Below are 57,671 nucleotides of genomic sequence, written 5' to 3'. Positions count from 1 at the left end.
ACTGCGTGCAATGCCGGAAATGGCCGCCGTGACGGCGCCGCTGGACCTGCCGGCGGTGCGTGCGGTCGGCTACCGCCAAGCCTGGGAATACCTCGACGGCGAGGGCGATGCCGCCCGTTTCCGTGACAAGGCGATCTTCGCCACCCGCCAGCTGGCCAAGCGCCAGCTGACCTGGCTGCGTGGCGAGCTTGATGCGCGCTGGTTCGACCCCCATATGGACAGGGAGCGCCTGGCCGGCGCGGTGTCGACCTTCGTCGCACGCTGAACCCCCGCCAGCCGTGTAACATCATCGGTCGGCGGGCGGCTCGGGGGCCGTGGCAACCGTCGGCAACCCAATAAGAACAATAATCAGGAGTGTGCAATGTCCAAGGGGCAATCGCTGCAGGATCCTTTCTTGAACGCACTGCGGCGCGAACGCGTGCCGGTTTCGGTGTACCTGGTCAACGGCATCAAGCTGCAGGGCACAATCGAGTCGTTCGACCAGTTCGTGGTCCTGCTGCGCAACACGGTCAGTCAGATGGTCTACAAGCACGCCATTTCCACGGTCGTTCCGGCACGCAACGTGAAGGTCGGTCCGGGCGGTGGTTACGTGCAGTCGGGTGAAGGTGGTCAGGCAGGTGATGAAGCAGACGAGTAATACCGGAGCGGTGAATGTTTGACCGCTCGAAAAAGGGCGAACACGCCCTGTTGATCCAGCCCCATTTCGGCAAGCTGGAAGACGATGTGCTGGAAGAATTCGGTGATCTGGCCCGCTCGGCTGGGGCCAGCATTGCCGCGACGATCACCGCGCGCCTGGACCGTCCGAATCCGTCGACCCTGATCGGCAGCGGCAAGCTGGACGAGATCAAGGCGGCGGCCGACGCCAGTGGTGCCGACCTGGTCCTGGTCAACCATGCGTTGAGCCCGGGCCAGGAGCGCAACCTGGAACGGTTCCTAGAGCGCCGGGTGATCGACCGTACCGGCCTGATCCTGGACATCTTTGCCCAGCGTGCGCACAGCCACGAGGGCAAGCTGCAAGTCGAGCTGGCGCAGCTGCGTCACCTGGCCACGCGGCTGGTGCGCGGCTGGACCCACCTGGAGCGCCAGCGCGGCGGTTCGATCGGCCTGCGCGGCCCGGGTGAAACCCAGTTGGAAACCGACCGGCGCCTGCTGCAGAAGCGGGTCGAGCAGCTGCAGAAGCGCCTGGAAAAGGTCGAGGTGCAGCGTACCCAGATGCGCCGTGCGCGTGTGCGCAGCGAGCTGCCGCGCGTGGCCCTGGTGGGCTACACCAACGCTGGCAAGTCGACCCTGTTCAACGCCATGACCGGCGCCGAGGCCTATGCCGCCGACCAGCTGTTCGCCACGCTGGACCCGACCGTGCGCCGCATTGCGGTGCCGGGTGGCAACGTGGTGCTGGCCGACACCGTTGGTTTCGTCCGCGACCTGCCGCATGACCTGGTCGCCGCGTTCCGCTCGACGCTGTCGGAGGCACGCGAGGCCGATTTCCTGCTGCACGTGGTCGACGCCGCCGATCCGCACCGCGAGGAGCGCATCGCCCAGGTGGACGAGGTACTGACCGCAGTCGGTGCCGGTGATCTGCCGCAGTTGCTGGTGCTCAACAAGATCGACCGCATTGAAGGCGCCGACGTCCGTCACGACGGCCAGGACGGTATCCCGGACGAGTCGCGCCGCGAGCGGGTGTGGATTTCCGCGCGTGACGGGCAGGGCCTGGACCTGCTGCAGGCGGTGCTGGGCAAGCGCCTGGGACTGCAGCACGTCACCGGCGAACTGCGCCTGCCGCCGGATGCGGGCCGCCTGCGCGCGCGCCTGCACCAGCTGGAAGTGATCCGCAGTGAGCAGGCCGACGAGGAAGGCTGGCTGCTGCAGGTCGACCTGCCGATCGCCGAAGCCGAAAAGCTGGCCGCCAGTGCCGACGGCGCACCGATCCGGGCGCTGCTGCCGGAGAAGCTGCCGGAGTGGTGAGGCGGCGCCGGGCCATGCTCGGCGACTGCTATCGCGGCGGCGCGCGACATCAGCCTGTCATCTGCGGTACAACGTCCAGGCTCTTCATCCCACCGTCATGCCGATGTCCATCCCCACCGACGCTGAACTCAACGCCCAGTCCGCCGCGCTCGGGCAGCGCCTGCAGCAGGCCTCGCTGCAGCTGGTGACCGCTGAAAGCTGCAGTGGTGGCTGGATCGCCAAGTGCATGACCGACATTGCCGGTTCCTCGGCGTTCTTCGACTGCGGCATGGTGGTCTACAGCTACGAGGCCAAGCAGCGCCTGCTGGGCGTACGCGCGCAGACCCTGGAGCAGTTCGGCGCGGTCAGCCGCGAAACCGTGCTGGAAATGGTGTCCGGTGCCCTGGTCAACTCCGGCGCCGGTATCGCCGTCGCGGTGACCGGGATCGCCGGCCCCGGCGGCGGCAGCCCGGACAAGCCGGTCGGCAGCGTCTGGATCGGCTGGAAGCGCCGTGGCGGCTACGCCCGCGCTGAGCTGTTCCAGTTTGATGGTGACCGCGAAGCCATCCGCCGGCAAACCGTGGCGGCGGCATTGCGCGGTATCGACGCCCAGCTGTGACATGCTGCTCCGGTAATCGTCCGGAGTACGCATGATGTGGGAAACGCTGGGCACGGTCCGTGACCTGGGCCGACTGCAGGAAATCGCCGTTGTCCTGATCCGCTATGGCTTCGGCGACGTGGTGCGGCGCATCGGCCTGGCCACCACGCTGGAGCGGGCAGGGCGCCTGCTGCACTGGAACGAGGACCGCCAGGAGCTGCTGCGGATGACCGCACCGGTGCGCGTGCGCAGCGCGATGCAGGATCTCGGCCCGACCTTCGTCAAGCTCGGCCAGGTGCTGGCGACGCGCGTCGACCTGCTGCCACCGGAATGGATCGCCGAGCTGTCCGAACTACAGAACGCGGTACCTGCGCTGCCGTATGCGGACATCCGCGAGCAGCTCGAAGCCGATCTTGGTGCGTCTCCGCAGGACGTGTTCGCGTTCCTCGACGAAACCCCGATGGCGGCCGCCTCGCTGGCGCAGGCCCATCGTGCGCGCCTGCATGACGGTCGCGAGGTGGTGCTGAAGGTACGGCGCCCCGGCATCCGCGATGTGGTCGAGGCCGACCTGCGGTTGCTGGCCCGCCTGGCCGAGATCGTCGAGGCCCGGCTGCCGGATCTGCGACGTTACCGCCCGGCCGAAGTCGTGCAGCAGTTCACCGTGTCGCTGCGCCGCGAGTTGGATTTCGCCGCCGAATGCCGCAATGCCGAGCGCATCGCGCGCAACTTCAATGGTCGTGATGACATCCTGATTCCCCGCGTGCACTGGCAGTGGACCTGCGAAAGCCTCAACGTGCAGGACTTCGTCGACGGCATTCCAGGGCGTGACCTGGCCGGTGTCGATGCGGCTGGACTGGACCGCCGCGAACTGGCGCGACGCGGTGCCGACATCGTGTTGAAGATGGTGCTGGAGGACGGCAGCTTCCATGCCGACCCGCACCCGGGCAACATCATCTACCTGCGTGACGGCCGCATCGGCGTGATCGATTTCGGCATGGTCGGCGCCTTGTCGGAAGTGCGGCGTTTCCAGGTGGCTCAGCTGCTGCACGGGCTGGTCGAGCAGGACCCGCAGGGCGTGGCCGACGTGCTGCTGGACTGGGCCGGCGGTGTCGAGGTGGACGAGAACCGGCTGCAGCACGACATCAGCCAGTTCGTCGACCAGTATCGTGGCGTGCCGCTGAAGGACCTGCGCATCGGCCTGATGCTGGGCGACATCACCCAGCTGCTGCGCAGCTACAGCCTGACCCTGCCGGCTGACCTGGCGTTGATGATCAAGGCGTTCCTGACCCTGGAAGGGATGGGGCGGCAGCTGGACCCGGATTTCGACATGGCCAGCGCCGCGCGCCCGTTCCTGGAGCGGGTGGTGCTGCAGCGCTATGCCCCCAAGGCGCTGCTCAAGCGTGGCCGACGCAGCCTGCTGGGCCTGGTCGACTTCGCCGGCGAACTACCGCGCGACCTGCGCAAGCTGGTACAGGCAGCGCGCCGTGGGCGCCTGCAGCTGAAGGTGGAAACCACCGCACTGCAGGGCTTTGGCGAACAGGTGAACCGGGCCGCGAACCGGCTGGTGATGGGCATCGTCACTGCTGCGCTGATCATCGGCTCGTCGATCGTGATGCACAGCGTCGGCGGCGTCTCCAGCCGCTGGCTGCTGGCGTTGGGGGTCTGCGGCTTCATCGGCGCCGGCTTCTGCGGTGTGTGGATCCTGTTCTCGATCTGGAGAAGCGGCAAGCACAACTAGTGTGCTTGCCGCAGCGATTCCTTGCGGGAACCGCGGAATCGCGCAGCAATTGCTGTAGAGCAGAGCCATGCTCGGCTGCTCTTGCCCAGCCCAGCCATTCGCCACATTGCCGAGCACGGCTCGGTACTACAGATGTCGCCGTGTCGTCTCCGGCACTTGCAGTCCTGTGAGTTAGTAGTAATACTACTAATCATGGACCTGACCGACACCCAGCAGGCGATCCTGCAGTTGATCGCCGAGCGTATCGAGAGCGAAGGCGCACCGCCGTCGCAGACTGAAATCGCACGTGCGTTCGGCTTCAAGGGCGTGCGCGCGGCCCAGTACCACCTGGAGGCCCTGGAGCAGGCCGGTGCGATCCGTCGCATCCCGGGCCAGGCCCGCGGCATCCGGCTGGTGCAGGCGCCGCCGGTCGAGAAACTGGCCGAGCCAGGCCTGCCCGACAGCGTGCTGCGCCTGCCGGTGCTCGGCCGGGTTGCGGCGGGCCTGCCGATCGGCGCCGATATCGGCTCGGACGATTTCGTGGTGCTGGACCGGGTGTTCTTCTCGCCAGCGCCGGACTACCTGCTGAAGGTGCAGGGCGATTCGATGATCGACGAGGGCATCTTCGACGGTGACCTGATCGGCGTGCACCGCACCCGCGACGCCCATTCCGGGCAGATCGTGGTGGCCCGCATCGATGACGAGATCACCGTCAAGCTGCTGAAGATCGCCAAGGATCGTATCCGCCTGCTGCCGCGCAACCCCGACTACAAGCCGATCGAGGTGCAGCCGGACCAGGACTTCTCGATCGAAGGCCTCTATTGCGGCCTGTTGCGACCCAACCGTTGACCCGTTCCATAGCGCATTACCCCGCGGTCTTTTGTGGCGATTCTCTGGTTCCACTGAGGTTGGTACGGATGTCCGATAATTCTTTTCAGAGCGCCGGGCAGAATCTCAGCCTGTGCGATACGTCCGACTTAAAGTGAGCCCATGGCAAAGAAGACCCCCAAAGACAGCACCTCCAACGACACGACCTCTGCAAGGACCCAACCGATGGACGAGAACAAGAAGCGCGCCCTCGCTGCAGCTCTGGGCCAGATCGAAAAGCAGTTCGGCAAGGGCTCGGTGATGCGCATGGGCGACCGCGTGGTCGAGCCCGTCGAAGCCATCCCGACCGGTTCGCTGATGCTCGACATCGCACTGGGCATCGGCGGTCTGCCGAAGGGCCGTGTCGTCGAGATCTACGGGCCGGAATCCTCGGGCAAGACCACGCTGACCCTGCAGGCCATCGCCGAATGCCAGAAGATGGGCGGCACCGCGGCCTTCATCGACGCCGAGCACGCGCTGGACCCGATCTACGCCGCCAAGCTGGGCGTGAACGTGGACGACCTGCTGCTGTCGCAGCCGGATACCGGTGAGCAGGCGCTGGAAATCGCCGACATGCTGGTCCGCTCGGGTTCGGTCGATATCCTGGTGATCGACTCGGTCGCCGCACTGACCCCGAAGGCCGAAATCGAAGGCGAGATGGGCGATCAGCTGCCGGGCCTGCAGGCCCGCCTGATGAGCCAGGCGTTGCGCAAGCTGACCGGCAACATCAAGCGCTCCAACACTCTGGTGGTCTTCATCAACCAGCTGCGCATGAAGATCGGTGTGATGATGCCGGGCCAGAGCCCGGAAACCACCACCGGCGGCAACGCGCTGAAGTTCTATGCCTCGGTGCGCCTGGACATCCGCCGTATCGGCGCGATCAAGAAGGGCGACGAGATCATCGGCAACCAGACCAAGATCAAGGTCGTCAAGAACAAGCTGGCGCCTCCGTTCAAGCAGGTCATCACCGAGATCCTGTACGGCGAGGGCATCAGCCGCGAGGGCGAGCTGATCGACATGGGTGTGGATGCCAAGCTGGTCGAGAAGGCCGGTGCCTGGTACAGCTACGGCGAAGAACGCATCGGCCAAGGCAAGGACAACGCCCGCGGTTACCTGCGCGACAACCCGACAGTTGCTGCGAAGCTCGAAGCCGAGCTGCGCGAGAAGTTCCAGCCGACCGAAGCCAGCCGTGAGGAAGGCGACGACGAAGGCGACGACGAGTAAAGCTTGCTGTGGGGCAGGGCGGCGCCGTCAGTGACGTCGCCCTGTCCCGCAGGTTCGAATCGCCCAGGGATGGGCGGGGCGCCACGGATGGCGCCACCCTTGGAGTACGCATGTCCGACGCCGACGACATTCCCAACGGTCGCAAACGCCGGCCGCGTGAGCAGACCCCCGTGCAACGGGCGCTGGGCCTGCTGGTTCGCCGCGAGCACTCGCGCAAGGAACTCACCCGCAAGCTGACCGCACGCGGCATCGAAGACGATGCGGCGCAGGCGGCTGTCGCCAAGCTCACCGAGGCCGGCTGGCAGGACGACACCCGTTTTGCCGAAAATCTGGTGCGGATGCGTGCCAACACCGGCTATGGGCCGATCCATGTCCGAGCCGAGCTGGGGACCCACGGCCTGGACAGTGCCGCGATTGCCGCGGCGATGGACAGCTACGAAGGCGACTGGCAGGAAAACGCCCGTGACCTGGTCCGCCGACGCTTTGGCGAGGCCGGCCCGCAGGACCTGACGCAGCGGCGCAAGGCCGCCGATCTGCTGGCCCGACGCGGCTTCGACGGCGACAGCATCCGCCGTGCGACCCGCTACGACCCGGATGACTGAGACTGGCGGCGCCGGGCCTGATACCCTTTAGGTTTTCGGCGGTCCCTCGCGACCCTGGCCAATGCGGCCGGTGGTCCGGGCCCGCCGGCCCGCAGACTGCCAGCCCCCAATGAACGCATCCGCCAAATTCACGACTTCCCAGATCCGCAGCGACTTCCTTGAATTCTTCAAGGGCAAAGGCCACACCATCGTGCCGTCGGCGCCGCTGGTGCCGGGCAATGATCCGACCCTGCTGTTCACCAACTCCGGCATGGTGCAGTTCAAGGACGTGTTCCTTGGTGCGGAGAAGCGCAGCTATGTGCGCGCGGCCGACGTCCAGCGCTGCCTGCGCGCTGGCGGCAAGCACAACGACCTCGACCAGGTCGGCTACACCGCACGCCACCACACCTTCTTCGAAATGCTGGGTAACTGGTCCTTCGGCGACTACTTCAAGAAGGACGCGATTGCCTGGGCCTGGGAACTGCTGACCCAGGTCTGGAAGCTGCCGGCCGAGCGCCTGCTGGTCACCGTCTACCAGACCGATGACGAAGCCTACGAACTGTGGCGCGACATGGTCGGCATTCCGGAAGCGCGCATCGTGCGCATCGGTGACAACAAGGGTGCGCCGTTCGCTTCGGACAACTTCTGGCAGATGGCTGACACCGGCCCCTGTGGCCCGTGCACCGAGATCTTCTACGACCACGGCGACCATATCGCCGGTGGCCCCCCGGGTTCTCCGGATGAAGACGGTGACCGCTTCATCGAGATCTGGAACCTGGTGTTCATGCAGTTCGACCGCCAGCCCGACGGCACCCTGGTGCCGCTGCCGGCTCCGTGCGTGGATACCGGCATGGGCCTGGAGCGCCTGGCGGCGATCCTGCAGCACGTGCACACCAATTACGAGATCGACCTGTTCCAGGCCCTGATCCGCAAGGCCTCCGAGCTGACCGGCACCGCCGACCTGGAAAACAAGTCGCTGCGTGTGATCGCCGATCATATCCGTGCCTGTTCGTTCCTGATCGTCGATGGCGTGCTGCCTTCCAACGAAGGCCGTGGCTATGTGCTGCGCCGTATCATCCGCCGCGCCCTGCGCCATGGCTGGATGCTGGGTGTGCGCCAGCCGTTCTTCAGCAAGCTGGTGCCGACCCTGGTCGAGCAGATGGGCGAGGCCTATCCGGAACTGCCGGCAGCGGTTGACACCGTCACCCGTGCGTTGCAGGCCGAGGAGGAGCGTTTCGCTGAAACCCTCGATGCCGGCATGAAGATCTTCGAAGACGTCGCGGGCAAGGCCAGCAATGGCGTGATCCCGGGCGTTGACGCCTTCCGCCTGTACGACACCTATGGCTTCCCGCTCGACCTGACCCAGGACATCGCCCGCGAGCGCGACCTGACCGTCGACATCGCCGGCTTCGATGCTGCGATGGAACAGCAGCGCGAAACCGCACGTGCGGCCGGCAAGTTCGGTGGCGGCGTGACCCTGCCGGCCGAGCTGGTGGCGACCCTGAGCCCGACCCGGTTCCTCGGCTACGACCGCCTGCAGGCCGACGGCCTGACCGTGCTGGCCGTGCTGAAGGACGGTCGTCCGGTGCAGTCGGCCGATGCCGGTGACGCAGTCATCGTGATCACCGACCAGACCCCGTTCTACGCCGAATCCGGTGGCCAGGTCGGCGACACCGGCGTGCTGACCGGCAACGGAGTGCGCCTGGCGGTGGACGATACCCAGAAGTTCGCCGGCCAGTTCCATGGCCACGTCGGCACCCTGTCCGACGGCGGCCTGAAGGTCGGCGACGTGCTGTCCGGCCAGGTCGATGGCGAGCGCCGCGGCGCCACCATCCTCAACCACTCGGCCACCCATCTGCTGCATGCCGCCCTGCGCGAAGTGCTGGGCACCCACGTGCAGCAGAAGGGCTCGCTGGTCGCTCCGGACCGCCTGCGTTTCGACTTCTCGCACTTCCAGCCGATCAGCGCGGAAGAGCTGGCTGTGATCGAGCGCAAGGTCAACCAGCAGGTGCGCGCGAACAACGCCGCCGAAGTGCACAACATGGGCATGCAGGAAGCGCTGGACTTCGGCGCCATGGCCCTGTTCGGCGAAAAGTACGGTGAGCACGTGCGCGTGCTGAAGATGGGTGACTACTCCACCGAGCTGTGCGGCGGTACCCACGTCAACCGCACCGGCGACATCGGCCTGTTCAAGATCACCTCCGAGGGCGGTGTCTCGGCTGGCGTGCGCCGTATCGAAGCGGTCACCGGCCAGGGCGCCCTGGACTACGTGGACGCCGAAGAGGCCCGCCTGGCCGAGGCCGCCGACCTGCTCGGTGGCAGCGCTGCCGACGTGGTCGAGAAGATCCGTGCCCTTGGCCAGCGCCAGAAGCTGCTGGAGCGCGAGCTGGAGGCCGTGAAGGCCAAGGTCGCCGCCGGTGCCACGGCCGACCTGTCCGGCCAGGCTGTCGAGGTTGCCGGCGTGAAGGTGCTGGCTGCCCGCCTGGAGGGCTTCGATGCCAAGGCCCTGCGTGACGCCATGGACCGCCTGAAGCAGCAGCTGGGCGATGCGGTGATCGTGCTGGCCGGTGCCCAGGACGGCAAGGCTGCCCTGGTTGCGGGTGTGAACGGCAGTGCAATGGGCAAGGTCAAGGCCGGGGAACTGTTGTCCCATATCGCCAGTCAGATCGGGGGCAAGGGCGGCGGACGCCCGGACCTCGCCCAGGGTGGTGGCGAGGACGGGCCCGCCCTTGCCACTGCGCTGGCTGCAGTCGTTGAATGGGTCAGCCCCCGCCTGTGATGAACCTGGCCGTCCCCCTCCTTGTAGGAGCGGGACGGCTGACGGTACCATTGCGAATCTTTTCCCTTTGTCGTGGTAGCGCTTCTTGACGGAGCGTCAAGCCGGTGGGGGATACCCTTCCACACGGTTCCATGGAGACTTACAAAATGTTGATCCTGACTCGCCGCGTCGGCGAAACCCTGATGATCGGTGACTCGGTGAGCGTCACCGTGCTTGGCGTCAAGGGTAACCAGGTGCGTATCGGCATCACCGCGCCGAAGGACGTCGCTGTGCATCGCGAAGAGATCTATCAGCGCATCCAGCGTGGTGATGAAGCCGGTGGCACCGGTAGCGAAAATTCTGCCGAATAACGCTTTACCTTCGCACTCGATTAACGTTATGATTCACGCCCCGCTGAGGTGCAACGCACCAGACGCGGAGAAAACCCCGGAGTGATGCCCGAGTGGCCGAAGGGGCTCCCCTGCTAAGGGAGTATAGGGTCAAAAGCTCTATCGAGGGTTCGAATCCCTCTCACTCCGCCAGATACAAAGAAGCGCCTGCAGATCCTCGATCTGCAGGCGTTTTTCTTTGTTCAACGCGGTAACACACGGCCGCGCCGCACGGGCGTTGTGCAGGCCTAGTGGGTGGTGCCAGCCGCGTCCTGCCCGACTTCGGGCGAGGAATAGAGCCTGGGCTCCGGCACCGCATGACCCGGATGAGCGGGCGGCGCAATGCCGCTTGGCGTTTCGCGCCAGAGAATTGCCAGTGTGCAGTCATTGGCACGTTGCCTGCACATTCTTTCCGCTTTGCGTTGTGCTGCGTCCGCCGTCTTTTCCCCGAGTGCAAAGCCCATGGCGACGGTGCCGGTAGCGATCGCCGAATATCCCACCGCGGTGGTCGTGGCAGTCTGCGCGCAGTTGCGGGACCGAACGGCGCAGTGCTGCAGTGCGCGCTGCATCGCAGCCGACAGCGTGCTGTGGTTCATGGCGTAGCCGTAGCGGCCATCGTCGTCGTAGACGATGGCGGAGGCCGCGTTGGCGCCGGATGACAGGCACAGCAACAGGCCAAGTGACAGGGGGCGCATCCAGTTCATTCCCATCTCCATTTTCTGCTGATGGTGGATCAGACCGGGTTTGAAGCGCAACGTTGCCGCCACTACGCCGAGCCCGCAGTTCATCGAACCGCGGGCGGCGCCACCGGTTGACCGTCAGAGCCTCACCGTCACCCCCACCTGGAAACCACGCCCCGGCAACGGCGCGATGTACTTCAACGGCGAGTTGTGCGGGCGTGCTTCTTCATTGAGCAGATTGCTGCCGTTGACGAACACCTCCATGCCGGCGATGTAGCTGTTGCGTACCGGCAGCTCACGGCTGACCTGCAGGTCGACCAGGTTGAAGGCATCCAGTGGCACTTCCTCGCTGACGTTGCGGCCGAGGTACTTCTGCGTGTCGTAGTAGGTGCTGGACAGCTGCGCCTTCCAACCCCCGCGTTGCCACTGCAGATTGGCGCCGTAGCGGTTGGTCGGCATGTTCGGCAGGTACTCGCCGTCGTTGTGGGCACGCAGCGAATCGGGGTGATCGGCCTTGTTCTTCACCAGGTCGGCGAAGGCGGAGATGTTCAACGTGCCATAGCGGCCAAGGTCCAGGGCCTGCGATGCGTCGATCTCCAAGCCCTTCACCGTGGTGTCGGTCTGCTTCCAGTATTTCAGCGGCAGGCGGTTGGCGGTCTGCACGCCCGAGTAACCCAGGTACAGATAGTTCTCGTACTTCATCCGATACGCGGTGGCCGACAGTTCGAACCCTCCGATATGGAACAGGCCGGTCAGCTCCAGGTTTTTCGCGCGCTCTGGCTCGAGGTTCTGGTTGCCTTCTTCCTGGGTCATCACCGAGTAGTGCGCGTTGCTCGCATACAATTCATTGATCTCCGGTGCGCGCTGCGAGGACGAGTAGCGCACCTTGGCGGCGAACAACGGACCGAGCTCGACATACGAACCCAGGCCGTAGCTGTTGAGCCGGTAGGAACGATCCTGCAGTTTCGTGTTGGCGGCATTGCGCGCGGTCTTGAAGCGGCTTGGTTGCAGGTCATGGTCAATGCGCTCGTGGCGCACGCCAGCGTCGAAACTGGCCCAGCCGAAGTCCAGCGTCTCCTTCAGGAACACCGCGTTGCTGCGGGTATCGACGTCAGGCAGGTAGCGCAGCGAGCCGCTGCCGGTGACATCGCGCGACTGGTGGCTGTAACCGAGCAGGCCGCTGAGTGGACCGACGCGCTGATGGCTCAGCAGCAGTTCGGCCTGGGTGCTCTCGAAATCGTAGTCGTTGGCCTTGGAAGCACCCAGCCGTTCGCCGGAGGCGTTGTCCAGCTTGGAGACACGCAGTTCGGCGCGCTCGAACCACGGCAGCGGGTCGCGCAACAGGGCTTCCAGTGCGTAGCGTTCCTGCTTGATCACCACGCCCACCGGCAATGCGTTGGCGTAGTTGGAACCGAACGACAGGTTCTGCATCGAGAACCCGGGCACGCCGTATTCGCTGTCCTTGGCATCGATGCTGACACCCACGTAACCCCGGTCGAAGAACAGGGTCGACCCGAACGCCACCTGCGAATTGCGCGCGTAACTGTTGCCCAACCGGTGATGATAATCGGGCGTCACATCATTGTTGATCTGCTTCTGTACGTAAGACGGCGTGCCGGCGACATAGGCCGGATTGACCGGATTGATATAGGTACGGCGCTGCCAGACCGAAGTCGGGTTGTTGGTGTAGAACGAGAAATCACCATCGGCCCAGTCCGGGTTCTCGGTCATGAACTGGTCGATGTAAGGTTGCGAGGCCTTGTTGTAGATCTGCTGGACGCGCGCCTCCTTCTGGCAGCTGTCGGCCAGCGCCGAGTTGACGCCGCCGGTCGGCGGAAACAGTCGGGTGTTGCAGACACTGGCCTTGCTGTTGCCGGGGATGTCGTAGTGCGAGATGCGCTGCCGAGAGACCTGCAGGTTGGTCGAGAGGTTGCGCTGGTTGTTGAAGTTCATGCGGAAGCCCTGCGCGTCGGCGGCATTGAAGCCCTTGCGCAGGACCAGTTCCATCGACTGGTCCTTGTCTTCCATGCTGCGCGAGATCAGGCCCGGATCGATCTCCACGCTGCCTCCGATCGCATTGCCGCCGTAGCGCACGGTGTCGGAGGACTTGTTGACGGTCACACTGCGTACGAACAGCGGATCGAACGGAATGTTGATGTCGCCGCTGATCGCGTTCATGCCGAGGATGGACTGGCCGTCCTGCAGGATCTGCACGCGGTTGCCGCTGAGGCTGCGGATGACCGGAGCGCCCGCGTTTGGCCCGAAGGCGCTGCTCTGCACGCCGGAGACGTGTTCGAGCAGGCCGCCGAGGGTGCGGTTCTGCGCCTGTGGGTTGTCGACAGTGACCCGGGTGTCGATGCGCGAGGGCTGGGAGGCCTGGACCTGGAGGGTGGGGAGGGTGGGTTCGTCCGCGGCTTGGGCGGTGTGGACGGCGAACAGAATGGCAGCAGCAAGCAGGTGGCGACGCATGGCATGATCCGTGAAAACAATGTGAAATGTTATAACGTAACTATTTGTATCGACAAGGGCGAAATGGGCCTTGCGGCAGGCGGTGGATATGAGAATGGTTCTCATATGAAAATGCGGGACGATCTCCTCTGGTCCCATCATGCTCAACCTCACCCTTGCCGACCTTGATCGCCTGGGCCGCAGCAGCGGCTTCCGCTATCGCCTGCCGGCGTCGGCCGCCGATCTGTCGGGTGAACAGTGCGTGGTGCAAGGCAGGGTGGAGCAGCGTCGCCTGCGCCCGGGCATGACCCTGGCGCTGTCGGACGTGATCGCCCATCAGCCGTTCGAGGCAACTTCGGAATCGCCGCCGGCCTTCTCGGCGATTGTGATGCTGGAGGGACGCGCAGGGGCGCGGCTGGCGGGGCAGGCAGTGATCGGCATGAACCCGGGTGCCGGCACGATGGTGCTGGCCGAGGCAGCACCTATGACCGCGATTCATCCCGCCGGGCAGCGGATGCGCAGCCTGAATGTCTCGTTGGACGCACCTGCCGGGATTGACGACCCGATGATCAGCGAACTGCTATCCACCGCGCATCGCACCGGTCACCCGCGGTTGCGTGGTTGGCAGGTTCCCGGGCATCTCGAGCACGCCGCTGACCAGCTGCTGTCGGGCAGCTGGCACGGCGCGATGCATGCACTGCTGTGCGAGAGTATCGGCCTGCAGATGCTGGCTCTGGCGCTGGGGTCGCCTGCGAGGGAGGCATCGCCGGACCTGCGTGTTTCAGCACGTGACCGCCGCATGCTGCAGCGGGTGATCGATTGCCTGCAGGCGGCACCGGCCGCCGAACACAGCCTGGAGAATCTGGCGGGCCTGGCCTGCATGAGCCCAAGCAGCCTGCGCCTGAAGTTCCAGCAGGTGTATCAGTGCTCGGTGTTCGGCTGGCTGCGCGAGCATCGCCTGCAACTGGCCTGCGCACAGCTGCGGCAGGGCTGCAGCGTACAGCAGGCCGCGCATTTCGTCGGTTACCGGCATGCCACGAATTTCGCGACCGCGTTCCGTGCGCGCTACGGCATCGCGCCCAGCCAGCTGCGCTGACGCCGGATCAGCGTCGGCAGTGCGCATACATCTGCTGCGTCTACGCATACGTGTGCTCACGCTCAAATGACAATAATTCTCATCCAGCATTTCTCTCCTGCTGGATCTCCCATGCCCGCCTGTATCCGCTCGCGCGCCCTGGCAACCGCCATCGGCACGACCCTGGCGCTGTTCAATACTGCCCACGGCGCCGAGCGCGCCCCCGCCGCGAACACCTCGCAGCTGCCCACCGTGCAGGTCACGGCCGATCTCGATGGCAGCACCGAATCCTCACGTTCCTACACCACCGACTCCATGGGCACGGCGACGGGGTTGTCACTGACCTCGCGGCGGACGCCGCAGTCGGTCAGCGTCATCACCCGCCAGCAGATCGAGGACCGGGGCCTGCTCAGCACCGCCGATGCGCTGGCCACTGCTCCGGGCATCTCGGTCACGCGCAGTGATGCCAACCGCTACTCGTTCTCGGCACGCGGCTTCGACATCGACAACTATCAGTTCGATGGCGTGGTGATGCCGGTGCTGTCGCCGTGGAATTTCGGCGAGAACAACCTGGACATGGTGGTGTACGACCGCATCGAGATCGTGCGCGGCGCCAATGGCCTGATGACCGGTGCCGGCAATCCGTCGGCGGCGGTGAACTACGTACGCAAGCGCCCGCTGCGCGACGTTGCTGCCAGTGGCGGCATCAGCCTCGGCAGCTGGGACGCGCGCCGTGCCTGGGTGGACGTGTCCAGCCCACTCAGCCGGGAAGGGCGCGTGCGTGGCCGCATGGTCGCTGCGCAGGCGGAGGGCGACAGCTACACCGCTGGCCTGGACAGCACCACGAAGACGCTCTACGGCGTGGTCAGCGTGGACCTGGGCGAGGACACCGGATTGATCGCCGGTATCTCCTACCAGGCCAACGACAATCGTGGTTTCGGCAGCGGCTTTGCGCTGTTCAATGCCGACGGCACGCGTACCCGCTTCGACCGCTCGGTATCGGCCACCGCGCCGTGGGCACGGATGAGCACCGATACCCGCAACGGCTTCTTCGATTTCAACCATCGCTTCGGCAACGACTGGCAGGCACGCGTGTCCTACAGCCGCTCGCATACCGATATGGAGATGAAGCATCTCTACCGGGGCGGCTATCCCGATCCGGTGACCGGGGCGATGCCCAATGGCAACAGCTTCACCCGCTACGACGGTCCGGTGCGCCGTGAGGCGGTCAGTGTCAGCCTGACCGGTCCCTTCCAGCTGTTCGGCCGCCAGCACACGGCGTCCGTCGGCTGGTCGCGCTCACGCGACGAGATCGCACTGGGGCAGTACCGCGCACTGGCCCCGTTGCCGCCGTTGGCCAGCTATTTCGACTGGCACGGGCCGGGCACGCCCGAGCCGGTGTGGGCCAGCAACAAGACCCAGGCCGATGATCTGGACAATCATCAGAGCGGTGCCTATGCCGTGGCGCGGCTGTCGCTGGCTGATCCGCTGCATGTGATCGTCGGTGGCCGCCTGAGCAACTGGGAGACCGACCAGGTCTACTTCGGCAGCAAACGGAAGTACCGCTACCGCAACGAGTTCGTGCCCTATGCCGGCGTGGTCTGGGACCTCAACGACTACAGCAGCGCCTACGCCAGCTATACCGGCATCTTCAAGCCGCAGAACAACCGCAACGAATCCGGACAGATCCTCGACCCGGTCAGCGGCCGCAGCTATGAGCTGGGCGTCAAGGGCAGCTGGCTGCAGGAGCGCTTGAATGCGTCGGTGGCGCTGTTCCGCACCCAGCAGGACAACCTGGCCGAGGCCACCGGTGGTCTGGTCGAAGGCAGCACGCAGGCGGCCTACCGCGCAGTGAAGGGCGCAACGGTAGACGGCCTGGAACTGGAACTGGCCGGTGAGCCGCTGCCGGGGTGGAGCCTGGGCACCAGCTTCACCACCTTCATCGCGCAGGACGCGCAGGGCAGGGCGATCAACACCGCCAAGCCGCGCAGCCTGTTCAAGCTGTTCACTACCTGGCGGCTGCCGGGTGCCTGGGACCGGCTGACCATCGGCGGTGGCGTGGACTGGCAGAACCGCATGTACCAGACCGCCACCGCGCCCGGAAATCGCCGGGTGCCGGTGCAGCAGCCCAGCTACGCACTGGTGAACCTGATGGCGCGCTACCAGTTCAGCTCCAATGTGTCGGCGGCGGTCAACATCAATAACCTGTTTGATCGCCATTACTATTCGCAGATCGGCTTCTACAACCAGGGCTGGTACGGGGCACCGCGAAACGTGATGTTCACGGTGAAGGTCGGTTACTGAAGATGCCGTCGCGCGGTTCAGGGATCCAGCGGATCAATCGGATCGATGCGCAGCGATTCGGGAGCCGGCACGAACGGGATCGCGTACGGGGAAACGCGTGAACCGACCTTGCCCGGAACGTAACCCAGTTCATGGCGGTTGCGCTCGCTGAAGGCGCTGCTGGCGACCGAATCGATATGCGATGGACTGCTGACCACCAATGCCGGTTGCCGCGGCGGTGCCTGCAGGGCCGCCAGCAACCGGGCCGCATTGCGCAGATTGGTGGTGGTGTGGCGGGCATACGGCTCGATGATGATTGCATCTGCGGGAATGCCGAAGCGTGCCATCAGCGCTTCGCGCATCTGCACCGCTTCGACGCTGCGGGTGCCGCGTGGATGTACCGCACCACCCGAGACGATGAGGAAGGGTGCATCACCTGCCGCGTAGCGCTGCGCGGCCGCCTTCAGGCGCAGCTTGCTGCCGGCGCTGAGCGGGGTGGTCAATTCGTCCGGTCCCTGGCCCAGCACGATGATCGCGGTGTACGGATGCGCATTCCAATCGAGCTGCCGCGCACGCGCAAACGGCGCGGCGTTCATTCCTGCGCTGATCGGCTCGAAGCGGATCGCATCGAGGCGGTCATTGGCATCGAGCAGGCCTACCGCCACCGCGATGCTGCGATCGAAGGCGGTGTAGGCCGCGCTGGCGTCCACCTCGCTCATTTGCACGGCAATGGCGACGTCGCCGGCCAGTCGCGTGCTGCCCGCCGTGCCGACCGGGCCGTCGATGGCGTCGTAGCGGGGCGGCTGGCCCTGGCCATAGACGGAGAGAATGTTGTTGAGGCCTGCCAGTTCCCGTTCGATGGCTTGGGCGTGCGCGGGAGCCGCGGCGATCAACAGGCCGGCCTGCGTGGGCGTCCAGCGTGCGGACGCGAGCGTGCAGGTGGCGGTCCGGCAGTCGGCCAGCTGCTGCATGCGTTCGGCCAGGAGGGCACGCGCATCACCAGGCAGCGTATCGGGCTTCAACTGCATGAGGGTGGGGAACAGTCGGGCGGCCAGCGCGGCGCTGTCGCGGTCGTCGGCCGCCGCCGCAAGCGGCAGCGCCGCCGCTGCAAGCAGGGCAAGGGACAAGGCAAATCGTCGATGCATCACCAGCTCCTGCTCACCATCAGGCGGATGTTGCGGCCGAACAGCGGCCGTCCATAGATTGCCTCGGCCGAACCCTGTCCGGCCAGGGCATCGGTGCGGGTGTTGCCCTCGGTGAGTCCCTTTTCATTGGTCAGGTTGTCGCCCACCAGCTGTGCGCCCCAGTTGCCGCGTTTCCATGAAACGCCCAGCCCCAGGGTCTGGTAGGCAGGCAGCGCCGTCTGGTTGAACAGATCAACATAGGATTTGCCGACCACGTCATAGCGCAGCCAGGTCTCGAACTGGTCCTGGCCGTGCTGGAAGCTGAAGGTCGGGCGGAGGTTGCCGTAGAGCTTGGGCTCGCGAACGATCTGCTTGCCGTTGACGGCGGCCGGATCGGCGCCGGAATCGTTCTGCAGGCTGTCGTACTGCGGATCGCTGACCGTGATCGAACCGGCAATGCTGAACCAGTCGAGCGGCCGGAACAGCCCATCCAGTTCGATGCCCTTGGAGACGGCGGTACCGATGAACGGCACCGACTGGTCATTGCGGCCGGTCGTCGGGTTGAACGCCACGAACGAGGCGTTGAGCGGGTCGAACTTCGTGTAGAACGCAGTCAGGTACAGGTAGGACCGGCCGAATCCGGCCTTCAGGCCCAGCTCGTACTGGTCCAGCTGCGTCTGCACGATGGTGGGATCGATCGAGCGTGCCACCGACGAGTTGGGAACGATCTCCATGTGCGAGACGCGGGCGTAAGCACCCACCGAAGAGGTGACATCGAAGTTCGCACCGACGGTCCAGTTGGTCGCGGACGGATCCAGGCGATGGTTCTGGACGACGCCGGTGAACCGGCGCGTGGTGTTGTCGGCCAGTGTATTGCGGTCGCCGAGGTCGACCTGGGCGGTCTGCTCTGCATAGCCTTCATAGCGGTAGCGTTCATGGCGGATGCCGGCGTCGAGCTTGAAGCGGTCCGTCAGTGCCCACGTGTCATTGGCATACACCGCGAACATGCGGGCATCCACTTTGCCGCGATTGAGGGTAGTGGTGTAACGCAGCGCGCCCTTGTCGGTGACGTATCCCAAGGGGGCGCCATCGTTGCCGTAGGCCACCAGATCCAGCAGGCGTGGCTTGCCGCGCATCTCCATCAGCATGTCCTGGTACAGACTGAAGGCCGTGGTGCCGAAGAAGGCCGTATATGCGCCGATGTTCAGATCGTGGCTGCCCCAGGCCGTTTCAAACAACCGCGTCGCACTGAAGTCGGCCTGGCCGGAGTAGAAGTCCGAATCTGCGGCCCGGTACTGGGCCGAGATCACCAGGCCGGAGTCGGCATAGGGGTCGTAGGCGCTCGCCCCGTTGCTGCCGGCCAGAGCGTAGCCCATCCGCGCGACGCCGGCGCCGAAGGCGCTACGGGCCGCGCCCAGATAGCCGTTGGCGAAAGTGCGTGCGTCGACCGGGTTGGTGGTCGAGTACAGTGCGTCGAAGGTGTTGCGGCCCTTGGTGTAACCGGTTTTCAGCGAGATCGTCCAATCGCTGGCGGTATTCTCGTACTGGAAGCCGATGTTGCCGAAGCGCATGTGCCGGCCATCGGCCAGGTCGCGGTTCATGCCCTGCAGGACGCCGCCGCCATCGAGGTATTTCAGGTTGACACTGCGCAGCGACGGCGAGTTCAGCGTACCGTCGAAGTAGTCGATGTACGGGTCCAGCGGGACGCTGGGATTGCGCGGATCGGCGACCGGGATCGGCAGGTAGAACGTATTGTGGTCATCGACGAAGGTACCGTTGACCTTGAACCAGCTGGTGTCATCGAAGTAGTGCTTGATGTTGCCCCTGATCTGCCCGCCCTTGTCGTTCGGGAAGCCGTTGTCGCGGTAGCCATCGTGCTGGCGCAGGAATCCACCGACCGCATAGAAGGTGTCCTTGCCGAGGGCGCCGGACTGGTACATCTCGCCACGGTACAGCCCGGTGTCACCGACGGTCAGCTGGGCCTTGCCGTGGGTCTGTTCCGAGCCCTCGGCCAGGATGTTGTTGACGATGGCGCCGCCACTGCTCGCATAGATCGGCGCCGGGCCACCCCGTACGATCTCCACCCGCTGGTTCATCACGTCGAACCGGTTCATGCCGTCGCCGGAATTGAAGAAGTGGCCATCCAGTTCCTGGTAGAGCGGCAGGCCGTCCTGCTGGAAGGCGATGAAGCCACGATCGGTGGGAATGCCGCGCAGCCGGGTGATGTTCTGCACCTCGCCTCCGGTGGCTTCGACATGGATGCCGGGCACGGACCCGAGCAGGTCGGCATAGCTTTTCGGTGCGAGTTTCTGCACGTCTTCGCGGCTGAGCGAATTGACTGCGAAGGACGCATCGAAACGACGCTGGGTGCGCGCCGCACCGGTGACCACCACCGCATCCAGCGTTGCGGCGTCGACGCTGCCCTGGTTCTGGACCGGGGCGTCCTGCGCAGAAGCGTTGCCGTGCAGGGATATCAAGGCCAGGGAGATTCCCAGGACCAGGGGGCTGATGTTCATCGGAGGGCGGCCATGCAGGGAAGGGGGACCGCTGCACGGTAGGTCCGGGCGATGACGGAATTGTTTACTTCGGCGGAAATAAACAATTAAACGATGGCATCGGCGCCCAGCTGGTGGATCGGCAGCAGCGCCGCGCCCACCGATACCGCGGATCCTCCCAGCCGTGACACATGCACCTGCGGCAGGCGCAGGCTGTCCAGCGCGCTGCTCCAGCGTGCCGGCTGCTGCAGGTGTTGCCCCAACGCTTCCAGTACCTGGCGGGGCAGCGAACCGGACAGGATCACGGCGCCCGGATCGAGCCACGCCACGCCGGTATTGGCCGCCGCGCCCAGCTGGTTTCCCGCGCGTTCGGCCCAGGCACTGATGATGCCGGCATGGCTTTCCAGGCAGGCCTCCAGCTCGAACAACGAAGGAATCCCGGCGCCGGCGTCGCGCAACGTGGCCAGCAGGTCGATGCCCGAGGGGCGCGGTGCGTCCATGCGGAACAGGCGGCCGATGTCGCCTGCATTGCCGAACTCACCGCGCATCACATCACGCCAGTGGATCACGCCGCCACCCACGCCGTGGCCGACATACAGCAGCAGCGCCGAAGCGCAGTCGCGGATCAGCCCGCTGTCGTAGTACTCCGCCAACGCCGCCAGGGTTGCATCGTTCTCCACCCACACCGGGAAGCCGAAGTAGTCTTCGAAGAACTGGTCGTTGTCGATGTCGCGCCAGCCATGCAGCCAGTCCACCGCGTGCCGGCGTGCCGGACCGGTTTCGACCACGGGCCCCGGAACGGCCACGCCGAGGCCCAGAAAGCGCGCGCGCATCAGTCCGGTGCTGCTGGTGAGGCTGCGCAGGCGCTGGTCCACGCAATGGACGAAATCGAGGGGATCTGCGCTGTCGAATGCGGTGGCATCGCGGGCGATGACCTGGCCGGCGAAATCCACCAGTGCGATCTCCAGCCAACCGGGATGCACCGTGGCACCGGCGGCATAGCCGCCCCGACCGGACAGCGCCAGTGGCACCGAGGGACGGCCGCGCTGGCCATCGGACAGTTGTCCCTGTTCCTCGATCACTTCCAGCATCAGCAGTTCACGCGCCAGGCGGGTCAACGCGCCGTTGTGCATGCCCAGCTGGTGGGCGATGGTGATGCGGGGAACCGCGCCCATCGTGCGCAACAGCCAGATGATGCGCTTATGGTCGGCCTCGAGCGCGATCAGCGGCTTGCGGCGCAGCCGCGATGTCGGGGCCAGGCTCACGGGCGCAGGCCCTCGCTGCGTGCTGGAGGGATGGGCCAGGCCAATGCGGCCAGCGAAAGCAGGCTGCCGATGGCGACCAGCGAGACCAGGGCGACCGAGGTGTCCAGATCGCCCGCCTGTATACCGGGCAGCACTTCGCCCAGCAGCAACGAAGAGGCCGCGATGGATAGCTTCATGGTTCCGGTGAGCAGTGCAAAGCAGCTGAGGTCATCGTCGCGTCCGCCATGGATGGCGTGGCGACGGGCGATCAGCGCGGTGCGTCGCCACAGTACCAGGCCGACGCTGGCCACCGCCGTCCCGTGGGTCGCGGCACATGCAATCGCTATGGGCGTGGAGGGGAGGGCCAGGTACACGCCGACGGCTCCGACGGCCAGCACCGACATCAACGCGAGCATCCCGGTCTCGCTGTGCAGCGTTGTACGCAGGCGCAGGCAGAGCCAGGGGGCAACCACCATGCCCGCCACCATCGCGAAGGTCAGCGCTGCCCCATGTTCGGCGAAGGGGAACAGACGCCCTGCCAGGCCGACCAGCGTCGTCTCCGCCGCCGCGGCCAGCAGAACCGGCAGCAGCGCTGGCAGGGGCAGGGCAACAGCAGCGGGCCTGGTTGCGCTGGGCCGTGGGGGCGTTGCGACGCAGGCCAAAGGAAGCGCAGCGGCCGCGATCAGCACGCCGATGACCATGCAGATCAGCAACGCGTTGCCACTGCCCTGGGACGCAGGCGTACCGACCACGACGAACAGCGCCGAGGCAATGCACAGCTTGGAGATCGGCACTACCACGGCGCGGGTGGAGACATAGCGCATGGCCTCGACCTCGTCACGGGGCAGCAACGACGTCAACGCGTTCTGGGCCACGTCGTAGACTGCATAGCAGGTACGGAACAGCAACGATGCGACCAGCAATGGCAGGAAGGCGGGCTCGGTTGCGTTGCCCGGGCTGAACAGCAGGCAGGCGCTGGCCGCCGTGCCGAGCCCGCCGATGAGCTGCAGGCGCAGGGCGAGGCGCTGCTGGTTGCGCAGGCGGGTGAACACGGCGGCCAGCAGCAGATCGAGCAGGCTGCTGTAGGCCAGTGAAATGGCCAGCAGCTGGCCGGTGTGGGCCGCCGACAGCCCCAGCCGGGCGTGCAGGTAGTAGCCCAGCACCAGATCCACGAATGACCAGGCCAGGGTGCGGGCAAAGTGGCCGGCGGCATAGAGGTGCCGTGGCGAGGGCTGCGCGTTCAACGCCGTGTACTGGGGGGAGAAGAGCCGGAGATGCTGGATCGTTCTACTACCCCTGTGTGACATGGTCCTGACATGGCGGGTGGCCGGGCATTCAGCGCGTGGCTTGCACCCCCTGCCGCGGGCGTGCAGCATTTGCCCTGCTGCCCCACCACGCGTCACGCAGCGCTTTCTTCACTGGAACGGAGCAACGTATGAAACTGTTGTCCGCTGTGTTGTTGTCTGCGCTTTCGCTCTCCGCCGTTCCGGCGCTGGCAGTGGAAGCTTCGCCCTCACCGCTGTTGGGGCGCTGGTCGCTGGATATCGCCACGTCTGCACTTCCCGAAGCGCAGCGCCCGAAGCATGTGGTGCTCGAGTTCAAGGACGCCGGTGCGGGGCGTTGGAGTTCACATGTGGACATCGTCCTGCACGACGGCAAGACCATGAAGTCCGACGGCACGCTGGCGCTGGACGGCACGCCGGGGCCCTTGTCCGGTACTTACGGCGCGGACAAGGCCAACCTGAAACTGCCGGCGCCGAACACCCTGGTGATGCAGCTGGTGGACCACGGCACGCCGGCCTCCACCCGCATCTATACCGTGGCGGCCGACCGTACGACGATGACCGAGACCAAGGCGTTCTACGGCCACGACGGCACGCCGATCCTGCAGACCAATCTGTTCAAGCGCATGCCCTAGCGATGCTGTGTTCACCACGTCCGCACAACGGGCGTGGTGAACACGGCAGCCTCACACCGCGGCCGGATCGCGTTTGCCGGTGTCGATGCCGTACTTGTCGATGGCCCCCTGCATCCGCAAGCGTTCGATGCGACCTTCGTCAGCCAGTGATTTCAGGGCGGCCAGCACGATGAAGTGGCGATCCACTTCGAAGAAGGTGCGCAGCGATTCACGTGTGTCGGAACGGCCGAAGCCATCGGTGCCGAGTGCGGTGAAGCGGCGGTCGTTGATGAAGGGACGGATCTGGTCGCCTACGATCTTCATGTAGTCGGTGGCCACCACCACCGGGCCTTCATGGCCCTGCAGGCACTGCTGCACGTAGGGTACGCGCGGCTCCTCGGCCGGATGCAGCAGGTTCCAGCGTTCGGCGGCCAGGCCGTCGCGGCGCAGTTCGGTCAGGCTGGTGGCGCTCCACACATCGCTGGCGACGCCGAAGTCCTGCTGCAGCAGTTCTGCCGCGGCTTCCACTTCGCGCAGGATCGAGCCGCTGCCCATCAGCTGCACGCGTGGCTGCGAGGCGGTATCGGCGGCTGCCGGGTGCAGCAGATACAGGCCCTTCAGGATGCCCGCTTCCACGCCCTCCGGCAGTGCCGGCTGCGGGTAGTTTTCGTTGAGCACGGTGATGTAGTAGTAGATGTCTTCCTGGTCGACATACATGCGGCGCAGGCCGTCATGGATGATCACCGCCAGCTCGTAGTTGTAGGTCGGGTCGTAGGACACGCAGCTCGGAATCACCGACGACAGCACGTGGCTGTGGCCGTCATCGTGCTGCAGGCCTTCGCCCATCAGCGTGGTGCGGCCCGACGTGGCACCGAGCAGGAAGCCGCGGGTACGTGCATCGGCAGCGGCCCAGGCCAGGTCACCGACGCGCTGCAGGCCGAACATCGAATAGAAGATGTAGAACGGAATCGTGGCCAGGCCGTGGTTGCTGTAGGCGGTGCCGGCGGCGATCCACGAACAGATCGCACCGGATTCATTGATGCCTTCCTGCAGGATCTGGCCGTCCTTGGCTTCCTTGTAATAGCTCAGCTGGCCGGCATCCTGCGGGGTATACAGCTGGCCCAGGTAGGAGTGGATGCCGATCTGGCGGAACAGGCCTTCCATGCCGAAGGTGCGCGATTCATCGGGCACGATCGGAATCACCAGCTTGCCCAGGTCCGGGTCCTTCAGCAAGCTGGTGAGGATGCGCACGAAGCCCATGGTGGTGGACTGGCCACGATCGCCGCTGCCCTGCAGCTGGGTGTTGAAGATCGACAACGGCGGCAACGGCAGCGGATCGACCTTCGCCAGCCGCGCCGGCAGCTGGCCGCCCTGGATGCGGCGGCGCTCGGCGAAGTAGGCGGCCTCCGCGCTGCCGGGTTCCGGGCGCAGATACGGCATTTGCTCCAGCTGCTCGTCGCTGACCGGCAGGTTGAAGCGGTCGCGGAAGGCGCGCACCGCATCGGCGCTCATCTTTTTCAGCTGGTGGTTGATGTTCTGGCCTTCGCCGGCTTCGCCCATGCCGAAACCCTTGACCGTCTTGGCCAGGATCACCGTCGGCCGGCCGCTGGTGTTCACCGCCTGCTGGTAGGCGGCATACACCTTCTGCGGATCATGGCCACCACGTGCCAGCGCCCAGATGTCGTCGTCGCTCATGTGCGCGACCAGCTCCAGCAGCTCCGGGTAGCGGCCGAAGAAATGCTCGCGCACGTAGGCGCCGCTCTGCGACTTGAAGGTCTGGTAGTCGCCATCCACGCATTCCATCATGCGCTGGCGCAGCAGGCCGCTGTGGTCGCGGGCCAGCAGGTCGTCCCAGCCACTGCCCCAGATCAGCTTGATCACGTTCCAGCCGGCCGCGCGGAAGGTGCCTTCCAGTTCCTGGATGACCTTGGCGTTGCCGCGTACCGGACCGTCCAGGCGCTGCAGGTTGCAGTTGACCACGAACACGATGTTGTCCAGCCGCTCGCGGCCAGCCAGGGAAATTGCCGCCAGCGATTCGGGCTGGTCCATTTCGCCGTCGCCGAGGAAGGCCCAGACCTTGCGGCCCTGGTGTTCTTTCAGGCCGCGGTATTCCAGGTAACGCATGTAGCGCGCCTGGTAGGCGGCGGTCAGCGGGCCCAGCCCCATCGACACGGTGGGGAACTGCCAGAACTCCGGCATCAGGCGCGGGTGAGGATACGAGGACAGGCCTTCGCGGCCGGCTTCGCGGCGGAAGTTGTCCATTCGTGCCGGATCGATGCGGCCTTCTACGTATGCTCGGCCATAGATACCCGGCGCCGAATGGCCCTGGATGTAGATCATGTCGCCGTCGAAGGTGTCGGTGCGGCCACGGAAGAAGTGATCGAAGCCGACGTCGTACAGCACCGCCGCGGACTGGTAGGTGGCGATGTGGCCGCCGACGTTGGAATGCTTGCCGGCACGCAGCACCATCACCATCGCGTTCCAGCGGATCATCGCGTTCAGGCGGCGCTCGATGGCCAGGTCACCCGGGTAGGCTGGCTGGCGCTCGGGCGGGATGGTGTTGACGTAGGCGGTCCAGGCACGGGTATGCAGGTCGCCGTGCTGTTGGGCGTCCAGATCGCTCAGCTGGTCGATCAGGTAGTGCGCGCGCGGCCGGCCGCCGGCCTGCATCACCGCCTCCAGCGATTCACGCCATTCCTGGGTTTCCAGTGGATCGGCATCGAAGGGAATGAGGGCTTGGTTCATGGCTGTCTCCAGAGGGCGCCGGTCGGACTTCTGCCTGGGCGACAACACCGGCAGGGCGCACAGCACTGGAGCGGGGTCGCAACGGCGGGGGCCGTGACGCGAAGGGCGACCGTGGCGGCCACCGAGAAGACAAGCGTAGGCCTGCCCCCCACGCTTCGGTAGGCGGGCGGGGCTTGGGTCTCTGGCAAGCAAGGGTTGGTGCCGCGCGCCGTATCATGGGCCGATGCGCTGGGCGCGGCCGCTGATCAGGCCGGGGACAGCCCAGGCAGGAACACCGGGATGATCGCCACGCCGACGCCCAGCAGGCACCAGGCGATGATGGGCAACCAGCGCGCCAGGCGTTGGGCGGGTTCCGGTGCACGACGACCGCCGATCCACAACAGCAGCGTGAGCACACCTAGCGCATAGGCGAGGACGACGATCACCGGATGCACATGGATGACCCGGCTGGGCGGCCACATCTGCTGCTGGTAGGCTGTGGTGTGGGCGACCAGCAGCAGGAACAGCAGGCTGCTGAGGGTGTTGATGGCGGTGCGTGCGTTGATGGGGGCACTCCTTGTGCGGGCTGCCGGGACCGTGCAGGGGCCGCATTCTAGCGGCTGCCCGCCGGTCGTTGAAACGCCACTGTCATCGATGGCGGTCACCCTGCGGGGCTTTCCAGCCTCGGGGTGGTTGGCCGGCCGTGAACAGCGTGAGGATCTGGGAGAAGAGCTACCAACTGCGGCGCCGGCTGCTGCGTGGCTTCTTCCTGCGTCGCGGTTCGGCCAGCGAGGATGCCGAAGACCTGGCGCAGGAGGTCTACCTGCGCCTGCTGCGCAGCACCGGCGAAGATGCCGATGCGGTCGAGAACCCGGAAGCCTACCTGTTCACTGTGGCGGCCAACCTGGCGCGCGAGCATGCGCGCGCGCGGTCGTCGCTGCCGCCGCTGGAAGATGTCGATCTGTTGGCCGAAGTGCTGAGAAGCGAAGAAGACATCGAGGGTGAATTCGAGCGTGCGCAGCGCTGGAGTGATATCCGCAGCACCATCGCACGACTGCCGGCAACCACGCGGCGGGTGATGGAGCTGCACTACCGCGACGGGTTGGACTGCCCGGGAATCAGCCAGCAGCTGCAGGTGTCGGTGCACATGGTGCGCAAGCACATCGGCAGGGGGCTGGAGGCCTGCAGGAAGGCGCTGGGCGCCAGGGAGCACACATGAGCCGGAACTCATCGACCGTGGCCGACGACACGATCGCCTGCGAGGCCATGGACTGGTTCCTGCGCAATCGCGACGGAACACTGGGTGAGGCCGAGCGGGTTGCGTTCCTGGACTGGATGAAGTGCTCGCCGGAGCATGTGCGCGCCTATATGCACGCCCTCGCGCTGCACCGGCAGGTCGGTGAGGCGCTGCAATCGCCGTTGCCTGAAGAGGCGCCGGTGCCACCGCGGCAGGTCGCCGCCAAGGTGGTGCCGCTGTTCGGTAGCGCGCATGCGCCGCCGCGCGCTGTGCGGCCTCGGGGGCGTGCGCGCTGGTGGGTGATGGCTGCCGCAGCCTGTACGGCCCTGCTCGGCGTGGGCCTGGTTCCGCAGCTGATGCCCACCGCGCAGCTGTACAGCGCCGACCATGGTGAATTGCGTGACCTGGTGCTGCCCGACCAGACCCAGGTGCGGCTCAACGCGGACAGCCGCCTGCGGGTACGCATGGGCTGGTTCAGCCGCAAGGTGGAGCTGTTGCAGGGTGAGGCCACGTTCGACATCGCCCGCGACCGCCGTCCGTTCGAGGTGGAGGTGAACGGCCTCGAGATTCGAGACATCGGTACGGTGTTCGATGTGTCCCGACGGTTGCAGAGCACGCGCATCGGCGTGGTTTCCGGCGAGGTGGAGATCTGGAGCCAGGGTGCGGACGCCCGGCGTCTTGCGCAACTGGGCGAAGGCCGGGTGGTGCAGGTCGATGCGCGCAGCCATGCGGTGGAGTCGCTGGACGTACCGTTGTCGATGCTGCTGGATTGGCAGCAGCGCAAAGTGTCCTTCCTTGATGAACGGCTGGACGAGGTGGCCGCTGCCTTCAACCGGCACAACCAGGTACAGGTCCGCGTGCTGGACGAAGGCGCTGCATCGGCACGGTTGTCGGGCAGTCTCGATGCGCATCGCATCGGTGCGCTGCAGGCCTTCCTCGAACGCGACCCGCGTTTCCTGGTGAGGCGCGAAGGCGACACCGTGCGGGTCGGCAGTCGCTGAGGCCGACGTGGCCGTGGACTGTCAGAAAAAATTCATCGAATCCGCGTTCTCCACTTCGGTGGATGCGGGCTCTTACTTGGGAGAAGCCACTGCCGAGCCACGCAGCGGCGCCTGCTGCCTTCTCTCTTCCAAGGACCCGTGATGCGCAACACGCTCTACCTGTCGATCATCCTCGCCCTGTCTCCCTGCAGCGTGCCGCTGGCGGTCGCGGCCACTGCCGATGGCCTTGAGGCCCGCGTTTCGGCGCCGATCGCGGCGCAGCCGTTGGCACGTGCGCTGGAGCAGTTGTCGCGCAGTTCCGGTGTGCAGTTCCTGTATTCGGGCAGTGGTGAAGTGCACATGGCCGGTGCGGTGCCGCGCGGTGCTACCGTCAAGCAGGCGCTGGACGCACTGCTGGCCGGGACCGGCCTGGGCTACACCGTGGTCGATGGCAACGTCATCGCCATCGATCCGGCGCCCGTAAGCAACGCGCCGAAGCCGGCCGCGCCGAAGCCGCGCGAGGCAGAGGCGGTGGTGGCGCCGACCCTGGACACCGTCAAGGTGATTGCCGCGCACGAGGTGATCGACCAGAAGAAGTCGTCGCCGGTGATCAAGGATTCGGTGGTCTACGACGAGATGGACAGCTACGGCGACGAGACCCTGGCCGAGAGCCTGATGGCCGCTCCAGGCCTGAGTGCGGTGGAGGATGCCGGCGAGCCACGTTACGTGACCGTGCGCGGCGTACAGGCCAACCTCAACTACACCACCATCGATGGCATCGCGATTGCCAGCGTGGGAGGCAGTGGCTCCGGCGAGCGCATGAACAACCTGCAGCTGATTCCCAGCGACATCGGCACCCGTACCGACATCTACAAGAGCTTCAGTGCGGAGCAGGCACCGGATGCGATCGGCGGCGTGATCGACATCATCAGCCGCAGTGCTTTCGACCGGTCCGGCAAGTACGTGTTTGCCGATGTGGCGGGCATCTATTCCACCGCCGAGACCAACGTCGAGCGCAGCGCAGGCGGCAACCACGAGACTCTGGGCCACTTCGGCAAGAGCGCCAAGATGGTGTTCTCCAACCAGTTCGGCGCCGACCAGGAGTTCGGCATCGTTGCGGTGGCACGCTACGAGCAGCGTTCACGCAACAGCGTCAAGCGCTGGGTGGAGTCGAACTACTACTACAACGACGCTGGCAAATACCTCACCGACGGTACCACCGGTCCGGACGAGGCCAAGGGCTGGAACGGGCTGCGTGCGCCTGGCAACTTCAGCACCGGCACCTATACCAACTTCATCACCAACTTCGGTGGCTCCGCCAAGCTTGAGTGGAAGCCCTCGGATGATCCGTTCTACGCATCGCTGCTGCTGTACTCGTACCGGTTCTACGAGAACTCGACGATGAACAAGACCGATCTGTACGGCAATGCCAAGTTCCCGATCCGCAACCAGACCGAGGACAGCGGCACCACCCAGATCAACAGCATCTACATCAAGAACCGTCACGACCGCTGGGACCGCAGCAACCGTGGTGCCATCGCCAGTTTCAACTGGGACATGGGCGACCGTTCGCGGCTGACCCTGCGTGGCGGCCATACCGAAGAGACCTTCCACAACAACCAGGTCTACTGGGGTGTGCGCGCCTACCCAAGCAATCTGTTCGTCGACTACGAGAACGACAGCCATGGGTTCCCCAACGCGGTGGCGGTTTCCGATTCCAGCCTGCTGACCAGCTCCGCGTTCAAGCTCAATCCGGCGCAGGCCTATGTCTCCCCGCGCGATGCCAAGGAGAGCATCGACAACCTGCGCGCCGATTTCAGCTACAACATCGACGCCGATGCGCGTGGCTTCGGCCTGGCCACCGGCGCCGAATACCGCCATCTGAAGATCTGGCAGGACATCGACTTCGACTACTTCAAGAGCAGTGCCACGCTCAACGATTACCTGTATCCGGGTTCGACGCTGCTGGGCAGCGTGCCGGGCTTCCCGCTGATCGACAACCGCAAGTGGAACGAGGAGCTGCTGCCGAAACTGGGCAACAACAATGCGGCGTATCCGAATGCCAACTTCACCAGCGACTACACGTATGTGGAGGACATCACCAATGCCTATGTATCCGCGCACTACGCCTGGGACCGGCTGCTGCTGATCGGCGGCCTGCGCTACGACCACACCCGCTTCGATGCCTACAGCCCGTTCAGCGATGATGGCGGCACTACCTATACCTCCGCCTTCCGCAATACGAGCGGTGGCTACAACAACCTGCTGCCTTCATTGAATGCGACGTTCAAGCTGAGCGAGGACCAGCGCCTGCGCTTCTCCGCCAGCCGCACGCTGGGCCGGCCGACGCCGAGCAACATCGCCCAGGCCACCAGCACCAGTTGTGGCGATGACGAGGAGGGCAGGGGCTTCTGCAGCATCAAGCAGGGCAATGCCGATCTGCAGCCGCGACGTTCCACCAACATCGACCTGGCGTGGGACCTGTATTTCAACGGCAACAACGGCCTGGTCTCGGTGGCGCTGTTCGACAAGGTGATCAAGGACGATATCTACACCCTGACCACCTTCGAGAACGTGGGCGATACCCGCTACCGGGTCACCCAGCCGATGAACACCGATGAGTCCACGCTGCGCGGTGTCGAGTTCGCGGTGGCCAACCGCAACCTGCAGTGGGGACGCCAGCGCTTCGACATGTACTTCAACGCTACACGGCTGGAAGGCCAGACCAACTACCGCATCAGCGATGGCACCGAGCGCCGCCTGGATCGCCTGCTCTACCAGCCGGACTGGTCGCTCAACGGTTCGGTGATCTGGCGCATGCCCTGGAAAAGCGCGCAGCTGCGCCTGTCCGGCACCTACCGCAGCCGGATGCTGGTCGACTTCGGTGACACCGAATGGCTGGATTCGTACTACGACCCGTACATGACGTTCAACATGGCCTTCAGCCACAAGCTCAGCAGGCACGTGACGCTGAAGTACGAAGCCAAGAACCTGTTCAACACCCAGCCGACCTACAGCACCGGCCCGAACGGGCGCTTCCGTACCGAGATCGACGACTACGGCCGCTTCTTCTACTTCCACATCATCTACAACTGAGGGCACAGCCGTGGAGACGATCAATCGCAGGCGATTCCTGGCCCTGGCCGGCCTGTCCGCTGCCGGTGCCTGGATGGGCACGGCACACGCGCTGGCCGCGCAGGCCGATGCCACCGCGCTGAACCCGCGCAACCTGCTGGCCAAGCCGCGCTTTGCCAGCACACCCTTCACCCTGGGCGTGGCCTCGGGTGATCCCTCGGCCGATGGCGTGGTGCTGTGGACGCGCCTGGCGACCGAACCGCTGGTGTTCGGCGGTGGCATGCCGACCCGGCCGATGGCGGTCGAGTGGCAACTGGCAGCAGACGATGGCATGCGCAAGGTGGTGCGCCAGGGTTCGGCAATGGCGCATCCCGAACTCGGCCACGCCGTGCACGTGGAGCTGGACGGGTTGGCGCCCGGACGGACCTACTGGTACCGCTTCACCGTAGGCGGCCACGCCAGTGCGGTCGGTTGTACCCGCACGCTGCCCGCAGCCACGGCCGCAGTGGATCGTGTGCGCTTTGCGGTGGCCGGTTGCCAGCACTACGAAGAAGGCCACTACACCGCGTGGCGGCGCATCGCCGAGGAACCGCTGGATTTCGTCTTCCACTACGGTGACTACATCTACGAAGGCGAAAGCCAGCCGGGCCTGCGGAAGATGAACGGCCAGCCGTTCACCAACCTGCGCAACCACGTCGGCCCGCAGATCTACACGCTGGATGATTACCGCCGCCGCTACGCCCAGTACAAGAGCGATCCCGACCTGCAGGCCGCGCATGCGGCGGCACCGTGGTTCGTCACTTTTGACGACCATGAAGTGGACAACAACTGGGCCGGTGCCGAAGACCAGGATGACACGCCCAGCGAAGTGTTCCTGCTGCGTCGCGCACAGGCGTTCCAGGCCTACTACGAGAACATGCCACTGCGCCGCTCTGCATTCCCGCGCGATGGCCACATGCAGATGTACCGGCGCGCACGCTACGGCACGCTGATGGACCTGCACCTGCTCGATACCCGCCAGTACCGCAGCAAGCAGGTGAACATGGCGTTGCGTGAGGAGGTGGAATCGCCAGAGCGCAGCATTGTGGGGGCGAAGCAGGAGCGCTGGCTGTTCGACGGCCTGGCCGATGCTGCACCACGCTGGCACACGATTGCCCACCAGGTGGCGCTGGGCAACTACATGCGCGAGAAGGACGGCGTGGTGCAGTCGTCCGACGACCAGTGGTCAGGCTATCTGGACAGCCGCCGGCGCCTGCTTGACCACATCCAGAAGGTGGGCTTCGGCAACGTGGTGACCGCCTGCGGCGACGCGCATCGCCACTATGCCAGCGATCTGGTGCAGGACCACCGTGACTCGGGCGTGATCTCCAGCGAGTTCCTCGCCACGTCGATCACTTCCGGCGCCGATGGCCAGGGTGTGGACGCGTATGCCAGCAACCAGATTACGCACAGCCCCTATCTGAAAGCGACCACCGACAAGCGTGGCTACGTGCTGTGCGATGTCACCCGCGATGCGTGGATCGGCGATATGAAGACGCTGGATACCGTGATGCAGCCGAATGGCGCGGTGCAGAGCTGGAAGCGCTACGCGGTGGAGCACGGCCGGCCGGGGCTGCAGGAGGCCTGATCCTACCGGTCTGGCCTGTAGAGCCGAGCCCATGCTCGGCTGCTTTTCCGGTCAGTTATCGAAGAGCAGCCGAGCATGGGCTTGGCTCTACAGAGATCCTTCAATCGTGCTCGAACCGCAATGGCTCGCTGCCCATCGCCGGATCACTGGTGCCGGGGCGCCCATCCTCGGCGCGGCCGGCCAGGCGCAGGGCACTGTCGCCCGCACCGACAAGCAGGTCGTACCAGCCTGCGGTGGGCGTTGCGTCCCACGCCAACGCGGTCTCTGCATGTGCGGGCAGCACCAGCGTCTGCTCGGGCATATGCCCGGCATAGGCACCCGGCTGCACACGCACCTGCTGCGCGCTGTCACCCAGATTGCGCAGGCGGAGCCGCAGTTGGCCATCCGCACGATCGGTTGAAGCCTGCACGGCAGGACCCGTGGCCGCTCCCTGGAAGTGGCGGTGGAAGCCGTTCGGGCCCAGCAGCCACAGGTCATAGCGACCCTGGGCGTCCAGCGGCCAGCGCTCGCGCAGCGGCATGCCCGGCAGCAGCGTGTAGCGGCGTGGCACCGCATCCAGCCGCAGCCGGTCGTAAACATGCAGCACTGCTGCTGCGCCTTCGCAGGACAGCGCCAGATCCACACCCGAGGCGTCGACAGCGGCAATCGATGCCTGCGGCCGGTAGGGCAGGGCACGCGCCGGGCGCACGCCGCTTTCCTGTTTCGCCGGCTTCAGTCCCTCGGGCAACGCGGGCACGGTGCGTCCCGGCAGGGCGGCGGCGCGCGCGGCCACCGCGCTCACGTCCGGCAGGCCGCGTACGAACGGGCGGGTATCGCGCTGGGCGAAGTCGAACGCGTTGCTCAGGTCGCCGCAGACCGCGCGGCGCCACGGCGAGATGTCCGGTGCGGCCACACCGAAGCGACGTTCGATCAACCGTATGACCGAGGTGTGGTCGTACACCTGTGAATCGACCCAGCCACCGCGGCTCCACGGCGAGATCACATACAGCGGCACGCGCGGACCCAGCCCATATGGGCGGCCACGCAGTTCGGCGAGGTCGTACTTCTCGTCGCCCGGTGCCGGATGGCGGTGGTACTCGCCCTCGGTACTGACCGAAGACGCACCGGCCCAGCCGGTGCCCAGCGGTGAAGGCGGTGCCGGTGGCGGCATGTGGTCGAAGAAGCCGTCGTTCTCGTCGAACATCAGCAACAGCGCGGTGCGGCTCCACACCTCTGGATCGGCGGTCAGCGCGTCCAGCACGCGCGCGGTATAGGCCGCGCCCTGGGCGGGGCTGGAGGGGCCGGGATGCTCGCTGCCGGCCGCGTCGGCGATGATGAAGCTGACCTGCGGCAGGCGCCCACCGATCACGTCCTGGCGCAGCTGCGCCAGGCCACGGGTGCTGACGCCGCGTGCGCGCAACTGCGGGTCATGCCCCGGCGCGGCGCGATGGGCCTGGCGGAATACCTCGAAACCGGCCAGCGGGTTGTCGGTGAAGTTGTCGGCCATGTCCTGGTAGATCTGCCAGGACACGCCGGCGTTCTGCAGGCGCTCGACATGGCTGGTCCAGCGGTACGACGCCGGGTACCCGCCCTGTTCGGGGAAATTGTCGTGCGAGTTGGCGATCACCGGGCCACCAGCACGCGCGTGTGCATCATTGTGGCCGGTCCACAGGAACACCCGGTTCGGGTTGGTGCCGGCCTGCATCGCGCAGTGATAGGCGTCGCAGATGGTGAAGGCGTCGGCCAGCGCGAACTGGAACGGCAGGTCGCTGCGCTGGAAGTAGCCCATCGAGTGGTTCTGCTTGGCCTTCGGCCATTGCCCCATGCGCCCGTGGTCCCAGGCACGCTGTGCGTCCGGCCAGGTGTGCGGTGTGCCTTCCACCCGCATGTAGCCGAAGTGCGCGGCGGTATCCAGCGGGAACGGCGCGATCGCGCGCGCGCCGCTCGCGTCGGGCTGCAGCCACAGGCTGCGGGTGCGGCCGCCGGCCTGCAGTGCCGGCGCCGGGGCCACGAAGCGATCGCCGAATCCACGTACCCCCGGCAGCGTGCCGAAGTAGTGGTCGAACGAACGGTTCTCCTGCATGAACACCACGATGTGCTGCAGGTCTTCCAGACTGCGGGTCTGCGCGGCAGGGGCGATCGCTGCGGCCCGGGCGATGCTGGGCAGCAGCGGGGAAAGGCCGGCGGCAACGCCGGCCTGCAACAACCGGCGTCGGCCGATATCGGTCACGGGCTCACTCACAGGTCCACACGGAAGGAGATGCCGACGGTGCGCGGGGCGCCGATGAAGGCGTTGTCGCGGCCGTCCACCCCTGCAAGATAGCGCTTGTCGGTGAGATTGCTCACCACCAGGTTGGCACCCATGCCCTTCAGGCGCGGCGACAGCCCCTGCAGGTCGAAGCCGATGTTGGCGTTGAACACGGTGGCCGAGGGCAGCTTGTTGACGTTGGCGGCGTCGAGATAGCGCGTGCCCAGGTAACGGCCGGACAGGCCGAAGTTCCAGTTCTCGCCCTGCCAGTCCGCCGACAGCACCAGGGTCTGTTCGGGCTGGCCGATCACCTTGGCGCCATCGACGATGCCCAGCTGGGTATCGCGCGCGGCATCGCCGCTGCCCAGGTACTTGGAGCGGTTGTAGGTATAGGCGGCGTTGAGGCGCCAGCCGTTGTCCCAACCGTAGCCGAACGCCGCTTCCAGGCCGTTGCTTTCCACGCCGCCGAAGTTCTCGTAGACACCGTCGGTCTCGCCCAGGTAGTCGATGCCACTGACGAAACCTGCCGGCAGATAGACGATGCGGTTGTCGAACTTGATGTTGTACAGGGTCACCGAGGCGGTCAGCGGCCAGCGGCTGATGCGCATGCCCACTTCGATGTTGTCGGCGGTCTCCGGTTCGACGTTGCGGAAGCGCTGCGGGTCGGTCTCGCCGAGCACGCCGGAGGGAATGGCGGCGAAGTTCTGCGAGAAGCCGGCGAACAGCTCCATGCCTTCCACGCCCGGCGCCCAGGTGAAACCGGTCGACAGCAACGGGTCGGACTTGGAATCGGAGGTCACGTGTTCGCTGGCGCCGATCACGCGGCGACGCGACTGGTCGACGAAGAACTGCTTCACGCCCAGGCGTGCACTGAACGGCCCGAAGCGCGCCACGTCCTCCACGTAGTACATCTGCTCGTCGACCTTGTACTTGTCTTCGAACTGAACCCAGTACGGCTGGTGGTCGAAGTCGATGCTCTGGCCGGCGTTGAGCAGGCGGTGCCAGTCGCGGCGCGCCGAACGGTCCAGCTTCTCCACCCACAGGCCGCCGCGGATCGTGTTGTCGACCGCGCCGAAGGTCTGCCGCCACTCGACGTCGGCGGTCACGCCCATGCGATCGTTGTCGTAGTGGGTGTGGCGATACGACTGCGCGCCCAGCACGTTGCCGGCGTAGCAGTTCGGATCGTACTCGGCGGTGAAGCCCAACCGTGGCGTGCAGCTGGCCAGCCGCTGTGCCGCGCTGCCATCAGGATTGACGAAGAAGATCTGGCCGCGGTTGCTGCCGCCGTACACGGTCTTGCCACCGAGGTACTCCGACTCGGGGCGGCCCGCACCATCATCGCTGACCTGCGCCAGGTACGGTGGCAGCCAGTCACCGCGGCCCTGCATGCGATGCCCATAGGCGGCCACCGACGCTTTGAAACCATTGCCGCCGTCAAAGGCCGCACGCAGGTAGCCGAAGGTGTTCTCGCGCAGGGCGCGTGAACCGGAGCGGTAGTTCTGGTCCAGGTAGGGAATGCCGGTGAGGGTGCCGACCAGGTTGTCGCGCTCCGGGTTGGTTGCGAAGCCCGTCGGCGAAACGCTGGTGTATTCGGGCTCGTCGGCGTCGTTGTAGGACAGGTAGCCGGTCAGCGTCCAGCGGTCCAGTTCGGTGATGAACTTGCCGGCGATGTGGTCGTTGCTGGCGTGGCCGGTGCCGTCGATCCAGTCGTGCACCTTCGACGAGGAGGCACTGACCCAGGCGCGGGTGTGGCCGCCGAGCAGGCCGGTGTCGTAGCGCACGTAGTACTTGCGTGCCTCGTTGTCACCGGCACCGACCACGAAGCGCAGGCGGCTGTCCTGCAGCGGATCGCTGGTGAGGAAGTTGAGCGTGCCGCCCAGCGCCTCGTTCGAGCGCGAGGAGATATCGGCGGTGCCCTGGCTCACTTCCACCGTCTCCAGATCAAGGGTGTCGATGTAGCGGTTGGCCAGCGATCCACCGCCGTAGCCCGAACCACCGTTCGGCAGGCCGTCGATGGTGGTGCCGATCTGCTGCGTATCGCGGTTGGTGACGAAGCCGCGCATGCTGATCTGCGTGCCCCACACCGACGAACCGGTGGCATCGGCCTCGCTGACCACCACGCCCGGCACTTCATTGAGCGCATCGTTGACGCTGCTCATCACCGTCTGCCGGTTCAGTGTTTCTGCGCGCACCGACGTCTTGGCGTAGCTGGTGGCCTGGCCGATCACCTGCACCTGGTCGAGGGTGCGGGCATCGCTGCTGCGCGCTTCGGCCGTCTCGCCCTGCGGTGCTTCGGCCAGGGCGTCCAGTGCGGGGGCGATCAGCAGGGCAAGCAGCGAAACACGGGGAAAGCGCGCAATCGTTCGCATCGATACCGGACCTTGAAGGGAGAGAAGCCCCCGAGTGTCGGCAGCACCAATGACATCGACATGACGTAGAGATGCAGGAACCGTGTTGTGTGACGGCCGGCACCTGCTGCCTGCTTCAGTACCGCGCGTCCTTGGGTTTCGGGTCGCGCGGCCAGTCCTTGCCCTTGTTGGCGAAGTCCGGCCGCGGCTGGTTGATGAAATAGCCGGCGATGTCCACCGCGTCCTGGTCGGGCATCACCTGCTGTCCCAGTGGCGGCTCGCGGGTCACCGCCGGCGGCATGTTGTGCTTGACGAAGCCGGCGGCCTTGTACAGGCGCGCCATGCCGGCGCCGATGTTGAAGCTGTGGTCGCCCCATAGTGGCGGGAAGGCGATGTCACCGCTGGCGTCGCGCCGTCCTTCGCCGTTGTCGCCATGGCACGCGGCACACTGCACGGCGTACAGCGCCTGGCCACGGATCGGGTCCGGGGTGAGCGTGCTGTCGATCGGCCCCTCGCTCGGCGCGTCCACCTTTGCACCGCCGGGCACCGGACTGCTCAGCCACGCCATGTAGTCGAGCATCGCGCGCATCTGCGGCGCGTCCTTCGGTAGCGGCTTGCCGTTCATCGAACGCTGCAGGCAGCCATTGATGCGCTCGGTCAGCCCGATCACCTTGCCCGGGCGCGGCATGTAGCGCGGATAGGCGCCACCGCCGGTATTGAAGTAGTGATTGCCGAACGGCCGCTTGCCTTCGGCCATGTGGCACGAGTTGCAGTTCAGATCGTTGCCGACATTGTCCGGCAGCAGCCGTGCGGTCTCGTTGAGGATGCGGCGGCCGAGCATCACCGATTCGGCATTGCCGAGCCCGGCGATCTCTTCGGCGCTGGGTGCGTGGTAGTGGCCGACCACCTTGCCCTGCGCATCGAGGATATCGATCGTGCTGGCCACAGCGGCATCCAGGTCCGGATACAGATGACGGTAGGCGAGGGTACCGGCGCCGGCCAGCACCACGAGGCTGATCGCACTGCCGATCAGCAGGCGGGAACGCGTGCGCGAACGCTTCATCGTGCGGCCTCCTGCGGAACGTAGTGCACCGGCTTGTCGCGCACCACCCGGCGCATGCGCGCGACGTCGACCTCGCTCACCGCGCTGGCCTGGTTGCCCCAGCTGCTGCGGATGAAGGTCAGGATCTGTGCCAGCTGCGCGTTCGGCAGCTGCTCGAAGCCTGGCATGGTGAAGGCCATGCGGTCATGCGGGGTATGCGGCGTGCGGCCGCCGATCAAGGTCACCTGCACCAGCGAACTGGGGTCATCGGCGAACACGATCGAGTTGCCGGCCAGGGCCGGATAGACGCGGGGCATGCCGCGCCCGTCGGCACGGTGGCAGGCCTGGCAGTGCTCCGCATAGGCCAGCGAACCGGCAACACGGTAGTCGCCGCTGCGCAGTGCGGCGGTGGTGGTGTCGGTACCGGGGGACCACTGCGCACTGCGGCCCTCACGCGCTGGCAGCTGCTTCAGGTAGCGGGCCATGGCCAGCAGGTCGGCGTCGGACAGGTACTGCGTGCTGTGCTCGACCACGTCGGCCATGCCACCGAAGGCCGCCGATCGATCGGTGCGGCCGGTGCGCAGGAAGTCGACGATCTCGCCCTCGCTCCAGCTGGCCAGGCCGGTCGATTCATTGCGCAGGTTCTTCGCATACCAGCCTTCCAGCACCGAACCGGACAGGAACTGGCGGCTGCCATCGTCGGCCATGGCCTTTTCCTGGAAGGCCAGGCCGCGTGGCGTATGGCAGGCACCGCAATGGGCCAGGCCTTCAACCAGTTCAGCGCCGCGCTGCTGGCCGGCATCCAGTTTCGGATCCGGGCTGAAGCTGCGTGGGCGCGCGAACAGCAGCTGCCACCAGGCCAATGGCCAGCGCATGTTGGCCGGCCACGGGATGGTGCTGTCGGCGTTGTCCTGTTTCACCGGTTGCACCGAGCCCATGAAGTAGGCGTACAACGCCTTGACCTCGGCATCGCTGGCGATTACATACGAGGCGTACGGCATGGCCGGATACAACGGCTGGCCATCGTGGCGGATGCCACGGCGCACCGCGCGCTCGAAGTCGGCGTAGTCGTAGGCGCCAATGCCGGTGTCCGGATCGGGCGTGATGTTGGTCGAGTAGATCGTGCCCATCGGCGTCTGCATGCCGAGGCCACCGGCGAACGGCTTGCCGCCGGGCGCGGTGTGGCAGGCCGCGCAGTCGGCCGCGCGCGACAGGTACTGTCCCTGCGTGATCAGCGCCGGATCGTGGATGTCGACCTGCGCCGTCTGTCGCGGTGCGAACCAGTAGGGCGTGGTGCGGGCGATGCCGTAGGCGGCGGCCAGCGTGGCGGCCAGGGCAATGGCGAGCTTGAACGAGGTGCGCATGGCGGCACTGTGGGCAATCCCGCACGCGCGTTCATTGATCCGGATCAATGACTGAACGGATACGGCTTTTACACCAAGCTGAATCGTTCCTGCGTTGTCATCAAGCCGTCATCCACGCGCGATAGATGGCCCACGCGCGCGTCGCTAACCTGCCACGCTGTCGCACCTTTTCCCCGATTGCCCATGAAGCGCCTGCTGCTGTTGTTGCTGGCGTGCGCCGGCCTGTGGCTGGCTGCATGCTCGTCCTCGATCAATGCCTCGTCCACCTCGCTCGCCGATCGGCTGATCGCACCGGGTGGCGTATCGACCCTGCTCGATCGTCCGCGCATTGCCGCGGCCATTGCCGAACTGCCCAATCGCCACGGCTTCGCGCCGGGCCGCGATGGCGTGCCGATCTTCTGGCGTGTGTTCGATCCTGGCGATTACGGCGCGCGTTATCACTACCTGCCGCAGCGCCACGAGAACGGCCTGCCGCTGGATACCGGCCTGAGCCTGGCAGTACCGCGACCGTTCCGCGCGCAGGCACCGCGCGGCACCGTGGTGCTGCTGCACGGCTGGATGATGAATGGTGATTCGATGCTGCCGTGGTCGTTGCAGCTGGCCGAATCCGGCTACCGCGTGGTCACGCTCGACCTGCGCAACCATGGACAGTCCGGTACTGGGCCGTCGGGCTATGGCACCTATGAATCCGACGATGTGGTGGATGTAATCGGCGAGCTGCGCGCACGTGGTGAAGTAACCGGCCCGCTGTACCTGTTCGGCGTGTCCTATGGCGCCGCCACAGCAGTATTCACCGCCGACAAGCTCGGCGACCAGGTGGAAGGCGTGGTGGCGATGGAATCGTTCGCCAATGCCGGTGTAGCGATCCGCACGATGATCCCGCACCTGATGGGACTGCAGCCGGAAGGCCTGAAGGCGCAGGCGGTGGCGTCGTACGCGCGCTGGCGCTACGGCGGCCAGGACATCAACCAGGTAATCGCCGCCGCCAGCCGCCGCATCGACGTCGATCTAGACCGCGTGGATGTAGCGCGTGCGCTGGCCGATACCCGCGCCTGCGTGCTGCTGCTGCACGGGCAGGGCGATCAGCACATACCCGTCAGCCAGGGCCGCGAGCTGGCCCAGGCCAATCCGCGCGCCCACTACATCGAGATGCGCGGCGAGGACCACATCACCCTGCCGCTGCGGCTGGATCTGCTGGCCGGAGTGGTCGACGACTGGATGGCGCGCGACGAGCACCACCCGAAGAGCGCCTGCCCGGCACCGCAACTGCCGGCCCAGGCCGAGTGGCTGACGCGCAGCTGAGAAAAGGGGACGGAGGGGATCAAGTCGTTTCCCGCACACCAAGGCAGGAAACGACTTGATCCCCTCCGTCCCCTTTTTCTGTCAGGCCACCCGTCGTGCCAGTGCTCGCGCGGATGCGGCTACGCCCAGCAGCAGCGCGGCCACGCAAAGGAAGGCGAATCCGAGGCTGGTGCCGTGTGCCAGTGCACCGATCGCTGCCGGGCCGGCGAGGATGCCGGCGTAACCCAGCGTGGTCACCGCAGTGATGGCGATGCTCTCCGGCATCACCCGTTGCTGGCCGGCCATCGAGAACAGTGCCGGCACGATATTGGCGCAGCCCAGCCCGACCAGCACATAGCCCGCCAGCGCCACCGGGAACGACGGTACCAGCGTGGCCAACGTGAACCCACCTGCGGCGGTGATGCCGCCGAAGACCAGGGTGCGGGTGCGGCCGAGGCGCTCGACGATGCCGTCGCCGAACAGGCGCATCGCGGTCATCGCCAGTGTGAACAGCGCGAAGCCGGCGCCGGCCTGGTCACGCGGCACCTGGCGCACTTCGGCCAGGAACACCGCGCTCCAGTCCAGCATCGAGCCCTCGGCGAGGAACACCACGAAGGCCAGCACGCCGATGAACAGCACCACGCCGTGCGGCAGCGCCAGCAGTGGGCCTTCGTGCAGGATCCGTTGCGGTCGCCAGTGCGGCGCCGACAGCACCGCAACCAGCAGCAGTGCCGCCACCGACACCAGCGCGGCCAGCCACAGCGGTGTACCCAGGATCAGCAGGCCGGTCATGCTGCCGGCGCCGACGAAGCCACCGATGCTGTAGAAGGCGTGGAAGCCGGACATCATTGCGCGCCCGGCGTCGCGCTCGACCGCGACCGCCTGCATGTTCATCGCACAATCCAGCGCACCGACGCCGGCGCCGAACACGAACAGGGCCGCGCCCAGCGCCACCGGCGAGGGCGCCAGCACCAGCAAGGGCAGGGCGCACAGCATCATCGCGCAGGTGATCACCATCACCCGTCGGCAACCCAGCCGCCCGGTCAGCGCGCCCGCCAACGGCATCGCCAGCAGCGAGCCGAGCCCGAGGCACAGCAGCACGGCGCCAAGGCTGGCGTCGGACAGCCCGGCCTTGGCCTTGGCGTAGGGCACCATCGGCGCCCACGCGGCGGTGGCGAATCCGGGAATGAAGAAGGCGGCACGGGTGGCGTGCTGCTGGGCACGTGGGGATGAAGGCGTCATGCGCGATGCGAAGCTCCAGGGGACGTTCATGAAAACGTTTTCAGGCCGGATCGGCAAGTGCCATGCGTGACATCGGCCGACGCATACGATTGCAGTGACCCGATCGCGTCACCAGCGATTAACGTCGCCCACGGACAGTGGCTGCACGGTCGGCACCCCGCCGGCCGCTGCCGGAGATCCGTACATGAGCACGACACCGACCATCCTCCTCGTCCATGGATTCTGGGGCGGGGCCGCACACTGGGCCAAGGTGATCCTGGAACTGCATCGCAACGGCCACGACCGGGTGCAGGCGGTGGAATTGCCGCTCACGTCGCTGGCCGACGACGCAGGACGCACCCAGAAAATGATCCGGCAGATCGACGGTCCGGTGCTGCTGGTCGGCCACTCCTACGGCGGTGCGGTGATCAGCCAGGCCGGTAACGAGCCCAACGTGAAGGGCCTGGTCTACATCGCTGCCTTCGCGCCTGATGCCGGCGAGAGCCCGGGTGGCATCACCCAGCAGCACCTGCCGGAGGCGGCGCCGAATCTGGCACCGGACAGCGATGGCTACCTCTGGCTGCGTGCGGACAAGTTCCATGAGAGCTTCTGCCAGGACCTGAGTGCCGACGAGGGCCGGGTGATGGCGGTGACCCAGAAGGCGCCGCTGGCCAGCACTTTCGGCGACACGGTCAGCGATCCGGCGTGGAAGCACCGGCCGAGCTGGTACCAGCTGTCCCGCCACGACCGCATGATCGCGCCGGAAAACCAGAAGGCCATGGCCGCAAGAATGCAGCCCAAGCGCCTGCTGGAGCTTGATGCCAGCCATGCCTCACTGGCCTCGCAGCCGAAGGAAGTGACCGCGCTGATCCTGGAGGCCTGCGCCGCCATCGGCGCCTGATCCCGCACCAGTACACCGCACGACAGCCGGGGCGCAGGGGAGTACACTCCTGCGCCTGCGGCCATCCGGCCGCGGCGCTCTCTTCCCTCCAGCCGCCGCCAGAGGATCCCACCCTATCGTGGAGGTCCCGCCGTGCTGTCTGTGCCTGTCCGTTTTCCGCGCTTGTTTCCGCGTCGCCTGCCGCTGCCGCATGCACTGGCTCAAGGCCTGCTACTGCTTGCACTGAGCAGCGGCACCGCTGCTGCCCAGTCCACCCAGGACGAGGACAAGGCCAAACCGGCACCCGCCTCGCAGACCCTGCAGACCGTGCAGGTCACCGCCAACCTGCTCGGTACCATCACCGAGGGCAGCGGCGCCTACACGCCCGGCACCATCGCCACCGCCACCCGCCTGGTGCTGACGCCGCGACAGACGCCACAGACCATCAGCGTGATCACCCGCGCACAGATGGATGACTTCGGCCTGCACGGCATCGATGACGTGATGCGGGTGACCCCCGGCATCAGCATCGTCACCTACGACAGCGAACGCACCGAGTACTACGCGCGTGGTTTCGCGATCCAGAACTTCCAGTACGACGGTATTCCGATGTCGCGTGACTCGGCCTACTCGGCGGGCAACACGCTCAGTGATACCGCGATCTATGACCGCATCGAAGTGCTCAAGGGCGCCACCGGCCTGCTGACCGGCATGGGTGATCCGGGCGCGACCATCAACCTGGTGCGCAAGAAGCCCGGCAAGGATTTCGCCGGCAGTGCTTTGTTGGGTGTCGGCCGCTGGGACGACTATCGCGCCGAGCTCGATGTCGGTGGCCCGCTCACCGCCGACGGCCGCGTGCGCGGTCGCGCGGTGGGCGCCTGGGAAGACAAGCACTCCAACCTCGATCACTACCAGCGCACCAGCAAGGTCGGCTATGCCGTGCTGGAAGCCGATCTGGGCGAACGCACGCTGCTGTCGGTCGGTGGCGACGTGATGGACAGCGACCCGAAGGGCTCGACATGGGGCGGCATTCCGCTGCTGGACAGCGCCGGCAACTTCAACCGCATGCCGCGCTCGTTCAACAATGGTGCGCAATGGGCCGGCTGGCGCCAGTACGTGCGTACCGGTTTCGCTACGTTGGAGCATACGTTCGCCAACGATTGGATCGCCAAGCTGCAGCTCAACCACCAGGTCAACGGCTATGACGCCGCACTGGCCGGTGCCGCCGCCGGCAATCCCGATCCGTTGACTGGCGAGGGCGTCAGCCTGTGGCTCGGCAAGTACGTCGGCAAGACCGTCAGCAATGCCGCCGACTTCTATGTGAGCGGGCATTTCGGCCTGTTCGGCCGCGAGCATGAGCTGGTGGTCGGTGGCAGTGCCTCGCGCAAGCGCTGGACCAATACCGGCTACGGCCCGCAGGCGGGGTTCCCGGATACGGTGCCGGACTACCGCAGCTGGAATGGCGACATTGCCGAGCCGCAATGGCAGCGCAGCTACGAGAACAATGAAGTGACCCGCGAAAACGGCCTGTACGTGGTCGGCCGCTTCGACGTGGCCGATCCGTTGAAGCTGATCGTCGGCAGCCGTCTGGCCAGCTACCGTTCGCCGGACACGCGCGAGACCGGCGTCTATGTGCCATATGCCGGCGTGGTCTACGACCTCGGCGAGCACTCTTCGGTGTATGCCAGCTACAGCACCATCTTCAAGCCGCAGGGCCAGCGTGACGAGCAGGGCAAGGCACTGGATCCGCTGGAAGGCCGCAGCTACGAGATGGGGCTGAAGGCCGAGTTCTTCGATGGACGCCTCAATGCCAGCGCGGCGCTTTTCCAGCTTGATCAGGACAACTTCGCCCAGCCCACCGGCGGCAAGACGCCGGATGGCCAGGATGCCTACCGCGCGTTGATGGGCGTGCGTACCAAGGGCTATGAGCTTGAAATGTCGGGTCAGCTGGCCGAGGGCTGGCAGGTGCAGGGTGGGTTCTCCCACAAGATCGCCCGCCAGGCGGGAGCCAAGGTGACCACGCTGGAACCGGAGAACCAGTTCAGCCTGCACACCAGCTACCGCCTGCGCGGTGCCTGGCAGGGGCTCACGCTGGGCGGTGGCGCGCGCTGGCAGGATTCCACGTTTGGCGAGATCACCAACCCGGCCACCAGCGCGCAGGTCGTGCATCGCACCCAGCCGTACTGGCTGCTCGATGCGATGGCGCGCTACCAGTTCAACGATCGCCTGTCGGCCACGGTCAACGTCAACAACCTGCTCGACAAGCGGTACTACACGATCTTCAACTGGTACAGCACCTACACCTGGGGTGAGCCGCGCAATGTGCGGCTGACCTTGAACTACAGGTTCTGACACGGGTTCTGTAGAGCCGAGCCCACGCTCGGCTGCGGTTTGACAACCAGCCGAGCGTGGGCTCGCCTCTACAAGTACGCCCGCGATGCTGGATGGCATCGCGGGCGTCGTCGTTACAGCGGCAGGTCGAACACCAGCACTTCGGCATCGTTGCCGTTTTCCAGCGTCAATTGGGCTTCGTCGCTGACCTGCAGTGCATCGCCGGCTTCCAGGGTGATGCCGTTGACCTGCAGCTGGCCACGCGCCACCTGCACATAGGCGCCACGGCCGTTGCCGAGCGCATGGTGCAGTTTCTGGCTGCCATCGAGGATGGTGGCGAAGATGCGGGCATCCTGGTGGATGCGCAGCGAACCGTCGGCACCGTCCGGCGAGGCGATCAGGCGCAGCTGGCCGCGCTTGGTCTCCGGCGCGAAGTGGGTCTCCTCGTAGGACGGCGTGATGTTCTCGGTGTCCGGGAAGATCCAGATCTGCAGGAAGTGCACGGTTTCGTCGGCCGAGTGGTTGAATTCGCTGTGGGTGACGCCGCTGCCGGCGCTCATGCGCTGCACGTCGCCATAGCGCAGCACCGAGCCGGTGCCCATCGAGTCCTTGTGTTCCAGCGCACCGCCCAGCACGTAGGAGATGATCTCCATGTTGCTGTGGCCGTGGGTGCCGAAGCCCTGGCCGCCGATCACCTTGTCTTCGTTGATCACCCGCAGCGGGCCGAAGCTGACGTAGCGCGGGTCGTAGTAGTTGGCGAAGGAGAAGGTATGGCGCGAGGACAGCCAGCCATGCTCGGCCAGGCCACGGGTAGCGCTCTTGCGGATCTGCAGCATGATGGAATCTCCTTGTTCGATGGTTTCGATGGGGCGGGGTGGGCCGGTAGCCGCTGTGTTTCCCCGTTGGAGAGAAGTATCCGCTTGCGCCCTGGGTTTGAAAAACGGATAGTTTTGACAGCCATCATCGAAAAATCCGAATGCTCAAGCTCAGCCTCGACGCCCTGCAGATCCTGGATGCCATCGACCGCCGTGGCTCCTTTGCCGGCGCCGGCAAGGCCCTGCACAAGGTGCCCTCGACCATCTCCTACACCGTGGCCAAGCTGGAGGAGGATCTGGGCGTACAGCTGTTCGACCGGGTCGGCCCGCGTGCCGAGCCGACCGAGGCCGGCCGCGCGCTGCTGGACGAGGGCCGGCATCTGCTGCGCGCGGCGCGCGAGCTGGAGCTTCGGGTGCGCCGGGTGGCGTCGGGCTGGGAGACCGAGCTGACCCTGGCGGTGGATTCAGTGTTCCCGACCTGGCTGCTTGGACCGGACATCGCCGCGTTTCGTGAGGCGGAGGCGCCAACCCGGTTGCGGCTGATCGGCGAGGCGCTGTCCGGCACCTGGGAGGCCCTGCTGGACCGCCGCGCCGACCTGCTGGTCGGTGCACCGGGCGAGGGCCCCAGTGGCGGTGGTTACGTGGTCGAGCCGCTGGGCACGGTGGAGTTCGTGTTCGCGGTCGCACCCGAACATCCATTGGCTGCAGTACCGGGCGTGCTCGGGCGCGAGCAGCTGGTCGAGCACTGCGCGATCGCGGTCTCCGATTCGGCGCGACGGCTGCTGCCGCGCACGGTGGGCCTGTTGATGGGGCAGGAGATGCTGACGGTGCCTGACATGGCCAGCAAGCTGAAACTGCAGTGCGAAGGCGTGGGCTTCGGTTTCCTGCCCGAGCCGTGCGCGCGCGCCGCGGTCGCGCGCGGCCAGCTGGTGATCCGTGAGGTGGAGGAGCACAAGCCGGAAGAAACCTTCTGGCTGGCCTGGCGCACCGGCGAGGACGGCGCCGCGTTGCGCTGGTGGCGCGAGCGCCTGCGCAGGCCGGAGCTGCTGTCGCAGTGGTGGCAGGCAATGGCCAGGGGGTAGGGGTTTGGCAGGGCTGCGCCCTGCACCCGCCGAAGCAACAGCTATGGCCGAAGCAACAGCAACAGCAACAGCTGGTTTCCTGAGGGATGGCGGGGTGGGTCCGGTTGCGGGAGACGCCGTAAACCCGTCCATGGGGGCTTGGCCGCGGCATCCATGCCGCGGACACTCCCGCAACCGGACCCACCCCGCCTTCGACAGAGTCCCGCTGCTGTTGGTAGGTGTCGACCTTGGTCGACACGGTAGATCCACGCCATGCGTGGATGCTCTTCGATCAATTATCGAAATACTCGAACTCGATGGAGATTCATCCACGCATGGCGTGGATCCATCAGATCGCGGAAGTCTGTCAGAGGTGGGGCGGCATGGGCAGGCAGGACCGTTGGCGGCATGGATGCCGCCATCGAGCCCCCATGGATGGGTTTACGGCGTGTCCTGCCTGTCCATTCCGCCCCGCCAACCCACGGAACACCAGCTGTTGCTGTTGCTGTTGCCGTTGCCTCGGCTTGAAGCATCTGCAGGTGCAGGGCGCAGCCCTGCCGAAAAACACACATAAAAAAACAGCAGGCCGAGGCCTGCTGTTTCGGTGTAATGGTGCGCCCGGAGAGATTCGAACTCCCGACCGCCTGGTTCGTAGCCAGGTACTCTATCCAACTGAGCTACGGGCGCCAATTACATAAACTTGTTGTGCTGACTGTGTATGGTGCGCCCGGAGAGATTCGAACTCCCGACCGCCTGGTTCGTAGCCAGGTACTCTATCCAACTGAGCTACGGGCGCGCGGTACACAATCAAATTTTAAAACATTTCCAGCGGCGGATGCTGAAAACCTGTCGAGTGGTGCGCCCGGAGAGATTCGAACTCCCGACCGCCTGGTTCGTAGCCAGGTACTCTATCCAACTGAGCTACGGGCGCCCTGCGACAGGAGCGGAATTATGCGGATGTCGGCGCGAACCGTCAACAGTTTTGTGAAAATTTTCATCCAACTGAATGAAAAAGCTGTCAGCCACGGCGTCCGGCGCCTTCAGCCACGCGAAATGATCGGCGCGTGTGCCCAGTTCCTGCGCGGACAGCACGCGCAGCTGCGCGTCCACATTCGGCAGCTTCGCCAGCAGCGTCTGCATCGATCCGGTGGGGGCCAACCAGTCGTGCTCCATCAGCACCGCCTGTGCGCTGCCATGCACGCGCGCCATCTGCGCATCGAGGTCTTCGTCCATGCCGGACGCGGCGTAGTGGTTGTTCAGGCCCACGCGCGCCCAGTCGGCAATCAGCCCGCGCGCTTCGGTGCCACCAAAGCCGAGGCGACGACCATGCAGGACGCCCTGGCGCCGCGCGATCCACGGCAGGAAGCGGTAGACCAGTGGCAGCAGCCAGCCACGCGGTGGCGGGAACCCGCGCCAGAACGGTGAGCCACTGGCGGCCAGCCATAGCCGGTTGAAGTAGTGCGGGTTGCGGCCGGCATGCACGCAAGCCAGCTGCCCACCGAGACTGTGTCCACCGATGATCCAGGGCAGGGCGCCGGCGTCGTCATCCGCTGTGGCCAGGACCGCCTGGCTGGTTGGCAGATCCTGTTCGAGTACCTCGCGATAGCCCCAGTCCTGCGTGCGCGACGGGCGCAGTGAACTGCTGCCGTTGCCGCGCCACTCGTGCAGGTAGACCGCCACGCCCTTCGCCGCCAGCGCCAATGCCAGTGGCAGGTAGTGGCGCGCGGCCACGCCCAGTGCCGGCAGCCACAGCAGGCGCGCGACGGAATGTGCAGGCACGCAGGCGATCACTTCGTAGCGATGGCCGTCGTTGCACTGCACGGCGAGGATGCGTGGCGTCAGGCTCATGCGTGCGGTGCCGCGCCGAAATGGTCGAGCACCAGCACTTCGCTGCGGCCCGGCGCATAGCCTTGCTGCAGCCCACGTGCAACGTAGTCGATGCCGGCTTCGCAGGCATTGGCCAGGCTCAGGCCATTGCACAGCTGCGCAGCAATGGCCGAAGCCAACGTGCAGCCGGTACCGTGCGCGTCCAGTGGCAGGCGCGCATGGATGAATTCTTCGCTGCTGACGCCGTCGAAATAGCGGTCGATCACGCGATTGCCTTCCTGCAGGTGACCGCCCTTGAGCAGCACTGCGCCCGCACCGAGGTCGAGCAGGGCTGAGGCGGCCTGTTCTGCGTCTTCGCCGTTGCTGATCTTCCGGCCGACCAGCAGTTCTGCTTCCGGCGTATTGGGGGTGATCAGCGTGGCCAGCGGGATCAGGCGCTCACGCATGGCCTGCAATGCGCTGTCTTCCAGCAGGCGTGCGCCGCTGGTGGCGACCATCACCGGGTCCAGCACCACGTGGGGCGGACGATGCTTCTCCAGTGCGTCGGCGACGGCATGGATCACTTCGGCGTTGGCCAGCATGCCGAGCTTCACCGCGTGGACGTCGAAGTCGTCGAAGCAGGCGTCCAGCTGCGCGCGCAGGAAGTCGATTGGTGGCACGTGCACGGCGGTCACGCCGCGGGTGTTCTGTGCGGTCAGCGCGGCGATCGCCGAAAGGCCGTGCACACGATGCGCGGCGAAGGCCTTCAGGTCGGCCTGGATGCCGGCGCCGCCGCCGGAGTCGGAGCCGGCGATGGTGAGGGCGGAAACGGGAGTGGTCGGGCTCATCAGGCGATTGTGCCGTGGTCCTGCAGGGGAAGGTAGATCCACGCCATGCGTGGATGCCTTTGATCCGCTAGGCGGGGTCAGATCCCATTTCCGCAGGAAAAGGGATCTGACCCCCAGAGCGCGACCCTCAGTGCCGCCAGCGCGCCCACTGCTGGTACAGCACATAGCCCAGCCCGGTCAGGCCGGTCAGCAGGGCGGGGGCGAGCAGGGCGTCGTACTGCCAGCGCATGAACAGCCAGGCGCCGATGATGCCGCCGGCGAGGAAGCCGCTGATGATCAGGCCGCTGAGGGTCAGGCGTCGTACCTGCAGCGGCAGCCCACGCAGCAGGTGGCCCAGGCCGATGCCGAGGTCGGTGAACATGCCGCTGAGGTGGGTGGTGCGTACCACCGCGCCACTGAAGGTGGTGGCCATCGCGTTCTGCAGGCCGCAGGCCATGGCGGCGGCCAGTGCGCCCCAGATCTGGTGCTGTTCGAACAGCGGAATGGCCACCAGCAGCAGCGCCGATTCCAGTGCCAGGGCCACGCCGTAGCGACGGCCCAGCTGCAGGGTGCTGTCCTGGATCAACAGGCCGCTGAGCATCGCGCCCAGCGAGAACGCGATCAGCAGTCCCCACAGGTGGCCGACCGCGCGCCAGTCACCCTGGGCCAGCGCCATGCCCAACTGGCTGGTGCTGCCGGTCATGTGGCTGACGGCCTGGTGTTCGAAACCGAGGAAGCCGACGACATTCACCATGCCGGCCACGCACGACAGCGCGACCGCGCCGATCCAGACCCAGGTGGGCAGGCGAATTCCCATCGGCGGGGCCCCTCAGGGCCCGCCGAAGCCGCCGTTGAACTGCAGCTCGCTGAAGGTGTTGCTGGCCGGGTCGAACACTGCGCCCCAGAACTGCGTGCCGCCGTCACAGACGCGGATCGCTTCCCGTGCCGGATTGATGCCGCTGTCGTCGGGCAGGTGGAAGGCGTTGATGTAGATCAGCCGCTTGCCGGCGCTTTCGATGCCGACGTACTGGCGGTCGAAGTCCAGCACCTTCGGTACCTGTGCCTCCAGCGATGACAGCCGCGCTTCCAGCTGGTCGACCTGCTGCCGGCTGGGCGCCCAATAGCCGCTGACCCGCCCGGCCTCGCGGCCGGGGCTGGGTCGCGAACAGGTGTCGAGCACCTGCGCGGCGATGATCGGGCGGGTGACCACCCAGGACTGGCCGGTACGTTCGGCGGTCGGCACGCTGGCCGGGCCGCGCGTGGTGGTGCAGGCGCCGAGCACGGCTGCGAGGGTGATCGCAGCCGCGGGCAGCAGCAGGCGGGTGCCGCGGTTCACAACACCTCCGAAGCGTAATCGGCCAGGCGCGAACGCTCGCCACGGCGCAGGGTGATGTGTGCACTATGCGGCCAGTTCTTGAAGCGATCCACCGCGTAGGTCAGGCCCGAAGTGGTTTCGGTCAGGTACGGGGTGTCGATCTGCTCGACGTTGCCCAGGCAGACGATCTTGGTGCCGGGGCCGGCACGGGTGATCAGCGTCTTCATCTGCTTCGGGGTGAGGTTCTGCGCCTCGTCCAGGATCAGGTAGCGCGACAGGAAGGTGCGGCCGCGCATGAAGTTCATCGAGCGGATCTTGATGCGGCTGGCGAGCAGGTCGTTGGTGGCCTGGCGGCCCCAGGTGCCGCCTTCCTGGTTGTGCGTGAGCACTTCCAGGTTGTCGGTCAGCGCGCCCATCCACGGCGTCATCTTTTCTTCTTCGGTGCCGGGCAGGAAGCCGATGTCCTCGCCGACGCTGACCGTGGCGCGGGTCATGATGATCTCGCGGTAGCGCTGCTGGTCCATGGTCTGGGCCAGGCCGGCGGCCAGCGCCAGCAGGGTCTTGCCGGTACCGGCGGTACCCAGCAGGGTGACGAAGTCGATCTCCGGGTCCATCAGTGCGTTCAGTGCGAAATTCTGCTCGCGGTTGCGCGCACTGATGCCCCACACGGCGTGGCTGCCGTGGCGGAAATCATCGACCAGCGACAGCACCACCTTGCCATCGCCGACCACGCGGCTGACGCGCAGTTCGACCTCGTCTTCGCCGGGCAGGTAGACGTACTGGTTCGGGTACCATTCCTCGCCGTCCTGCGCGAGGATTTCGTAATGGGTACGGCCCTTGTCGCTCCAGCTGCGCAGGTCGTCGCCGTGGCGCTTCCAGAAGTCTTCCGGCAGCTCGGTGGCGCCGGTGTAGAGCAGGCTGAAATCGTCCAGCGCGCGGTCGTTCTCGTAGTCCTCGGACACGATGCCGGCGATGGCGGCCTTGATCCGCAGGTTGATGTCCTTGGAAACGAACACCACCGGCAGATCCGGCGTCTCTTCCTTCAGGGCCAGGATCGCGCCGAGGATGGCATTGTCGGGAATGACCTTGCCAAAGCTCTTGCCCGCGTCGAAATGACTGGTCTGGAAGCGCAGCTTGCCGGCGCTCTGCTTGCCGCGCAGCTGCAGGCCGTTGGGGCGCTGCAGCGGAATGCCGTCGGCCAGGTTGTCCAGGCCGGATTCCTGCACCAGTTCGTTGAGGAAGCGGCTCACCTGGCGGGCATTGCGGCTTGCCTCGGAGGTGCCCTTCTTGCCGTTGTCCAGCTCTTCGATCACCTGCATGGGCAGGTAGACGTCGTGCTCCTCGAATTTGAACAGCGCGGTGGGATCGTGCATCAGCACGTTGGTATCCAGCACGTAGATGCGCTTGCCTCGGGTCATCGTCGATTCCTGGTTACGGACAGGGAAAAACCACCACGGCCTGCTGCGGGGCAGGGTGATGGCAGACACAGTAGGCAGTGGGACTCACTTGGACTGGGAGGCCTTCAGTTCGGCGAGAACGGCATCGGCATGGCCGGCAACCTTGACCTTGCGCCAGGACTGCACGATGCGGCTGTCGGGGGAAATCAGGAAGGTGCTGCGTTCGATGCCACGTACCTGCTTGCCGTACATGTTCTTCATCTTGATCACGTCGAAGGCGCTGCACAGCGCTTCGTCGCCATCGCTGACCAGCGGAAAGTTGAAGCCCTGCTTGGCACAGAAGTTGTCGTGCGACTTCACCGAGTCGCGCGAGACACCGAGTACCACCGCGCCTGCCTTCCTGAACTTCGGCAGCAGCGCGTTGAAGTCGATGCCTTCGGTGGTGCAGCCGGGGGTGCTGTCCTTGGGATAGAAGTACAGCACCAGCCAGTGGCCGGCGTAGTCGCCGAGAGTGGCCTGTTCGCCACCGGACAGCGCCAGCGGCAGGGAGAGGGTGGTGCTGTCCAGGGTATCGCCGTTGTTCATGAGGTCCTTCTGTCGAGCCTGGGTTCTTTCTACGACAATTGCATGAAACGCCACGCGCCCGTGAGAGGCGCGCGAAAAATCCGCACTTCCGATCAGAATTTCATCGGGTCCATGATCGCGTCCAGGTTCAGGTGGTCGCAGAACTCGAGGAAATCGTCGCGCAGCGCGGCGATGTGCATGTTGGCCGGCACGCCGATGGTGACCTGCGCGCTGAACATTTCCGCACCGGTCTGCATGGCGCGGTAGCGCGTGCTCTGCAGGTTCTCGATGGTGATGCCCTGGCGGTCGAAGAAATCGGCCAGCTGGAACAGGATGCCCGGCTTGTCGGCGGCGATCACCTCGACGATGTACGGCAGCAGGTTGGACTGCGCCTGCTTGGCGGCGGTGCGGTACCAGACCAGCTTCAGGCCTTCCTCGCGCTCGAGCCGGGTCAGCATCGCTTCCAGCTTGGCCACCGAGTCCCACGAGCCGGTGGCCAGGGCGGTGACCGAGACATCACGGCCGACCGTGGCCAGACGTGCGTCCACCAGGTTGCAGCCGCTGTCGGCGATGCGGCGGGTGACGGACAGCAGGGGGGACTCCGGATGCGTCGTATAGGCGTTGATCAGGAGGTGGTTTTCGCTCGGCGCGGGGCGCGGGGTGGTGTCGGTCAAGGCGATTCCGGGTAATGCATGCGTTAGTCTGAATGCCCGCCAGAGGCGGGGATCCACCGGTGTCCAGCATACTTGCCCGTGCTTTCGCGCCGCAAGTAACATTCAGGTCGCCCCCGGCCTTTCGTGGCGGGCGTTTTCCCTTCCCAGCCAAGAGCAGCACGTCCTTGTCCCTTTCCGGCCTCATCACCGCGCTGGCGACCCCGTTCCGGGCCGACGGCGCCCTCGATCCCGACGGTTGGCAGCGCCTGCTGCACCTGCAACTGGAAGGTGGCGTCCATGGCGTTGTCGTTGCCGGCTCGACCGGTGAAGCAGCAACCCTCACCGATGCCGAGTACGACCTGCTGCTGGCCAGCGCGGTCGAGCGCATCGGCGGCCGCATCCCGGTCATGGCCGGTACCGGCCTTTCGGGCACCGCCAAGACCATCGAACAGACCCGCCGTGCCGCCGCGCTCGGCGCCAGCCATGCGCTGGTGGTCACCCCGCCTTACGTGCGGCCGACCCAGGCCGGCCTGATCGCGCACTACCGCGCGGTGGCCGACCAGGGCGGGCTGCCGGTCGTGCTGTACAACGTGCCCGGCCGTACCGGCTGCGACATGCAGCCGGAGACCGTGGCCGAGCTGGCCAGCCATCCCAATATCGTTGGCATCAAGGAAGCGGTGGGTGACACCGGCCGGGTGCAGGCGCTGCTGGCCCTGCGCAGCCCGAAGTTCGCGGTGCTCAGTGGCGACGACGGTACCGCCGCGCGTTCGATCCGGGCCGGCATCGATGGCCTGATCTCGGTCGGTTCCAACGTTCTGCCGGGCGCCTATCGCCGGATGTGCGAGCTGGCCGCCGCGCACGACCACGAAGCTACCGAGTCCTGGGATGCGCGCCTGCAGCCGTTCCATGATTTCTGTGGCGTCGAACCCAACCCGATCCCGGTCAAGGCGCTGCTGCGCCGCATCGGCATCGGTCACGACCTGCGCCTGCCGCTGCTGCCGCTGTCGGCAGCGCATCATCCGGCCGCCGACCATCTTGCCGGCGACATCGCCGCCCTCGAAGCCCTTTCCAGCCACTGACCTTCCGTCTTGGTCTGACCCAGGAGATTCACATGCGTCAATCCGTATCCACCGTCCGCGTGCTGTCCTACGCCCTGCTTGCGGTGGCCGTTGCCGCCGGTACCACCGGCTGCTTCAAGCGTGGCGTCAAGGGCGACTACGCCCTGGCCCCGGAAATGCGTCCGCTGGAAGTGCCGCCGGACCTGAACCTGCCGACCACCACCGGTGACAACAAGGTGCCGACGCTGGCATCGGCGACCAAGCCGGCCGCGCCTGCGGCTGCGGCCCCGGCCGTGGGCAACACCGGTTTCACCATCGCCGGTGGCAAGGACGAGGCTTTCGCCAAGGTCGGCACCGCGCTGGAAGGCGTGGAAGGTGTGACCATTGCCAGCCGCGCGCAGCTGCTTGGCTCGTATGACGTGGCCTACGAAGGCAGCAACTTCCTGGTCCGCGTGGTCGCCGTCGATGCTGGCGCCTACATCTCCGCGGTCGACCCGCGTGGCCTGCCGGCCACCGCCGAAGCGCCGGTGAAGCTGATCGCTGCGCTGAAGGCGAAGCTGGCGCAGTAAGGGCTGGTCGGGTGGGGGCGGGCCTTGGTCCGCACCCGCTCTGGTGGAGGCCGACCTTGGTCGGCGCTTCTGTGCCAACCAAGGTTGGCACCTGCCGGATCGCAAGGTTGGCATACCGGATCTTGCGGTTGGCGTTTACCGGAAAACAGAAAAGGGCGCCCGTGGGCGCCCTTTTCGTTGCCGCTGTGGGCGCTTCTCAGCGCTCCAGCAGCTTCAGCTTGTCCGGCTTGCCGTCCCATTCGCCGGCATCGGCGGGCGGGTCCTTGCGCACGGTCAGCACCGGCCACTCCTTCGCCAGCTCGGCGTTGAGGGCCACGAAACTTTCCTGGCCGGCAGGAACATCGTCCTCCGGGAAGATCGCGTTGACCGGGCATTCCGGTTCGCAGAGGGTGCAGTCGATGCACTCATCCGGGTCGATCACCAGGAAGTTGGGGCCTTCGTGGAAGCAATCCACGGGGCACACTTCCACGCAATCGGTGTGTTTGCACTTGATGCAGTTTTCGGTGACGACAAAGGGCATGGGCTGGGGGTGGATCGATTCCTGAACCCGCCAATTCTAGAACAGGTTGGCCCCCGGTGTCGGTGCGGGGCGGAAATCGGGCGTCTGGCAGGCGCGGCCGTGGCGGTCATTGGCGGCAGGGCGAGGCCTGTGCGACGCTGCGGGTCAGCCGGCTGCGTCGGATGGCCGGACCCCTTCCCAGCAGGATCGCCCATGTCTCCAGCCCAGCCCAACATCGCCTCCCATGGCGGTGAGAACACTGCATTCATCGTCCTGATCAGCTGCGTGGCCACCCTGGGTGGATTCCTGTTCGGCTTCGACAGTGGTGTCATCAATGGCACGGTCGATGGCCTGCGCCAGGCCTTCAACTCCAGCGAGGCGGCGCTCGGTTTCGAAGTCGCCTCGATGCTGCTGGGCTGCGCGATCGGTGCCTTCCTGGCCGGCTGGCTGGGAGATCGCCTGGGCCGTCGTGGCGTGCTGATCGCCTCGGCGCTGATGTTCCTGGTTTCGGCGCTGGGTGCCGGTGCCGCACACGCCTCCTGGTTGTTCATTGCCGCACGCGTGCTCGGCGGCTTCGCGGTGGGCGCGGCCAGTGTGATGTCGCCGGCCTACATTGCCGAGGTGGCTTCGGCGCGCTATCGCGGGCGTTTGGCCACGGTGCAGCAGATGGCGATCATCTGCGGCCTGTTCGCCGCCTTCCTCAGCAATTACCTGCTGGCCCGTGCCGCTGGGGCGTCGACCGAGCCGCTATGGCTGGGCCATGAGGCCTGGCGCTGGATGTTCTGGATGCAGGCGCTGCCGTCGGGGCTGTTCCTGCTGTTGTTGCTGGTGATTCCGGAAAGCCCGCGCTTTCTGGTCGTGAAGGGGCGTCAGCAGCAGGCGAGGGCGGTACTGTCGCGGCTGTACGGCGAGGTCGCTGCGGCGGCCAAGCAGGCCGAGATCGAAGCCAGCCTGGCGCAGGACCAGCACAAGCCGCGCTTTGCCGACCTGCGCGACACGGTCAGCGGCAAGCTGCGCCCGATCCTCTGGGTGGGCATCGGCCTGGCCATGTTCCAGCAGCTGGTCGGCATCAACGTGGTGTTCTATTACGGCGCGGTGCTGTGGCAGGCGGTGGGCTTCTCGGAAAGCGATGCGCTGCTGATCAACGTGCTGTCCGGCGCGCTGAGCATCGGCGCCTGTCTGCTGACGGTGCTGTTGATCGACCGCATCGGGCGCAAGCCGCTGCTGTGGATCGGTTCGGTCGGCATGTCGGTGGCGCTGGTGCTGATGGTGGTTGCCTTCGCCAGTGGCAGCCTGGCCGACGGTCGCCTGCAGTTGTCCGACGGCATGGGCCGACTGGCGCTGGTGGCAGCCAACGTCTACGTGGTGTTCTTCAACATGTCCTGGGGCCCGGTGATGTGGGTGATGCTGGGCGAGATGTTCCCCAATCAGATCCGTGGTCCGGCGCTG

At 66.0% G+C, this 57,671-nt stretch carries 46 protein-coding genes and 4 tRNA genes (2 of these 50 cut by a window edge); 25 read left to right on the top strand and 25 right to left on the bottom strand.

Annotated elements, in window-relative coordinates:
- The 11 genes from miaA to RI032_RS01255 form a co-directional block, all read left to right on the top strand.
- Positions 1-265, top strand: the end of a protein-coding gene (gene miaA / locus RI032_RS01305) for a tRNA (adenosine(37)-N6)-dimethylallyltransferase MiaA (RefSeq protein WP_260364342.1). 689 nt of this gene lie to the left of the window's left edge; the window shows 265 of its 954 coding nt (coding positions 690-954); its start codon lies off the left edge, out of view; its stop codon occupies positions 263-265.
- A gap of 96 nt (positions 266-361) precedes the next feature.
- Positions 362-637 carry an RNA chaperone Hfq gene (gene hfq, locus RI032_RS01300; RefSeq protein ID WP_004152891.1) on the top strand — a complete coding sequence of 92 codons (276 nt, stop codon included), beginning with the start codon at positions 362-364 and terminating at the stop codon, positions 635-637.
- Between the two features lie 14 nt (positions 638-651).
- A complete protein-coding gene (hflX, locus tag RI032_RS01295) occupies positions 652-1,962 on the top strand; it encodes a ribosome rescue GTPase HflX (protein ID WP_322547738.1) in 1,311 nt (436 codons plus the stop codon).
- 103 nt (positions 1,963-2,065) lie between these two features.
- A complete protein-coding gene (locus tag RI032_RS01290) occupies positions 2,066-2,560 on the top strand; it encodes a CinA family protein (RefSeq protein ID WP_010484249.1) in 495 nt (164 codons plus the stop codon).
- A gap of 34 nt (positions 2,561-2,594) precedes the next feature.
- Complete coding sequence (gene ubiB, locus RI032_RS01285) at positions 2,595-4,277, top strand: 2-polyprenylphenol 6-hydroxylase (RefSeq protein WP_010484250.1); 1,683 nt, start codon at positions 2,595-2,597, stop codon at positions 4,275-4,277.
- A 192-nt stretch (positions 4,278-4,469) separates the two neighbouring features.
- The gene (gene lexA, locus RI032_RS01280) at positions 4,470-5,105 is read left to right on the top strand and encodes a transcriptional repressor LexA (protein WP_010484251.1); all 636 of its coding nucleotides are present in this window, start codon (positions 4,470-4,472) and stop codon (positions 5,103-5,105) included.
- Between the two features lie 204 nt (positions 5,106-5,309).
- The gene (recA, locus tag RI032_RS01275) at positions 5,310-6,347 is read left to right on the top strand and encodes a recombinase RecA (RefSeq protein WP_010484252.1); all 1,038 of its coding nucleotides are present in this window, start codon (positions 5,310-5,312) and stop codon (positions 6,345-6,347) included.
- A 110-nt stretch (positions 6,348-6,457) separates the two neighbouring features.
- A complete protein-coding gene (recX, locus tag RI032_RS01270; protein WP_049412637.1) occupies positions 6,458-6,949 on the top strand; it encodes a recombination regulator RecX in 492 nt (163 codons plus the stop codon).
- A 109-nt stretch (positions 6,950-7,058) separates the two neighbouring features.
- Positions 7,059-9,707: an alanine--tRNA ligase gene (gene alaS / locus RI032_RS01265; protein ID WP_010484254.1), complete on the top strand. Its 2,649-nt coding sequence runs from the start codon at positions 7,059-7,061 to the stop codon at positions 9,705-9,707.
- Positions 9,708-9,853: 146 nt separating this feature from the next.
- Entirely contained in the window at positions 9,854-10,057 is a 204-nt protein-coding gene (gene csrA, locus RI032_RS01260) for a carbon storage regulator CsrA (RefSeq protein ID WP_004152909.1), read from the top strand.
- A 78-nt stretch (positions 10,058-10,135) separates the two neighbouring features.
- Positions 10,136-10,228, top strand: a tRNA-Ser gene (locus RI032_RS01255).
- Between the two features lie 95 nt (positions 10,229-10,323).
- Here RI032_RS01255 and RI032_RS01250 read toward each other — a convergent pair.
- Positions 10,324-10,779 carry a DUF4189 domain-containing protein gene (locus RI032_RS01250; RefSeq protein WP_032953406.1) on the bottom strand — a complete coding sequence of 152 codons (456 nt, stop codon included), beginning with the start codon at positions 10,777-10,779 and terminating at the stop codon, positions 10,324-10,326.
- 114 nt (positions 10,780-10,893) lie between these two features.
- Positions 10,894-13,224 carry a TonB-dependent receptor gene (locus RI032_RS01245; RefSeq protein ID WP_322547737.1) on the bottom strand — a complete coding sequence of 777 codons (2,331 nt, stop codon included), beginning with the start codon at positions 13,222-13,224 and terminating at the stop codon, positions 10,894-10,896.
- Between the two features lie 139 nt (positions 13,225-13,363).
- On the opposite strand from RI032_RS01245, the gene RI032_RS01240 reads away from it, so the two are divergent.
- Together RI032_RS01240 and fauA are read left to right on the top strand one after the other, a co-directional pair.
- Positions 13,364-14,299 carry a helix-turn-helix transcriptional regulator gene (locus RI032_RS01240; protein WP_322547736.1) on the top strand — a complete coding sequence of 312 codons (936 nt, stop codon included), beginning with the start codon at positions 13,364-13,366 and terminating at the stop codon, positions 14,297-14,299.
- 111 nt (positions 14,300-14,410) lie between these two features.
- Positions 14,411-16,582 (top strand): TonB-dependent alcaligin siderophore receptor FauA, encoded by a 2,172-nt coding sequence (gene fauA / locus RI032_RS01235; protein ID WP_322547735.1) that lies wholly within the window; start codon positions 14,411-14,413, stop codon positions 16,580-16,582.
- 17 nt (positions 16,583-16,599) lie between these two features.
- On the opposite strand, the gene RI032_RS01230 is transcribed toward fauA, so the two are convergent.
- The 4 genes from RI032_RS01230 to RI032_RS01215 all read right to left on the bottom strand — a co-directional run bounded on the left by RI032_RS01230 (position 16,600) and on the right by RI032_RS01215 (position 22,668).
- Positions 16,600-17,706, bottom strand: coding sequence for a YdcF family protein (locus tag RI032_RS01230; protein ID WP_322547734.1), 1,107 nt, complete (start codon positions 17,704-17,706; stop codon positions 16,600-16,602).
- The gene (locus tag RI032_RS01225; RefSeq protein ID WP_322547733.1) at positions 17,706-20,201 is read right to left on the bottom strand and encodes a TonB-dependent receptor; all 2,496 of its coding nucleotides are present in this window, start codon (positions 20,199-20,201) and stop codon (positions 17,706-17,708) included. The genes RI032_RS01230 and RI032_RS01225 overlap by 1 nt, the downstream gene beginning before the upstream one ends.
- An 86-nt stretch (positions 20,202-20,287) precedes the next feature.
- The gene (locus RI032_RS01220; RefSeq protein WP_322547732.1) at positions 20,288-21,445 is read right to left on the bottom strand and encodes an ROK family protein; all 1,158 of its coding nucleotides are present in this window, start codon (positions 21,443-21,445) and stop codon (positions 20,288-20,290) included.
- The gene (locus RI032_RS01215) at positions 21,442-22,668 is read right to left on the bottom strand and encodes an MFS transporter (RefSeq protein WP_164192168.1); all 1,227 of its coding nucleotides are present in this window, start codon (positions 22,666-22,668) and stop codon (positions 21,442-21,444) included. Before RI032_RS01215 ends, RI032_RS01220 begins: the two co-directional genes overlap by 4 nt.
- A 191-nt stretch (positions 22,669-22,859) precedes the next feature.
- Between RI032_RS01215 and RI032_RS01210 the strand changes: the two genes are divergently transcribed.
- Complete coding sequence (locus RI032_RS01210; protein WP_057502718.1) at positions 22,860-23,342, top strand: hypothetical protein; 483 nt, start codon at positions 22,860-22,862, stop codon at positions 23,340-23,342.
- A gap of 51 nt (positions 23,343-23,393) precedes the next feature.
- On the opposite strand, the gene aceE is transcribed toward RI032_RS01210, so the two are convergent.
- A complete protein-coding gene (aceE, locus tag RI032_RS01205; protein WP_322547731.1) occupies positions 23,394-26,066 on the bottom strand; it encodes a pyruvate dehydrogenase (acetyl-transferring), homodimeric type in 2,673 nt (890 codons plus the stop codon).
- A gap of 245 nt (positions 26,067-26,311) precedes the next feature.
- A complete protein-coding gene (locus RI032_RS01200; RefSeq protein ID WP_322547730.1) occupies positions 26,312-26,710 on the bottom strand; it encodes a hypothetical protein in 399 nt (132 codons plus the stop codon).
- Positions 26,711-26,748: 38 nt separating this feature from the next.
- On the opposite strand from RI032_RS01200, the gene RI032_RS01195 reads away from it, so the two are divergent.
- From RI032_RS01195 to RI032_RS01180, 4 genes are all read left to right on the top strand, one after another.
- Positions 26,749-27,264: an RNA polymerase sigma factor gene (locus RI032_RS01195; protein ID WP_322547729.1), complete on the top strand. Its 516-nt coding sequence runs from the start codon at positions 26,749-26,751 to the stop codon at positions 27,262-27,264.
- Positions 27,261-28,283: a FecR family protein gene (locus RI032_RS01190; protein WP_322547728.1), complete on the top strand. Its 1,023-nt coding sequence runs from the start codon at positions 27,261-27,263 to the stop codon at positions 28,281-28,283. The genes RI032_RS01195 and RI032_RS01190 overlap by 4 nt, the downstream gene beginning before the upstream one ends.
- A 141-nt stretch (positions 28,284-28,424) precedes the next feature.
- A complete protein-coding gene (locus tag RI032_RS01185; RefSeq protein WP_322547727.1) occupies positions 28,425-31,358 on the top strand; it encodes a TonB-dependent receptor in 2,934 nt (977 codons plus the stop codon).
- 10 nt (positions 31,359-31,368) lie between these two features.
- Positions 31,369-32,964 carry an alkaline phosphatase D family protein gene (locus RI032_RS01180; protein ID WP_322547726.1) on the top strand — a complete coding sequence of 532 codons (1,596 nt, stop codon included), beginning with the start codon at positions 31,369-31,371 and terminating at the stop codon, positions 32,962-32,964.
- Between the two features lie 100 nt (positions 32,965-33,064).
- On the opposite strand, the gene RI032_RS01175 is transcribed toward RI032_RS01180, so the two are convergent.
- The 4 genes from RI032_RS01175 to RI032_RS01160 all read right to left on the bottom strand — a co-directional run bounded on the left by RI032_RS01175 (position 33,065) and on the right by RI032_RS01160 (position 39,945).
- Positions 33,065-35,173, bottom strand: a complete 2,109-nt coding sequence (locus RI032_RS01175) for a phosphocholine-specific phospholipase C (protein ID WP_049455344.1) — start codon at positions 35,171-35,173, stop codon at positions 33,065-33,067.
- Positions 35,174-35,181: 8 nt separating this feature from the next.
- Complete coding sequence (locus tag RI032_RS01170; RefSeq protein ID WP_322547725.1) at positions 35,182-37,560, bottom strand: TonB-dependent receptor; 2,379 nt, start codon at positions 37,558-37,560, stop codon at positions 35,182-35,184.
- Positions 37,561-37,675: 115 nt separating this feature from the next.
- Positions 37,676-38,602: a c-type cytochrome gene (locus tag RI032_RS01165; protein WP_313470942.1), complete on the bottom strand. Its 927-nt coding sequence runs from the start codon at positions 38,600-38,602 to the stop codon at positions 37,676-37,678.
- The gene (locus tag RI032_RS01160; protein WP_260364353.1) at positions 38,599-39,945 is read right to left on the bottom strand and encodes a c-type cytochrome; all 1,347 of its coding nucleotides are present in this window, start codon (positions 39,943-39,945) and stop codon (positions 38,599-38,601) included. Before RI032_RS01160 ends, RI032_RS01165 begins: the two co-directional genes overlap by 4 nt.
- Before the next feature lie 183 nt (positions 39,946-40,128).
- On the opposite strand from RI032_RS01160, the gene RI032_RS01155 reads away from it, so the two are divergent.
- Positions 40,129-41,247, top strand: coding sequence for an alpha/beta fold hydrolase (locus RI032_RS01155; RefSeq protein ID WP_134959218.1), 1,119 nt, complete (start codon positions 40,129-40,131; stop codon positions 41,245-41,247).
- Between the two features lie 81 nt (positions 41,248-41,328).
- On the opposite strand, the gene RI032_RS01150 is transcribed toward RI032_RS01155, so the two are convergent.
- Complete coding sequence (locus tag RI032_RS01150) at positions 41,329-42,468, bottom strand: MFS transporter (protein WP_322548252.1); 1,140 nt, start codon at positions 42,466-42,468, stop codon at positions 41,329-41,331.
- 184 nt (positions 42,469-42,652) lie between these two features.
- Between RI032_RS01150 and RI032_RS01145 the strand changes: the two genes are divergently transcribed.
- Positions 42,653-43,348 carry an alpha/beta hydrolase gene (locus tag RI032_RS01145; RefSeq protein ID WP_043402402.1) on the top strand — a complete coding sequence of 232 codons (696 nt, stop codon included), beginning with the start codon at positions 42,653-42,655 and terminating at the stop codon, positions 43,346-43,348.
- 132 nt (positions 43,349-43,480) lie between these two features.
- Positions 43,481-45,679: a TonB-dependent siderophore receptor gene (locus tag RI032_RS01140; protein ID WP_322547724.1), complete on the top strand. Its 2,199-nt coding sequence runs from the start codon at positions 43,481-43,483 to the stop codon at positions 45,677-45,679.
- A gap of 113 nt (positions 45,680-45,792) precedes the next feature.
- Here RI032_RS01140 and RI032_RS01135 read toward each other — a convergent pair whose 3' ends face one another.
- Positions 45,793-46,494 carry a pirin family protein gene (locus RI032_RS01135; protein ID WP_043402397.1) on the bottom strand — a complete coding sequence of 234 codons (702 nt, stop codon included), beginning with the start codon at positions 46,492-46,494 and terminating at the stop codon, positions 45,793-45,795.
- A gap of 140 nt (positions 46,495-46,634) precedes the next feature.
- Between RI032_RS01135 and RI032_RS01130 the strand changes: the two genes are divergently transcribed.
- Positions 46,635-47,555: a LysR family transcriptional regulator gene (locus RI032_RS01130; RefSeq protein WP_049455349.1), complete on the top strand. Its 921-nt coding sequence runs from the start codon at positions 46,635-46,637 to the stop codon at positions 47,553-47,555.
- Positions 47,556-48,144: 589 nt separating this feature from the next.
- Here RI032_RS01130 and RI032_RS01125 read toward each other — a convergent pair.
- From RI032_RS01125 to RI032_RS01080, 10 genes are all read right to left on the bottom strand, one after another.
- Positions 48,145-48,221: transfer RNA gene (locus RI032_RS01125), tRNA-Arg, on the bottom strand.
- Between the two features lie 32 nt (positions 48,222-48,253).
- Positions 48,254-48,330 (bottom strand) — tRNA-Arg (locus RI032_RS01120).
- Between the two features lie 58 nt (positions 48,331-48,388).
- Positions 48,389-48,465 (bottom strand) — tRNA-Arg (locus tag RI032_RS01115).
- Positions 48,456-49,382: an alpha/beta hydrolase family protein gene (locus RI032_RS01110; RefSeq protein ID WP_197601687.1), complete on the bottom strand. Its 927-nt coding sequence runs from the start codon at positions 49,380-49,382 to the stop codon at positions 48,456-48,458. The genes RI032_RS01115 and RI032_RS01110 overlap by 10 nt, the downstream gene beginning before the upstream one ends.
- Positions 49,379-50,188 carry a bifunctional hydroxymethylpyrimidine kinase/phosphomethylpyrimidine kinase gene (thiD, locus tag RI032_RS01105; protein ID WP_322547723.1) on the bottom strand — a complete coding sequence of 270 codons (810 nt, stop codon included), beginning with the start codon at positions 50,186-50,188 and terminating at the stop codon, positions 49,379-49,381. The genes RI032_RS01110 and thiD overlap by 4 nt, the downstream gene beginning before the upstream one ends.
- A gap of 127 nt (positions 50,189-50,315) precedes the next feature.
- Complete coding sequence (locus tag RI032_RS01100) at positions 50,316-50,984, bottom strand: YoaK family protein (RefSeq protein WP_010484284.1); 669 nt, start codon at positions 50,982-50,984, stop codon at positions 50,316-50,318.
- 12 nt (positions 50,985-50,996) lie between these two features.
- The gene (locus RI032_RS01095) at positions 50,997-51,503 is read right to left on the bottom strand and encodes a hypothetical protein (protein ID WP_159360013.1); all 507 of its coding nucleotides are present in this window, start codon (positions 51,501-51,503) and stop codon (positions 50,997-50,999) included.
- On the bottom strand, positions 51,500-52,900 hold the full coding sequence (locus RI032_RS01090; protein WP_010484287.1) for a PhoH family protein: 1,401 nt from the start codon (positions 52,898-52,900) through the stop codon (positions 51,500-51,502). The genes RI032_RS01095 and RI032_RS01090 overlap by 4 nt, the downstream gene beginning before the upstream one ends.
- Before the next feature lie 84 nt (positions 52,901-52,984).
- A complete protein-coding gene (locus RI032_RS01085) occupies positions 52,985-53,464 on the bottom strand; it encodes a peroxiredoxin (protein ID WP_010484289.1) in 480 nt (159 codons plus the stop codon).
- A gap of 92 nt (positions 53,465-53,556) precedes the next feature.
- Entirely contained in the window at positions 53,557-54,117 is a 561-nt protein-coding gene (locus tag RI032_RS01080; RefSeq protein ID WP_005409051.1) for a glycine cleavage system transcriptional repressor, read from the bottom strand.
- A gap of 164 nt (positions 54,118-54,281) precedes the next feature.
- Here RI032_RS01080 and dapA point away from each other — a divergent pair, with 164 nt between their 5' ends.
- Both dapA and RI032_RS01070 read left to right on the top strand, forming a co-directional pair.
- Entirely contained in the window at positions 54,282-55,175 is an 894-nt protein-coding gene (gene dapA, locus RI032_RS01075; protein ID WP_043403360.1) for a 4-hydroxy-tetrahydrodipicolinate synthase, read from the top strand.
- Positions 55,176-55,207: 32 nt separating this feature from the next.
- Complete coding sequence (locus tag RI032_RS01070) at positions 55,208-55,723, top strand: hypothetical protein (protein ID WP_010484296.1); 516 nt, start codon at positions 55,208-55,210, stop codon at positions 55,721-55,723.
- A 196-nt stretch (positions 55,724-55,919) separates the two neighbouring features.
- On the opposite strand, the gene fdxA is transcribed toward RI032_RS01070, so the two are convergent.
- Positions 55,920-56,243 (bottom strand): ferredoxin FdxA, encoded by a 324-nt coding sequence (gene fdxA / locus RI032_RS01065; RefSeq protein ID WP_004153066.1) that lies wholly within the window; start codon positions 56,241-56,243, stop codon positions 55,920-55,922.
- A gap of 192 nt (positions 56,244-56,435) precedes the next feature.
- On the opposite strand from fdxA, the gene RI032_RS01060 reads away from it, so the two are divergent.
- A protein-coding gene (locus RI032_RS01060; protein WP_043403359.1) for a sugar porter family MFS transporter crosses the window boundary here: on the top strand, positions 56,436-57,671 show its 5' portion. Its footprint extends 189 nt past the window's final position; 1,236 of the gene's 1,425 nt are visible here — the first part of the coding sequence; the start codon lies at positions 56,436-56,438; its stop codon lies off the right edge, out of view.

Source organism: Stenotrophomonas geniculata (assembly GCF_034508895.1).
Lineage (GTDB): Bacteria > Pseudomonadota > Gammaproteobacteria > Xanthomonadales > Xanthomonadaceae > Stenotrophomonas > Stenotrophomonas geniculata.
Note: the sequence above shows the minus strand (reverse complement) of the source record. Positions and strands in the feature narration are given on the sequence as shown.

Coding starts and splice junctions, on each gene's coding strand:
- ubiB (WP_010484250.1), top strand. CDS start 2,595: ATGTGGGAAACGCTGGGCACGGTCCGTGACCTGGGCCGACTGCAGGAA.
- recA (WP_010484252.1), top strand. CDS start 5,310: ATGGACGAGAACAAGAAGCGCGCCCTCGCTGCAGCTCTGGGCCAGATC.
- RI032_RS01090 (WP_010484287.1), bottom strand. CDS start 52,900: ATGACCCGAGGCAAGCGCATCTACGTGCTGGATACCAACGTGCTGATG.
- fauA (WP_322547735.1), top strand. CDS start 14,411: ATGCCCGCCTGTATCCGCTCGCGCGCCCTGGCAACCGCCATCGGCACG.
- RI032_RS01160 (WP_260364353.1), bottom strand. CDS start 39,945: ATGCGCACCTCGTTCAAGCTCGCCATTGCCCTGGCCGCCACGCTGGCC.
- RI032_RS01145 (WP_043402402.1), top strand. CDS start 42,653: ATGAGCACGACACCGACCATCCTCCTCGTCCATGGATTCTGGGGCGGG.
- RI032_RS01130 (WP_049455349.1), top strand. CDS start 46,635: ATGCTCAAGCTCAGCCTCGACGCCCTGCAGATCCTGGATGCCATCGAC.
- RI032_RS01250 (WP_032953406.1), bottom strand. CDS start 10,779: ATGAACTGGATGCGCCCCCTGTCACTTGGCCTGTTGCTGTGCCTGTCA.
- hflX (WP_322547738.1), top strand. CDS start 652: ATGTTTGACCGCTCGAAAAAGGGCGAACACGCCCTGTTGATCCAGCCC.
- aceE (WP_322547731.1), bottom strand. CDS start 26,066: ATGAACCAAGCCCTCATTCCCTTCGATGCCGATCCACTGGAAACCCAG.
- RI032_RS01135 (WP_043402397.1), bottom strand. CDS start 46,494: ATGCTGCAGATCCGCAAGAGCGCTACCCGTGGCCTGGCCGAGCATGGC.
- fdxA (WP_004153066.1), bottom strand. CDS start 56,243: ATGCCCTTTGTCGTCACCGAAAACTGCATCAAGTGCAAACACACCGAT.
- RI032_RS01085 (WP_010484289.1), bottom strand. CDS start 53,464: ATGAACAACGGCGATACCCTGGACAGCACCACCCTCTCCCTGCCGCTG.
- RI032_RS01240 (WP_322547736.1), top strand. CDS start 13,364: ATGCTCAACCTCACCCTTGCCGACCTTGATCGCCTGGGCCGCAGCAGC.
- RI032_RS01155 (WP_134959218.1), top strand. CDS start 40,129: ATGAAGCGCCTGCTGCTGTTGTTGCTGGCGTGCGCCGGCCTGTGGCTG.
- RI032_RS01225 (WP_322547733.1), bottom strand. CDS start 20,201: ATGAACATCAGCCCCCTGGTCCTGGGAATCTCCCTGGCCTTGATATCC.
- alaS (WP_010484254.1), top strand. CDS start 7,059: ATGAACGCATCCGCCAAATTCACGACTTCCCAGATCCGCAGCGACTTC.
- RI032_RS01210 (WP_057502718.1), top strand. CDS start 22,860: ATGAAACTGTTGTCCGCTGTGTTGTTGTCTGCGCTTTCGCTCTCCGCC.
- RI032_RS01070 (WP_010484296.1), top strand. CDS start 55,208: ATGCGTCAATCCGTATCCACCGTCCGCGTGCTGTCCTACGCCCTGCTT.
- RI032_RS01190 (WP_322547728.1), top strand. CDS start 27,261: ATGAGCCGGAACTCATCGACCGTGGCCGACGACACGATCGCCTGCGAG.
- lexA (WP_010484251.1), top strand. CDS start 4,470: ATGGACCTGACCGACACCCAGCAGGCGATCCTGCAGTTGATCGCCGAG.
- RI032_RS01170 (WP_322547725.1), bottom strand. CDS start 37,560: ATGCGAACGATTGCGCGCTTTCCCCGTGTTTCGCTGCTTGCCCTGCTG.
- RI032_RS01150 (WP_322548252.1), bottom strand. CDS start 42,468: ATGACGCCTTCATCCCCACGTGCCCAGCAGCACGCCACCCGTGCCGCC.
- RI032_RS01100 (WP_010484284.1), bottom strand. CDS start 50,984: ATGGGAATTCGCCTGCCCACCTGGGTCTGGATCGGCGCGGTCGCGCTG.
- RI032_RS01165 (WP_313470942.1), bottom strand. CDS start 38,602: ATGAAGCGTTCGCGCACGCGTTCCCGCCTGCTGATCGGCAGTGCGATC.
- RI032_RS01230 (WP_322547734.1), bottom strand. CDS start 17,706: ATGCATCGACGATTTGCCTTGTCCCTTGCCCTGCTTGCAGCGGCGGCG.
- thiD (WP_322547723.1), bottom strand. CDS start 50,188: ATGAGCCCGACCACTCCCGTTTCCGCCCTCACCATCGCCGGCTCCGAC.
- RI032_RS01185 (WP_322547727.1), top strand. CDS start 28,425: ATGCGCAACACGCTCTACCTGTCGATCATCCTCGCCCTGTCTCCCTGC.
- recX (WP_049412637.1), top strand. CDS start 6,458: ATGTCCGACGCCGACGACATTCCCAACGGTCGCAAACGCCGGCCGCGT.
- RI032_RS01290 (WP_010484249.1), top strand. CDS start 2,066: ATGTCCATCCCCACCGACGCTGAACTCAACGCCCAGTCCGCCGCGCTC.
- RI032_RS01110 (WP_197601687.1), bottom strand. CDS start 49,382: ATGAGCCTGACGCCACGCATCCTCGCCGTGCAGTGCAACGACGGCCAT.
- hfq (WP_004152891.1), top strand. CDS start 362: ATGTCCAAGGGGCAATCGCTGCAGGATCCTTTCTTGAACGCACTGCGG.
- RI032_RS01245 (WP_322547737.1), bottom strand. CDS start 13,224: ATGCGTCGCCACCTGCTTGCTGCTGCCATTCTGTTCGCCGTCCACACC.
- csrA (WP_004152909.1), top strand. CDS start 9,854: ATGTTGATCCTGACTCGCCGCGTCGGCGAAACCCTGATGATCGGTGAC.